Origin of the sequence: Pseudoalteromonas sp. FUC4 (assembly GCF_008370255.1) — a bacterium.
Lineage (GTDB): Bacteria > Pseudomonadota > Gammaproteobacteria > Enterobacterales > Alteromonadaceae > Pseudoalteromonas.
In genome coordinates this window covers 1-57,671 of sequence record NZ_SEUI01000006.1, presented here as the reverse complement: position 1 = coordinate 57,671, position 57,671 = coordinate 1, and the positions used below count along the sequence as shown (strand labels likewise).

The 57,671-nt window shown below is 38.1% G+C and carries 55 protein-coding genes, 2 tRNA genes, 1 rRNA gene, 1 pseudogene and 1 riboswitch (1 of these 60 running past the window's edge); of the genes and pseudogenes, 32 read left to right on the top strand and 27 right to left on the bottom strand.

Annotated elements, in window-relative coordinates; all coding sequences use genetic code 11:
* On the bottom strand, nt 1-839 hold the 5' portion of the coding sequence (locus EU510_RS16470) for a GntP family permease (protein ID WP_149594386.1). The gene continues 463 nt to the left of window position 1, outside the view; the window shows 839 of its 1,302 coding nt (coding positions 1-839); the start codon lies at nt 837-839; its stop codon lies beyond the left edge, outside the window.
* A gap of 288 nt (nt 840-1,127) precedes the next feature.
* Between EU510_RS16470 and EU510_RS16465 the strand changes: the two genes are divergently transcribed.
* Both EU510_RS16465 and EU510_RS16460 read left to right on the top strand, forming a co-directional pair.
* On the top strand, nt 1,128-3,416 hold the full coding sequence (locus EU510_RS16465) for a TonB-dependent receptor (RefSeq protein WP_149594385.1): 2,289 nt from the start codon (nt 1,128-1,130) through the stop codon (nt 3,414-3,416).
* 100 nt (nt 3,417-3,516) lie between these two features.
* Nucleotides 3,517-4,170 (top strand): response regulator transcription factor, encoded by a 654-nt coding sequence (locus EU510_RS16460; RefSeq protein WP_138489893.1) that lies wholly within the window; start codon nt 3,517-3,519, stop codon nt 4,168-4,170.
* A 22-nt stretch (nt 4,171-4,192) separates the two neighbouring features.
* Here the strand turns inward: EU510_RS16460 and EU510_RS16455 are convergent, their stop codons facing one another.
* Nucleotides 4,193-7,642, bottom strand: coding sequence for a PAS-domain containing protein (locus tag EU510_RS16455; protein ID WP_149594384.1), 3,450 nt, complete (start codon nt 7,640-7,642; stop codon nt 4,193-4,195).
* Between the two features lie 446 nt (nt 7,643-8,088).
* Nucleotides 8,089-9,042 carry a ribosome biogenesis GTPase YlqF gene (gene ylqF / locus EU510_RS16450; protein ID WP_149594383.1) on the bottom strand — a complete coding sequence of 318 codons (954 nt, stop codon included), beginning with the start codon at nt 9,040-9,042 and terminating at the stop codon, nt 8,089-8,091.
* A gap of 255 nt (nt 9,043-9,297) precedes the next feature.
* On the opposite strand from ylqF, the gene EU510_RS16445 reads away from it, so the two are divergent.
* The 3 genes from EU510_RS16445 (at nt 9,298) to EU510_RS16435 (ending at nt 11,224) form a co-directional block, all read left to right on the top strand.
* Complete coding sequence (locus tag EU510_RS16445) at nt 9,298-10,371, top strand: helix-turn-helix domain-containing protein (protein WP_149594382.1); 1,074 nt, start codon at nt 9,298-9,300, stop codon at nt 10,369-10,371.
* Nucleotides 10,352-10,834: a PIN domain-containing protein gene (locus EU510_RS16440; RefSeq protein WP_149594381.1), complete on the top strand. Its 483-nt coding sequence runs from the start codon at nt 10,352-10,354 to the stop codon at nt 10,832-10,834. The genes EU510_RS16445 and EU510_RS16440 overlap by 20 nt, the downstream gene beginning before the upstream one ends.
* A 66-nt stretch (nt 10,835-10,900) precedes the next feature.
* Nucleotides 10,901-11,224: a hypothetical protein gene (locus EU510_RS16435; RefSeq protein ID WP_149594380.1), complete on the top strand. Its 324-nt coding sequence runs from the start codon at nt 10,901-10,903 to the stop codon at nt 11,222-11,224.
* Nucleotides 11,225-11,284: 60 nt separating this feature from the next.
* On the opposite strand, the gene EU510_RS16430 is transcribed toward EU510_RS16435, so the two are convergent.
* Nucleotides 11,285-12,565, bottom strand: coding sequence for a hypothetical protein (locus EU510_RS16430; protein WP_149594379.1), 1,281 nt, complete (start codon nt 12,563-12,565; stop codon nt 11,285-11,287).
* On the bottom strand, nt 12,558-14,363 hold the full coding sequence (locus EU510_RS16425) for an AAA family ATPase (protein ID WP_149594378.1): 1,806 nt from the start codon (nt 14,361-14,363) through the stop codon (nt 12,558-12,560). The genes EU510_RS16430 and EU510_RS16425 overlap by 8 nt, the downstream gene beginning before the upstream one ends.
* 189 nt (nt 14,364-14,552) lie before the next feature.
* Between EU510_RS16425 and EU510_RS16420 the strand changes: the two are divergent.
* The 5 genes and pseudogenes from EU510_RS16420 to EU510_RS16400 form a co-directional block, all read left to right on the top strand.
* A pseudogene (locus EU510_RS16420) lies at nt 14,553-14,780 on the top strand (DEAD/DEAH box helicase); the annotation flags it as partial.
* Nucleotides 14,781-14,802: 22 nt separating this feature from the next.
* Nucleotides 14,803-16,638 carry a DEAD/DEAH box helicase gene (locus EU510_RS16415; protein WP_149594377.1) on the top strand — a complete coding sequence of 612 codons (1,836 nt, stop codon included), beginning with the start codon at nt 14,803-14,805 and terminating at the stop codon, nt 16,636-16,638.
* 315 nt (nt 16,639-16,953) lie between these two features.
* Nucleotides 16,954-17,151: a CopG family transcriptional regulator gene (locus tag EU510_RS16410; protein ID WP_149594376.1), complete on the top strand. Its 198-nt coding sequence runs from the start codon at nt 16,954-16,956 to the stop codon at nt 17,149-17,151.
* Nucleotides 17,144-17,881, top strand: a complete 738-nt coding sequence (locus EU510_RS16405) for a DNA-methyltransferase (protein WP_262501244.1) — start codon at nt 17,144-17,146, stop codon at nt 17,879-17,881. Before EU510_RS16410 ends, EU510_RS16405 begins: the two co-directional genes overlap by 8 nt.
* The gene (locus EU510_RS16400; protein ID WP_149594375.1) at nt 17,878-18,930 is read left to right on the top strand and encodes a DNA cytosine methyltransferase; all 1,053 of its coding nucleotides are present in this window, start codon (nt 17,878-17,880) and stop codon (nt 18,928-18,930) included. The genes EU510_RS16405 and EU510_RS16400 overlap by 4 nt, the downstream gene beginning before the upstream one ends.
* A gap of 71 nt (nt 18,931-19,001) precedes the next feature.
* On the opposite strand, the gene EU510_RS20180 is transcribed toward EU510_RS16400, so the two are convergent.
* A complete protein-coding gene (locus tag EU510_RS20180; protein ID WP_410477422.1) occupies nt 19,002-19,103 on the bottom strand; it encodes a helix-turn-helix transcriptional regulator in 102 nt (33 codons plus the stop codon).
* Nucleotides 19,104-19,530: 427 nt separating this feature from the next.
* Here EU510_RS20180 and EU510_RS16385 point away from each other — a divergent pair, with 427 nt between their 5' ends.
* Nucleotides 19,531-20,067 (top strand): YaeQ family protein, encoded by a 537-nt coding sequence (locus EU510_RS16385; RefSeq protein WP_149594373.1) that lies wholly within the window; start codon nt 19,531-19,533, stop codon nt 20,065-20,067.
* A gap of 185 nt (nt 20,068-20,252) precedes the next feature.
* Nucleotides 20,253-20,858, top strand: a complete 606-nt coding sequence (locus tag EU510_RS16380) for an alpha/beta fold hydrolase (protein ID WP_149594372.1) — start codon at nt 20,253-20,255, stop codon at nt 20,856-20,858.
* Here EU510_RS16380 and EU510_RS16375 read toward each other — a convergent pair.
* On the bottom strand, nt 20,855-21,064 hold the full coding sequence (locus EU510_RS16375; protein ID WP_149594371.1) for a hypothetical protein: 210 nt from the start codon (nt 21,062-21,064) through the stop codon (nt 20,855-20,857). The two genes, EU510_RS16380 and EU510_RS16375, sit on opposite strands and share 4 nt — an antisense overlap.
* 333 nt (nt 21,065-21,397) lie before the next feature.
* Between EU510_RS16375 and EU510_RS16370 the strand changes: the two genes are divergently transcribed.
* Nucleotides 21,398-21,871 carry a Dps family protein gene (locus EU510_RS16370; protein WP_149594370.1) on the top strand — a complete coding sequence of 158 codons (474 nt, stop codon included), beginning with the start codon at nt 21,398-21,400 and terminating at the stop codon, nt 21,869-21,871.
* A 192-nt stretch (nt 21,872-22,063) separates the two neighbouring features.
* Here EU510_RS16370 and EU510_RS16365 read toward each other — a convergent pair whose 3' ends face one another.
* Nucleotides 22,064-25,003, bottom strand: coding sequence for a TonB-dependent receptor domain-containing protein (locus tag EU510_RS16365; RefSeq protein ID WP_149594369.1), 2,940 nt, complete (start codon nt 25,001-25,003; stop codon nt 22,064-22,066).
* Between the two features lie 238 nt (nt 25,004-25,241).
* Here EU510_RS16365 and EU510_RS16360 point away from each other — a divergent pair, with 238 nt between their 5' ends.
* Nucleotides 25,242-25,994, top strand: coding sequence for a LytR/AlgR family response regulator transcription factor (locus EU510_RS16360; protein ID WP_149594368.1), 753 nt, complete (start codon nt 25,242-25,244; stop codon nt 25,992-25,994).
* Nucleotides 25,995-26,016: 22 nt separating this feature from the next.
* Here EU510_RS16360 and EU510_RS16355 read toward each other — a convergent pair whose 3' ends face one another.
* The 4 genes from EU510_RS16355 to EU510_RS16340 all read right to left on the bottom strand — a co-directional run bounded on the left by EU510_RS16355 (nt 26,017) and on the right by EU510_RS16340 (nt 30,176).
* On the bottom strand, nt 26,017-26,415 hold the full coding sequence (locus EU510_RS16355) for a hypothetical protein (protein WP_149594367.1): 399 nt from the start codon (nt 26,413-26,415) through the stop codon (nt 26,017-26,019).
* 60 nt (nt 26,416-26,475) lie between these two features.
* On the bottom strand, nt 26,476-28,551 hold the full coding sequence (locus tag EU510_RS16350) for a S9 family peptidase (protein ID WP_149594366.1): 2,076 nt from the start codon (nt 28,549-28,551) through the stop codon (nt 26,476-26,478).
* A gap of 141 nt (nt 28,552-28,692) precedes the next feature.
* Nucleotides 28,693-29,256 carry a chitin-binding protein gene (locus EU510_RS16345; protein WP_149594365.1) on the bottom strand — a complete coding sequence of 188 codons (564 nt, stop codon included), beginning with the start codon at nt 29,254-29,256 and terminating at the stop codon, nt 28,693-28,695.
* A 96-nt stretch (nt 29,257-29,352) separates the two neighbouring features.
* A riboswitch (cyclic di-GMP riboswitch) is annotated at nt 29,353-29,425 on the bottom strand.
* A gap of 88 nt (nt 29,426-29,513) precedes the next feature.
* On the bottom strand, nt 29,514-30,176 hold the full coding sequence (locus EU510_RS16340) for a cytochrome b/b6 domain-containing protein (protein ID WP_149594364.1): 663 nt from the start codon (nt 30,174-30,176) through the stop codon (nt 29,514-29,516).
* A 107-nt stretch (nt 30,177-30,283) separates the two neighbouring features.
* Between EU510_RS16340 and EU510_RS16335 the strand changes: the two genes are divergently transcribed.
* From EU510_RS16335 to EU510_RS16325, 3 genes are all read left to right on the top strand, one after another.
* Nucleotides 30,284-30,988, top strand: coding sequence for an AzlC family ABC transporter permease (locus tag EU510_RS16335; protein ID WP_149594363.1), 705 nt, complete (start codon nt 30,284-30,286; stop codon nt 30,986-30,988).
* Entirely contained in the window at nt 30,985-31,284 is a 300-nt protein-coding gene (locus tag EU510_RS16330) for an AzlD domain-containing protein (RefSeq protein WP_149594362.1), read from the top strand. Before EU510_RS16335 ends, EU510_RS16330 begins: the two co-directional genes overlap by 4 nt.
* 73 nt (nt 31,285-31,357) lie before the next feature.
* A complete protein-coding gene (locus tag EU510_RS16325) occupies nt 31,358-31,855 on the top strand; it encodes a glutathione peroxidase (protein WP_149594361.1) in 498 nt (165 codons plus the stop codon).
* A 118-nt stretch (nt 31,856-31,973) separates the two neighbouring features.
* Here EU510_RS16325 and EU510_RS16320 read toward each other — a convergent pair whose 3' ends face one another.
* Entirely contained in the window at nt 31,974-32,159 is a 186-nt protein-coding gene (locus tag EU510_RS16320; protein ID WP_007579801.1) for a PA3496 family putative envelope integrity protein, read from the bottom strand.
* A 387-nt stretch (nt 32,160-32,546) separates the two neighbouring features.
* Here EU510_RS16320 and EU510_RS16315 point away from each other — a divergent pair, with 387 nt between their 5' ends.
* Nucleotides 32,547-33,341: a YggN family protein gene (locus EU510_RS16315; protein ID WP_149594360.1), complete on the top strand. Its 795-nt coding sequence runs from the start codon at nt 32,547-32,549 to the stop codon at nt 33,339-33,341.
* 552 nt (nt 33,342-33,893) lie between these two features.
* On the opposite strand, the gene EU510_RS16310 is transcribed toward EU510_RS16315, so the two are convergent.
* Nucleotides 33,894-35,336: a PLP-dependent aminotransferase family protein gene (locus EU510_RS16310; RefSeq protein WP_149594359.1), complete on the bottom strand. Its 1,443-nt coding sequence runs from the start codon at nt 35,334-35,336 to the stop codon at nt 33,894-33,896.
* Nucleotides 35,337-35,438: 102 nt separating this feature from the next.
* On the opposite strand from EU510_RS16310, the gene EU510_RS16305 reads away from it, so the two are divergent.
* Entirely contained in the window at nt 35,439-36,368 is a 930-nt protein-coding gene (locus EU510_RS16305; RefSeq protein ID WP_149594358.1) for a DMT family transporter, read from the top strand.
* A 37-nt stretch (nt 36,369-36,405) separates the two neighbouring features.
* Here EU510_RS16305 and EU510_RS16300 read toward each other — a convergent pair whose 3' ends face one another.
* The gene (locus EU510_RS16300; protein ID WP_149594357.1) at nt 36,406-37,275 is read right to left on the bottom strand and encodes a diacylglycerol/lipid kinase family protein; all 870 of its coding nucleotides are present in this window, start codon (nt 37,273-37,275) and stop codon (nt 36,406-36,408) included.
* A 325-nt stretch (nt 37,276-37,600) separates the two neighbouring features.
* Here EU510_RS16300 and EU510_RS19940 point away from each other — a divergent pair, with 325 nt between their 5' ends.
* From EU510_RS19940 to EU510_RS16285, 4 genes are all read left to right on the top strand, one after another.
* Nucleotides 37,601-37,741: a hypothetical protein gene (locus tag EU510_RS19940; protein WP_004335040.1), complete on the top strand. Its 141-nt coding sequence runs from the start codon at nt 37,601-37,603 to the stop codon at nt 37,739-37,741.
* 219 nt (nt 37,742-37,960) lie between these two features.
* Nucleotides 37,961-38,051 (top strand) — tRNA-Ser (locus EU510_RS16295).
* A 51-nt stretch (nt 38,052-38,102) separates the two neighbouring features.
* A tRNA-Ser gene (locus tag EU510_RS16290) sits at nt 38,103-38,195 on the top strand.
* A 308-nt stretch (nt 38,196-38,503) separates the two neighbouring features.
* Complete coding sequence (locus tag EU510_RS16285) at nt 38,504-38,992, top strand: RNA-binding protein (RefSeq protein ID WP_024597153.1); 489 nt, start codon at nt 38,504-38,506, stop codon at nt 38,990-38,992.
* Here EU510_RS16285 and EU510_RS16280 read toward each other — a convergent pair.
* Entirely contained in the window at nt 38,976-40,100 is a 1,125-nt protein-coding gene (locus EU510_RS16280; protein ID WP_149594356.1) for an aminotransferase class V-fold PLP-dependent enzyme, read from the bottom strand. The genes EU510_RS16285 and EU510_RS16280 overlap by 17 nt on opposite strands.
* A 1-nt stretch (nt 40,101) precedes the next feature.
* On the bottom strand, nt 40,102-41,271 hold the full coding sequence (locus tag EU510_RS16275; protein ID WP_149594355.1) for a PrnB family protein: 1,170 nt from the start codon (nt 41,269-41,271) through the stop codon (nt 40,102-40,104).
* Nucleotides 41,272-41,407: 136 nt separating this feature from the next.
* Here EU510_RS16275 and EU510_RS16270 point away from each other — a divergent pair, with 136 nt between their 5' ends.
* From EU510_RS16270 to EU510_RS16255, 4 genes are all read left to right on the top strand, one after another.
* The gene (locus tag EU510_RS16270) at nt 41,408-41,863 is read left to right on the top strand and encodes an Lrp/AsnC family transcriptional regulator (protein WP_007579788.1); all 456 of its coding nucleotides are present in this window, start codon (nt 41,408-41,410) and stop codon (nt 41,861-41,863) included.
* A 72-nt stretch (nt 41,864-41,935) separates the two neighbouring features.
* Nucleotides 41,936-44,656, top strand: coding sequence for an ATP-binding protein (locus tag EU510_RS16265; RefSeq protein ID WP_149594354.1), 2,721 nt, complete (start codon nt 41,936-41,938; stop codon nt 44,654-44,656).
* Nucleotides 44,646-46,034, top strand: coding sequence for an alpha/beta hydrolase (locus tag EU510_RS16260; protein WP_149594353.1), 1,389 nt, complete (start codon nt 44,646-44,648; stop codon nt 46,032-46,034). The genes EU510_RS16265 and EU510_RS16260 overlap by 11 nt, the downstream gene beginning before the upstream one ends.
* 6 nt (nt 46,035-46,040) lie before the next feature.
* Complete coding sequence (locus EU510_RS16255; protein ID WP_149594352.1) at nt 46,041-47,180, top strand: GNAT family N-acetyltransferase; 1,140 nt, start codon at nt 46,041-46,043, stop codon at nt 47,178-47,180.
* Here EU510_RS16255 and EU510_RS16250 read toward each other — a convergent pair.
* Nucleotides 47,157-47,747, bottom strand: a complete 591-nt coding sequence (locus EU510_RS16250) for a DUF938 domain-containing protein (protein WP_149594351.1) — start codon at nt 47,745-47,747, stop codon at nt 47,157-47,159. The two genes, EU510_RS16255 and EU510_RS16250, sit on opposite strands and share 24 nt — an antisense overlap.
* A 199-nt stretch (nt 47,748-47,946) precedes the next feature.
* On the opposite strand from EU510_RS16250, the gene EU510_RS16245 reads away from it, so the two are divergent.
* From EU510_RS16245 to EU510_RS16225, 5 genes are all read left to right on the top strand, one after another.
* Nucleotides 47,947-48,132 (top strand): hypothetical protein, encoded by a 186-nt coding sequence (locus tag EU510_RS16245; RefSeq protein WP_010554833.1) that lies wholly within the window; start codon nt 47,947-47,949, stop codon nt 48,130-48,132.
* A gap of 101 nt (nt 48,133-48,233) precedes the next feature.
* The gene (locus EU510_RS16240; RefSeq protein WP_262501243.1) at nt 48,234-48,599 is read left to right on the top strand and encodes a hypothetical protein; all 366 of its coding nucleotides are present in this window, start codon (nt 48,234-48,236) and stop codon (nt 48,597-48,599) included.
* A gap of 11 nt (nt 48,600-48,610) precedes the next feature.
* On the top strand, nt 48,611-49,987 hold the full coding sequence (locus EU510_RS16235) for a class II fumarate hydratase (RefSeq protein ID WP_149594350.1): 1,377 nt from the start codon (nt 48,611-48,613) through the stop codon (nt 49,985-49,987).
* A 109-nt stretch (nt 49,988-50,096) separates the two neighbouring features.
* Nucleotides 50,097-50,630, top strand: a complete 534-nt coding sequence (locus tag EU510_RS16230; RefSeq protein ID WP_149594349.1) for a hypothetical protein — start codon at nt 50,097-50,099, stop codon at nt 50,628-50,630.
* 10 nt (nt 50,631-50,640) lie between these two features.
* Nucleotides 50,641-51,045, top strand: coding sequence for a hypothetical protein (locus EU510_RS16225; protein ID WP_149594348.1), 405 nt, complete (start codon nt 50,641-50,643; stop codon nt 51,043-51,045).
* A gap of 19 nt (nt 51,046-51,064) precedes the next feature.
* Here the strand turns inward: EU510_RS16225 and EU510_RS16220 are convergent, their stop codons facing one another.
* The 9 genes from EU510_RS16220 to rrf form a co-directional block, all read right to left on the bottom strand.
* A complete protein-coding gene (locus tag EU510_RS16220) occupies nt 51,065-51,250 on the bottom strand; it encodes a hypothetical protein (protein WP_007579770.1) in 186 nt (61 codons plus the stop codon).
* A gap of 15 nt (nt 51,251-51,265) precedes the next feature.
* Nucleotides 51,266-51,592 (bottom strand): hypothetical protein, encoded by a 327-nt coding sequence (locus EU510_RS16215; protein ID WP_010554828.1) that lies wholly within the window; start codon nt 51,590-51,592, stop codon nt 51,266-51,268.
* Nucleotides 51,589-52,227, bottom strand: a complete 639-nt coding sequence (locus EU510_RS16210) for a DUF4178 domain-containing protein (RefSeq protein WP_149594347.1) — start codon at nt 52,225-52,227, stop codon at nt 51,589-51,591. The genes EU510_RS16215 and EU510_RS16210 overlap by 4 nt, the downstream gene beginning before the upstream one ends.
* A gap of 74 nt (nt 52,228-52,301) precedes the next feature.
* On the bottom strand, nt 52,302-52,994 hold the full coding sequence (locus tag EU510_RS16205) for a PspA/IM30 family protein (protein ID WP_149594346.1): 693 nt from the start codon (nt 52,992-52,994) through the stop codon (nt 52,302-52,304).
* Nucleotides 52,995-53,018: 24 nt separating this feature from the next.
* Nucleotides 53,019-53,432: a YjfI family protein gene (locus EU510_RS16200; RefSeq protein ID WP_004335098.1), complete on the bottom strand. Its 414-nt coding sequence runs from the start codon at nt 53,430-53,432 to the stop codon at nt 53,019-53,021.
* Nucleotides 53,433-53,511: 79 nt separating this feature from the next.
* Nucleotides 53,512-55,233, bottom strand: coding sequence for a polyamine aminopropyltransferase (locus EU510_RS16195; protein WP_149594345.1), 1,722 nt, complete (start codon nt 55,231-55,233; stop codon nt 53,512-53,514).
* A 3-nt stretch (nt 55,234-55,236) separates the two neighbouring features.
* Nucleotides 55,237-56,136, bottom strand: coding sequence for a DUF350 domain-containing protein (locus EU510_RS16190; protein ID WP_149594344.1), 900 nt, complete (start codon nt 56,134-56,136; stop codon nt 55,237-55,239).
* A 26-nt stretch (nt 56,137-56,162) separates the two neighbouring features.
* Nucleotides 56,163-57,095: a CHAD domain-containing protein gene (locus EU510_RS16185; RefSeq protein ID WP_149594343.1), complete on the bottom strand. Its 933-nt coding sequence runs from the start codon at nt 57,093-57,095 to the stop codon at nt 56,163-56,165.
* A 340-nt stretch (nt 57,096-57,435) separates the two neighbouring features.
* Nucleotides 57,436-57,550: ribosomal RNA gene (gene rrf / locus EU510_RS16180) — 5S ribosomal RNA — on the bottom strand.
* Between the last annotated feature and the right edge of the window lie 121 nt (nt 57,551-57,671).

Below are 57,671 nucleotides of genomic sequence, written 5' to 3'. Positions count from 1 at the left end.
TTATGAAAGTATTTATAATTAATAATGACAATACTTAAAACACCACCTAATAACGCAACTATTAATGCTGTTTGCTGTAACACATCGTGTAAAAAAAATGACAGGAGTAAAACAACAAATAAAGGTATAACGCCTGTGATTGGGTGTGGGTGCTTTCGCTCAAGCAATACAGGGTCATCTTCGCGTGCTTCAAAACACTCGCCTTTTGCAATCGCTTTTTTTATCATTTTATTTAGCCAGTAATAGCCTACTGTCGCCATAAATACAGCTACAACTAAACTTACTTCCCACGCAGCATAAGGTGAGGTTCCAAGGTATTTGACCGGTATCCAGTTTTGTATTTCAGGTGAACCTGCAGAGGTCATCGTAAAAGTAACCGAACCAAATGCCAGGGTCGCTGGTATAAAACGCCTAGGCAAGTTAGCGTCTTTAAATAAGCTCAGCGCCATGGGATATACCGAAAACGCGACTATAAATACACTAACTCCTCCGTAGGTTAAAACAGCACACGCAATAACTACCGCTAAAACCGCATGCTTCATCCCTAACTTACCGACAATGTAACTAGCTACACTATCTGCAGCGCCGGTATCTTCCATAAATTTGCCAAATAAAGAGCCTAACAAAAACATAAAAAACCAGGCACTCAGAAAGCCAGCAAATCCATCCATATAAGACGAAATAAAATTAACAGAGTCCGTTACCGGAAAAATCGCCATATTACTTGTAAGCGCCACAAGCAGTGCACATACCGGTGCGGCAATAAACAAATTAACGCCGCGTAGCGTTAAAATAATCAGCAGTACTAATCCGCCTAATAGTCCTATCATGCTCAGCATAGAGGTTCCTAATTTATTGTTATTACACGATGAGGTGACACGAGAGTAATATTTATAACCTTCATACTTGGTTACCTTGAGTGTTACTGCAATGGCCACATAAATACATAACACTAAGGTACTATTCATTATTAAAAATAATATAAAGATTTGAATTTAAACGACTTTAAAATAATAATTTAACGTATAGCACTATGGTACTAATTCAATTTAAGGTGCAATCTTCTACAGTGAACTTAGGTGACGCGAGTTAAGCATTTTTGTGATAACAATAAATAGGAACACACTATGAATCAGCTCAAACACAAACCAACCTTACTCACTATTGCAGTATCACTGGCTATAACAAGCAGCTTTAATAGTGTTGCAGCAGAGAAAGCTACAGCAAAAAAAGGTGAGCTAGAACGTATAGAAGTAACCGCTCGAAAAACAGTTGAAAACTTACAGGAAGTCCCTGTAGCAGTAACCTCAATAGGTGCACAAGAACTTGCCGAAAATGGAATTAGCGTGATGACAGAAGTCCAGCAATTCTCACCTAATACAACTTTGCAAGCTAGCCGCGGTACAAACTCTACAATCACTGCTTTTATTCGTGGTGTAGGCCAACAAGACCCTCTTTGGGGATACGAACCAGGTGTAGGCATTTATATTGATGATGTTTACTTAGCTCGCCCGCAAGGTGCTGTGCTTGATTTGCTCGACGTGCAACAAGTTGAGGTTTTACGTGGTCCACAAGGCACGCTTTATGGTAAAAACACCATAGGTGGCGCTATAAAGTACGTGACCAAAGAAATGAGCGGTGATGCAACACTTAATCTCCAAGGTACGGTTGGTAGTTACAACCAAAAAGATTTAAAAGTGACAGGTCAACTGCCAATTATTGATGAAAAACTTTATGTCGGCTTTGGCTTTGCTACTCTAAACCGAGATGGGTTTGGTGAGTTTTTAACATCTGCACTCGATAATCAAGACCGTGAAAACTACAATAAAGATGTTACGGCGGCACGAGTGACACTTGAATACACGCCTACCGACGATCTATTTTTTAAACTCACATGGGATAAAACTAAAGACGATTCAAACTCAAAAGGGGGTTACCGACTATTACCAAGCTTATTAACTGATGCACCAGTGCCTGATAGCAAGTACGATTCATACACCAGCCTTCCAACAAAAAATAACGTAGAACTTGAAGGCTACAGCTTCACTGCTCGCTGGGATGTAAGTAATAGCACCAGTGTCAAGTATGTTGGATCTAATCGCGACAGTTATTCCCCTACTAATATTGATTTTGATAACACCTCTATTCGTATATTTGATGTGCCTGCTATTTATGATGATAAACAAACCACACATGAACTCCAGGTAAACCACCAAGGTGATAATTACAAACTAGTATCAGGTTTATATTATTACGATGGTGAGTCTTGCGGCCAATTTGAAGCTATATTAGAAGAGCTAGGTAAAAGCTTAGGTGCGGCTGGGCTTACCCGAGAAGTTAGCGGTTGTAGTAACTCAACAAGCAAAGCTGCTTACATACAAGGCACCTATGACTTTGACGAGCAATGGTCAATGACCCTAGGTGCTCGCTATACCCGTGATAGTAAAGAAGCAACTGTTAACAATGGCTTGGTGTTTGCAACGGTTTATCCAGAGTCTGGTTGGATACCAGGGTATGTTCGACCTGAAGGGCAACTTGTCCCTACTGTACTTGATGATAATGAAGAGTGGTCGCGCTTCACTCCTCGTGCAGGTGTTGAATACCAGTACAACACCGACATTCTATTTTTTGCAAGCTATGCCCAAGGCTTTAAGTCAGGCACGTTTAACCCGCGTGCTACCGTAGCAGAACCCGCAGCAAAGCCCGAAATTGTAGACTCGTTTGAAATAGGAATGAAAAGCGAATGGAACGACAATCTTCGTGCAAACGTTACGCTATTTACTTTAGATCATAAAGACCGCCAATATATTTCCGTACTACCGGGCGATGATGCATCTGATTTAAATCAACGACTAGGTAATATTGGCGAGTCAACATCAGACGGTATTGAAGTAGAGCTTACCTATATTGCTACTGAATCACTCACTTTTGACATCTCTTTAGGTTATATAGACAGCACCTTCGATAATGTTATTGATACCAACCCCGAGACCGGTGAAACATTTGATAAATCAGACCGCTTTACTGTATCGAACACTCCCGACTTAACCTTCAATTTTGGTGCAACATATCGATTATATACTGATATGGGTGACTTTGTATTTAATAGTAATTACTACCATAGAGGTGAGTATGCGTTATTTGAAGAAGACAGCCTACTAGCTCAAGACAGTTACGGCTTACTCAATGCCGGCATTACCTGGTACAGCACTGACGGACACTGGAATGCAGGCCTATATGCTAAAAACTTAACGGACGAAGAGTATATGATAGGTGGTTATCAATTTGTCGCGCCCGATCCCTCAGACCCACAAAATGTGAGTAAGTACACCCCTGGACTTGGTGGCGATAATACCTTAATTGGCTATTATGGCGATCCACGTACCGTGTCATTTACCGTTGGCTATCGATTTTAAATCATAGTAATTAGGTTTACACGACACCTTCCTCTTGTCGTGTAAGCCTTGTTTCACTTTTAAAAATCACTTATAAGTAAAGTACTTGGAGTAACTTTGGATGAGCGCAGTGAATACTATAATTGCCGACGACCACCCCCTATTTCGCAGCGCCCTACGCCAAGCGGCAGCAACCTCAGTCCCTGAAGAATATATTAAAGAAACTAGTGACATAGAGGGCTTGTTTACATTACTAAGCGCGCACCCCGAGATAGAGCTCGTATTTTTAGATTTAACTATTCCTGGCGCCAATGGGCTGCAAGCACTTTCGCAGCTGCGTAATCAATATCCTGACATATTGGTTATTATGGTATCAGCCAACGAAACACCCAGTATTATAAAACAAGCCATGACACTTGGTGCGTCAGGTTATATTCCTAAATCATCATCGCTCGATATAATAAGCCAAGCTATTGCCCATGTACTAAATGGAGATAACTGGCTCCCCCCCGATATTGATTTAAACGACGTGCAAGTAAATGACGAGCAAAGCGAGTTTTCTAGTAATCTTGAAAAGCTAACTCCACAGCAATATCGTGTTTTGGCCATGATCGCCGAAGGGCTTTTGAACAAACAAATAGCCTTTGAAATGTCGATTCAAGAAACCACTATAAAACAGCACGTATCAGCTATCTTACGTAAACTTAACGTATATAACCGTACACAAGCAGGCATTTTATTTGACCAATTATCACAAGTTGGTAAAACCGAATAAGTTGCATGCTAATGTAATCAACTTAAGTAAGGCGCTTAATCATTCGCTTAAGTGCGGGTGCTTTAAGAGGCTTGTAGAGCAATGGATAGCCCGCATCGAGTACCTTTTCTCGAATAACCTCATCATGATTAGCTGTGTTAACAATAATAGGTAAGTGGCAAAGCTTCGCTTCACTAATAACATCAAGGCCTGTTATTCCATCATCTAATTGATAGTCAATAATAAGTAATTGCGGCACTGGTAATTTAGCTTGTAATGCTTGTAGCTGCGCTAAACCTGTTGCGGTGGCTATATCGCATCCCCAGTTTTGTAATAATTGCTTGAGCGCATTGAGTACATTCTCGTCGTTGTCGATTAACCAAATACGTAATTTACCAAGCTCTGTTTCAGGGTTTTTCACTGTATTATTCATTTGGGTTGGCACTAAATCAGTGACGCAAGGTAGGTTAAGTGTAAACTGCGTACCCTTACCAAGCTCTGAGCCCATTACTAAACTAATATTTAATAAGTCACAAATACGCTTTGTAATTGCAAGTCCCAAACCTAACCCTTCGGCATTAGGCTTATCGCCAAGTTGCTTAAACTCTTGATAAATTGAATGTTGATCTTTACTAGCAATACCTACCCCGGTGTCTTCTATTAAAATAGCCAATTGATCGCTTTCAACAAGCATTTTGAAGCGAATTTCACCATGTTGTGTATAACGAATTGCATTACTTAATAAGTTACGTAACACACGTCTTAATAAAGCTTTATCCGTTTTTACCATTACATTTTTTGATTCAACAATAAAACCCAAGCCTTTTTCATTTGCTAAAGCTTCATACTCATTTTGCAAAGGTTCAACCAAGGATTTAATAGCAAACTCACCTAACTCTACTTTAAACGCACCTGCATCAAGCTTAGTTAACTCTAAAATACTCGAAAGCAGTTCTTCTGCACTGCTCAGTGAATTTTTAATATTCAGTGCAAGCTCTGCTAGTTCTGTATCTTGTGTTTTTTCGTTCATGAGTGAACAAAATAAACTCGCCGCATTGAAGGGTTGTAGCAAATCGTGGCTGGCCGCTGCAAAAAAACGTGTTTTACTTACCGTTGCCTGCTCAGCAACTTGTTTAGCTTGGGATAGTTGCTCGTTAGCTTGTGTTAACGCAGCTGTTCGCGCACTAACCTTTTCTTCTAAGCTAATATTGGCTTGTTTAAGCGCCTTTTGCTGCCTTACAAACTCACTTATATCGGTATACGTTGTTACAAAGCCACCATCAGGTAGTGGATTGCCTTGCATTTCAAAGACTCGACCATCGCTATGTAAACGCTGAAATTTATAGGCGCTACCAGTTTTTAAATATGCTAAACGCTTACTTACCTCCGCTTTTAAATTATGGGAACTAAACAATCCTCTCACTGCGTTATACCTAATGATTTCAGCTATTGGTCGACCAATGTAAAGTGCATCATCAGGATAATTAAACATCTGTTTGTAGCCTTGGTTCCACGCAACAAGCTTTAATTCACTATCTACAACACTAATACCTTGCTGAATATTCTCGATGGTTGACTGTAATAAGTCGCGATTAAATTTAAGTACCTGGCTAGCTTCATCAACAAACTCTGCAACTTGTTCAAGAGGTTGACGCTGCTCATTTTTAGCCACATCTAAAATTAATTTAGCCGATGCTCCCCCTATTACTGCCGACATTTCTCGTTCAACAATTTGCTCTAAATCAGTATTAGCTGGTTGCTTCCATTTACTTTGATCAGCGGGAAAGTACTGTGCAACAAGTAACTGGCTTGCTTCTTTTTCAGCGAATCGCTGTAGCAAAGCTCCCAGATCCTCATAATTGAGTGGTTGTAATGTGGTATTTAAACGCGGTTCAGGTGATTGAGAAATAAACTTATTACTTTGTAAACGCTCAGCTAAAGACGCTTGACTAAATAAAGGGACTAAAAAATATACCAAACAATTTGACCCAAGCGATAACAGTAATGCTTGAGTTACACTATCTAAATTTAAACCAAGCAAGTTGGTAGGAGCCAGCCATGCTATTTGCCAAGGCCCTTGACTAAGCCAAACCCCATCTATACCTAAGCCACTCGCTAAACTCGGTATTAATAGAGTATACCCCCAAATAATAAAGCCGCTTAAAATACCAAGTTGAGCACCTTTACAGGTCGCTTGTCGCCACCAAAGGCCAATAATCATAGCGGGAGCAAATTGTGCAACCAAAGTAAATGACATCAATCCAACATTTGCAAGTGTATTACTCTCACCCAATACACGATGCGTAAAATAGCTAAGCAGTAATATGCACACAATCACTATCTTACGGGCATGTAGTAGATTGTTTTTATCAAGTCCTCGGCTACTTGAATTGAGCTGCGAGCGTCTTAAGATAAACTGATTTATAAAATCATTGGTGATCATTACAGAAAGCACAATGGAAGATACAATTACCATGCTTGTAGCCGCTGAAAAACCACCTAAAAATGCAAGTAATGTAATGCCGGCGTTGTTGCTCGCCATAGGAAGAGCCAATACAAAAGTGTCGTGCCCTACATCAGTACTATTAAAGTAAACAAGGCCTGCGTAAGCGATAGGTAAAATAAATAAGTTTATTAGCAATAAGTAAATGGGAAATAACCATCGAGCTTTGGCAAGTTCAGTATCGTTATTATTTTCTATAAAACCCATATGAAATTGCCGAGGCAAACACAACGTAGCTAAAATGCCTAGTATCGTATGCGCAATATAAACATACACCGGGCTTTTAGTAGCTTGAACTTGTTGCGGTACATTTAATTGCTGCGCTTTTAAAAATAGCTCACTAGGACTGTCAAAAATTACAAAGCACACATACAGACCCACCCCAACAAATGCGAGCAGTTTAACCACCGACTCAAACGCAATGCTGGCAATTAAGCCCGGGTTATGCTCGCTCGGCTTTAACCTACGAGCACCAAATAAAATAGCAAATAAAGCAAGCAGCAACGTAATATAAAAGGTGCTATCAGCCCACACCATATTGTTTTGTGTGGGCGCGCGATTGGTTAATAAATTAATACTTTGTGCAGTAGCGCTCAATTGCAATGAAATATACGGCACAATAGCAATCACAGAAATGAGCGATATCAAACCAGATAAACTAGAAGATTGACCATAACGGGTTGATATAAAGTCGGCCATTGAGGTTAATTTTTGTTGCCTACAAATATGGGCTATTCTGCCATAGAGCTGCCACCCAAAAATAAATAATAAAATGGTACCTGCATATGTAGGCGCTAACCACCAACCATTACTCGCAGCTTGTGCTGTCGTGCCATAAAAGGCCCATGAGGTACAATACACCCCCAAAGACAAACCATAAGTTAATCCTTTAAAAGGTAAAACTTTACGCTTATCTGCCCAGCCGGCAACCGCAAATAATATACCGAGATACACCAGCGCAATTAAGCTAATAAACCAAATAGAAAACATATTTTTATTCTTATCGTATTTATTGATTACTTAATCAGCATAAGTGTTTTTACTAAAAATAGCAGTACCCACTTTAGTGCTAAGTTATCGTTTTAAAAGAGAATAAAAAACACCCAAACACAAAATAAGAATTATTTGCATTTAGATGTTGACAGTTTATTAGATCTAACTGATAATCAATATCAACAAGACGGAATGCATACCCCTTGTTAAGGAATGAATTGATTTGTTTCTCGACCCTGAAACAACGTGTGGCGCACGTAAACAGCTATGGTTACTTGTTATGAACCGCAACGCCCCTTGATGTTGATGATGAGTAACCGCCCTACTATTTTACTTGCTACATTGCTCATATCGGTGACGGTAGATATGAAACTAAAAAAGCCCTTACGGGCTTTTTTTATGTCTGTAATTTAGTGAGTCGCATACTCACATAAATTCAACCATTAACGACGGTTTTTACGTGCGCGTGCTCGGCGTTGTTTTTTCTCTTCTTCTTTAGCTGCTTTTTTAGCTTCTGCTGCAGCGCGTAAACCAGCAACCATTACTTCTTCTTCCTCACGCATTTGCGGAGTTTCCATAGTAATACGGCCAATAATACCGTCGCGTAATTCGTTGATTAGTATTTCAGACATTTTGTATGTGTCTATTTGGTTACCTCCACGAATACAGCCACGCTTTTTACCCGCCATTTCAACAAATTCCCAATCACTTTGCGGTAATTCATCTATTTTATAACGCGCTTTTAAAAGCTCAGGGTATGCACGCAATAAGTACTCAGCGGTATAACTTGCTACTTCTTCATACTCAAGCGCCGTATCACGAATGGCACCGGTAGCGCCTAAGCGATAACCTGAGTTTTCGTTTTCTACTTTTGGCCAAAGCATACCTGGCGTATCGTAAAGCATAATACCGTCTTCAAGCTTAATGCGTTGTTGTGATTTGGTTACCGCAGGCTCATTACCTGTTTTTGCAACTATACGTCCAGCCAATACATTAATTAACGTAGATTTACCCACGTTAGGAATACCCATTATCATGGCTTTAATTTGCTTATCGGCACCCACTTTATGCGGCACTAACTTTTTACAAAGCTCATTTATACGACTTACTTCAGCTGCTTTATCATGACCAAAAGAAATCGCTTTAACACCGTTTTCTTGCTCAAAATAATCTTTCCAAATTTGAGTCATTTTAGGATCAGCTAAATCAGCTTTGTTCAAAATTTTGATGACCGGCTTACCTTCACGCAAACCTGCCACCATCGGGTTTTCACTACTGTAGGGAATGCGCGCATCAAGCACTTCAATGATCACATCCATTTGTGGCATTATTTCTTTAATTTCATTGCGGGCTTTATTCATATGCCCAGGGAACCACTGTATTCCTGCTCTACTCATTTGATATGTAAACCTTTTATTTCAACCCATAACACCATGGGGTACTGTGTGGGGTACTGGGTGAGTAATTTCGATTTATCACCTCAACTAATAGTGCGTAGTTTACTACATAATCCCTTTAAACTTCTCGTATAAATAAAACCAGTAATATATCTCAGCTACATAAGCACTATTCATGTTTATGGACAAAAATACACCAATGGTTTATATTTGCGACAAATAGATAAATTTTATAAACTACGAGGTATATATTACATGTTTGCTGAACGATTTACTCGTGCCCGAAAAGCCTCCGGCCTATCAATGCAAGCACTAGCTACCGCAATTGGTGTATCCGCCAATGCTATAAAAAAATATGAGCATGGTACTGCTATGCCGTCTTCTTCTAATTTATTAAAGCTTGCAAGCACACTTGAAGTGCGCACTGAATACTTTTTCCGTCCTATAAGAGTAAAGTTAGAAGGTGTGGAATATCGTAAGCGTGCAAGCACACCACAGAAGATTTTAGATCGTATCAATGGTGATGTTTTAGATCAGGCTGAGCGCTGGCAAGAGCTTTTAAACTTTTATCCAGATTCTATTAAACCTATCACGCCATTTTCACTACCAAGTACATTGCCTGATGTGATTGATTCATATGAGCAGCTAGAAGGTGTAGCCACCACTATGCGCAATGAATGGGGTTTAGGCTTAAATCCTATTCATGACATGATTGATACGCTAGAATCGAAAGGTGTAATGATAATTTGCACTGATGTAGAAACCAGTAAAAAGTTTGATGGTCTCGCGGGTAACATTAATGGGCTACCTGTTGTTGTTATCTCTACAGCACAAAGTGGCGATCGCCAACGGTTTACACTTGCTCATGAATTAGGTCACTTAGTATTACATAATCGACTTTCTGAAAACTTAGACGAAGAAAAGGCATGTAATCACTTCGCAGGGGCTTTTTTATTACCAAGCACTAGCTTAATACAACACTTAGGTAAAAGCCGAACTCAATTAGAAGCACAAGAGATATACATGCTTAAACATGAGTACGGCATAAGCATGCTTGCCTCTTTATTTCGTGCTTCACAGTCTGGTGTAATTTCATATCAAACCCAAAAGAATATGTTCATTTGGTTTGGCAAGCAAGGATGGCGCACTCAGGAACCTGGCGAACCTTATCCACATGAAGTTACTTACCTCTATAAGCAGCTAGTATATCGTGCGCTAAGTGAAGACTACATTGGTATATCTAAAGCAGCAGGACTATTAGGGGTATCACTTTCAAGCTTTCACAAAGAACGAAAGTTAGAGGTGCTTAATGCAGCAGCTACTAATTAGTGATGCCAATATATTAATAGATATGGAAGAAGGTGAACTACTAACCCAACTTTTTCAGCTACCTTACCAATTCGCCATACCTGATATCTTATTCGTTGAAGAACTTGAGGAAGAACATGCACATTTACCTGCTATGGGCTTAACTTTAGAAGAGCTATCATCTGATTCGATGATGCATGCAATGGAGTTAATTCCGCTGTATTTAAATGCCAGCCGTAACGATATATTTGCTTTGTGTTTAGCTAAGCAAAAAAACTGCCTTCTTGTAACTGGCGATATGGCTTTAAGAAAAGCCGCTGAAAAAGAAGGCATTGTTGTCCAAAGCACAATTTCATTAATAACGCAGCTTGTTAGGCAACAAATAGTAACGAAAGAAACTGCACTAAAAGCCTACGAGAAAATGAAGCTATCAGGCCGAAGACTTCCTTGGAAGGTGGCTATAGAGCATTTAAACGCCTTATAACGCAAGTACGGCATAGAGCCAGCGCTACACGCACTGGCTAAATTAGTTTTTTAAGAAGGAAACAATATGTCACTTTATAAACAAGAATTTGGTCAAAACTTTGACCTAGGCTTTGACTTAAAAAATCCCCCTTATCTAATAGATAAAAGCTGGCACAATGATCAATGCCCTAGCTTCTACTTTAAAGTAGGCGAACAGTATTATGTACTATGGGTAGATTATACTGACATAGAGCAAAGAGAAGAAGAGACGCGTAGATATGTAATAGTTGAAGCAACCAATGAGGGGGCTAATGAAGAGCCAGAGATCTATGGTGCCACTGGTGAAATAGTTTTTGAGTGTGAAAATTACAAAAGATTACATAACTTCCTACAACACACCTTTAGATAACAACCTATTATTTCGACGGACTAATAAAGCACTTGCACAGATCTCTAAACTAAACACTACCTAGCTTTTCATAATATCTGTTTGTACTATATTTATTAAACTTTCTGGTTCATTGTTAAAATACACTGGGGATTTATTTAATATTTCGCTATTAACTTTTGGATATACTAGCATAATTTTATCAGCATAAAATAACTGAGAGTCTCTTTTAAGCTTTAACACATCATAATTAAAGTTGCTGTCTAATTTATTTAATACTTTCCACTTAGCATCCACTATGATCATAGAGTCATTTAGATCTAAAATAAAATCAGGCTCTGATTTTATTTTTCCTATTTCAACATTATCCTTAGAGTAAAGTAGTTGGTAACTTCTAGGTTTTATTTTTACTTCTTTACTTGAATAGCTGCACAATAAAAAATCATATACTAAGTACTCAAATATAATATTAGCCTCGAAGAAGAGAGAACAACTATGTGTATAGCGATCTAATTTTCCTTCACCTTTGGAAGAATTAAAAAAATCTTCTTGCGAAAGTAACACAAGTAAATTGTTGAGAAGTCGTTTTTTTTGGTCTGTATTGAAAGACTTCTCGTAACTATAATGCATGAACTGAGATATAGTTATTTTAACTCTCTTGACTCTATATTTTTGCTTAACTTTAGCGTAAATTTTACGTGCGAAAGAAACTAGTGATGGGCTTAAGTAATTCTTATTTTTGCGAATAAAGAACTCTATAACCATAAGTGTAATTTCAGCTAGTCTTGTTTCTGGAGTGTTCAGCTTTTTAAATTGATGAACATTGCTTTTTATTGGATCACATATTGAAGCTTGGATATTTACTTCATTCTCGATTGTGGCCGAGACATATGACTTTTTAAAAATATCTGCTTTATTATATTTCTTAAAAAAAGTGTCAACCTCAATTAAAGACATCTTAAACTTGGACTCAAGCATAGAATCAAAATTAAGATCATTCTTATCATTCTTATCATCTTTTCCATTTGCTATAGCTAAATTAAGGAGCGTTTTATCAATTTCAAAATATTTACTACAACCTTTGTAGCGCTCAATTAAGGTAAAAGCTTGCCGTAAATAAGATAAAAAAAGCTTTTCGTCATATTCAAAGATTTTAGGGCAAATTATAATTTTGATTATACCTATGTTACTTTCTAATCTAGCGTAGCCTATTTTATTATTATGTATTTTAGCGCTAATTACTTTTAGTTGTTTTTTTAACGGAGTGACATCAATACCACTTTCTATTAATTTTATATATAAATTATCTGTCTCACTAAAAACAAAAGTTTTATTAATAGCATGTCCTTTTATATCAGTCATTTAAAAAAGAATACCCGCAGTTGTTCTGTATGTATTTTGTTAAGCTTTGATAATCTTGATACTCAATAATATCTAAGTCAAAAGGGATTTTGACTTGTCCAAATATCTCTTGCAGTATTTCAAAATCAATTTCTCTTATATCTTTAAACTCTATGAGTAACTTTAAAAAAGCCTGAGAGAAAGACTCTTTATCTTCAACATACATCCAGTTTGCATGACCAATTATAAAACGATCACTATGAATATCATGAATTTTGTTAGCTATTAACTCATTAAATCGTTTTAAAAATTCTGATACATCTACATGTTTAATAGCTTCATAATTTGGATATATCTCAAGTACATCAAATCGTCTCAATAAGTTGTCTTCAATAACTTTTTTATCGTCTCTATAGTTAGATGTACAAAAAAAGTATAAGTTTGAAGGTAGAAATAAACGTTTTTCAACTAAATTCCCATTGATTAAATTAGGGATTGTTACATAGTGAATATTACTATTTTGATTCGTTAACCTTAAGATCTCTTCAAAAATGTTACAGTCTGGATTAACGTCATAACTCTTAGCGCGCTTGCTTGGCTCTATTAGATAAATAAGATCCCCAATGAGCTCATTTAGATTATTCTCTTGTATCTCCTCTAAAACAAGAGCGAAGGGTATTGATGGATACTTTATAGCAGTTAACACAAAATCTAAGATTAGCCCTATTTTCTCATCATAAACAACACCATTCTCTTTTGCAGAAACACTCACCCCCTGCATCAAAGAACTATTTGTACTTCCCGAATGAAGATTAATTCTTTTTAATCTAGATAGGATTTGACCTTCATTATTAGTTACAGGTACCTCCAAGCTAAAGTATTTATTTAGTATTTGATCTATCGACCATGATTTTCCTGTACCTGGTACGCCTTTCAACAAAAGGTTTAGTGGAATATTTTCTGGAATGTCTGTTATTTTTTCTTCACTAACGTAGTATTGTGAATTAGACACAAACCCTTCAGTATTTTGAGCGTAATTAACTAACTCTTCTTCAACCAAGTAATTAGGTGAAAATATTGTGGAATAGGATGTTGCTCGAGCTACATAATCACCATAACTTTTACTATCTGATACTTGGTACGTATTTTGTTCAAATTTTATGTGCTCATGCAACCCATCTTTAAGAAAGCTCTTAATAATTCTTGCAGGTCCATCTTTATGGAACGAATTGCATTCTGTTATATCTGTCACTAGGTCATGGGTAACTTTATTCCCATCATTAAAGCGACTTTGCTCAATTAAAAAGGTTAAAAGTACCTTTAGCTGTCTACTTACTAATGTTTTATTAAATTTTTCATTTATAAAAAAACCCTTAGCTAAAGTTTTAAAATTCTCTTCACAAGCATCGACAAAACCATCGATCAAATCCATTACGCTTGTAAATATAATTGATTTCAGAAACCTTTCACCCCCATCTCTTTCCGCACTTATGCTTTTAGATATATCTTGGAATTTAAAATTACATGCCTTATAAATATTTAAACAGCCAACTTGTAAATGTTCGACTTGCGCTTTTAATAAAACGTTATGTTTAGTATTTTCCTTCGAAAGATTCTGGGACTGAAAATAGCTATTAAGCTTAGCAAGTTCATCCTCAGTAAAACTTAACTCCCCGCTTTCAGTACTTGTAGCTTCGCCATAATTAAGCTCTGAAGGCTTTCCTTGTATTTTCCACAAAATGTAAGAACTGAATAAAGCTTCTAAATGTTTTGGTAGCGATGACTTTATGTTTAGTCGAGGAGAAATTTTTGAGAGCACTACATTCCCTTAACGAGTTACTATTCTTTTGTGATGTAAAATAACTTTCTTTTAATCACTATGCAAAGGTTTTACCCCATACAAATAACACTTAGTATCAATCACATATAAAATATAAGTAATAATGTAAGCTATTTCTGCGTATTTCTTATATAATACGCGCCACTTTGAATTCGTTGAGGCGTATTAATGTCAGAACCAGTCACGTTTGAATCTCTAAATCTTTCTCCTGCAATTTTGAAGGCAGTTGAAGAGTTGGGTTACAAGACACCATCTGAAATCCAAGCTCAATGTATACCGTTATTGCTAGAAAGAAAGGACGTACTGGGACTAGCTCAAACGGGTACAGGTAAAACCGCAGCATTTGCACTGCCATTACTAAATAATATTGACCCGTCTGTGAAACAGCCACAGATCCTNAATTCGTTGAGGCGTATTAATGTCAGAACCAGTCACGTTTGAATCTCTAAATCTTTCTCCTGCAATTTTGAAGGCAGTTGAAGAGTTGGGTTACAAGACACCATCTGAAATCCAAGCTCAATGTATACCGTTATTGCTAGAAAGAAAGGACGTACTGGGACTAGCTCAAACGGGTACAGGTAAAACCGCAGCATTTGCACTGCCATTACTAAATAATATTGACCCGTCTGTGAAACAGCCACAGATCCTTGTACTCACACCAACACGTGAGCTTGCGATCCAAGTTGCTGARGCATTCGAACAATATGCTAAACATGTTCGTGGTATTGAAGTATTGGCACTATATGGTGGCCAAAGCTACAGTATCCAATTAAGCGCACTTCGTCGTGGCGCTCAGGTTATTGTTGCAACTCCAGGTCGTTTAATCGATCACATTAACCGTGGCACTATCAAGTTTGATGCTCTACAAGCACTTGTACTTGATGAAGCCGATGAAATGTTACGTATGGGCTTTATCGATGATGTAGAAAACATCATGGAAAAAACTCCGCGCGAAAAGCAAACATGTCTTTTCTCTGCGACTATGCCTAAGCAAATTCAAAACATCAGCAGCAAATATATGAAMAATCCTGAACAGGTTCATATTTCTGCGCGTAACTCTACAGTATCATCTGTTGAGCAAGTGTTTTGGAATGCAAGCGTACATAAAAATAAAGCAATTGTTCGCTTCTTAGAAGCTGAACAGTATGAAGGTGCTATTGTTTTCGTACGTACGCGTAACGATACAGTACAACTTGCTGAGTTATTAGAGCGCGAAGGTTTCTCTGCTGCTCCACTTAACGGTGACATGAACCAGCAAGCACGTGAACGCACTGTAGATCGCTTAAAAAGCGGCATGCTAAATGTTGTTATTGCAACAGACGTTGCTGCTCGTGGTCTAGATGTTGACCGCTTAAGCTTGGTTATCAACTACGATATCCCACAAGATTCTGAAGCCTACGTTCACCGTATCGGCCGTACAGGTCGTGCTGGTCGTACTGGTAAAGCAATYTTATTCGTAAAACATAACGAACGTTATTTACTTAAAAATATCATTCGTCATACRAAGTCTGAAATTGCTCAAGTTGAATTACCTACAGCAAAAATTGTTGAAGAAAAACGTATCGAAGCGTTACAAGCAAAATTAACTATTGCGCTTGAAAACAAAGACATCACGTTCTTCAATGAAGTAGCTACTAACATGGCTGAAAAACTTGACCTTCCTCTTGAAAGCTTAGCGGGTGCGTTACTGTGTTTAGCACAGCAACAGTCGCCAATTAAAGTTGAAGAAGTTAAGATTCAACCTCGTGAACGTAACGAACGCAACGACCGCAACTCACGCAACGACCGTGGTGACCGTGGACGTCGTAACGAACGTGGTGGCGAACGCGCTGAGCGTAAACCTCGCGAACGTAACAGTCGTGGTGCAGGCCCTATGGATACGTATCGTATCGAAGTAGGTCGTGAGCACGGTGTTCAGGTTAAAAACATTGTTGGCGCTATCGCTAACGAAGCTGACATCTCAAGCAAGTTTATTGGTGATATTCGTCTACACGACAATCACAGCACGGTTCAATTACCGCAAAACATGCCTAAAGATGTACTTGATCACTTCCAAAAAGTGTTTATTTGTAAACGCCCTATGGGCTTAACAATTACCACTGATCAAGGCCCTGCTGAACCACGTGGCGAACGCTCTGAGCGTCCAGCTGGTGATAAGAAACGCAGCTTTAATAAAGATGACAGCGCACGCGGTGATAAGCGCAGCGGTCCTCGTAAAGAGCGTCGCCCTGTAAGCTTTTCTACGCCGAAATAGCATTTGGTAAGGCACTCAGCTAATATTAGCTGAGTGCCTACTTTTTGAATCTATATAAGGCTTTATTTCTTACACACTCTAACTAAACCCTCCCTTATAAAATTTAAAACAGTTTATTTATCATACATATCAAGCAAATTGTTTTTTAAACTCGTTGACTCTATCTGTTCAATATTAATACAAGCATTGTTGTTGTATATTTATCTTGATTATGCCACCTTCCCAATATACCATTAAAAAGATTCCCTATAGATTCCATATGGATTCCAAATAAATTCCTTTTGAGGATTATAATCCCAAGGTTGACATAAACTAATGAGTAAAAAAATTCAAGTCTCATTCTCAGATGAGCAAATTAAATTAATTCATCAACTAAAAGGTGAATTAGGCAATTCAGAATCCGAAATTATTAGAGTAATAGTTACATGCTGGCTAGCTGAGCAAGGATTTATTAGATCGGCAGTGAAAGAGAAGATAATACATGGTAATCAAGTAGGTAATAATAATGAATGAAATTAATGAAAATAGCTTGATTCAAATTGACTGTTTAAAAGGTCTTCAGCTTATGAGTGAAGACTCTGTAGACTTAGTATTAACTGATCCCCCATATAACATTGGTGGGCATATGAAGTCTCGCGGTTCGGGCATTCATAGACTTAGAGAAAATCATTTCTCTATTTGTGATTGGGATAATATCGATGATGATTTATGGAAAGAGCAAATGGGGTTATTGGCAAAAAATCTTTTTACCAAAGTTAAAAAAGGTGGAGCCGTTATAGTATTTATGGCCGTAATAAAAGTCGAAAGTATTAAAAATATTTTTGAAGAAGCTGGCTTCTATTACAAGACAACTGGTACGTGGCATAAAAAAAATCCAATGCCAAGGAACATGAATCTTAGCTTTATTAACTCAACAGAATCATGGTTATATTTCACAAAAGGGAAACCTAGTGGCACCTATAATAATGGAGGAAAAGCTATCCATGACTTTATTGAAACAGGTTTAACGCCGTTATCTGAAAAAAGGTTTGGAAAACACCCGACTCAAAAACCTATTAAGTTGATGGCTCACTTTGTGGAGCTACTCTCCAATAAAGGCGATCTTATTTTAGACCCATTTTCAGGTAGTGGTACCTCTTTGCTGGCTGCAAAAATGTCTGGGCGGAAATATATTGGTTTTGATATGGATCCTGACTATATAGAAATTTCCATGAATCGACTACGAGGCTATGTGGCAGAATGAAGATTGTAGATTTATTTAGTGGAGTGGGCGGTCTAAGTTTGGGTTTCCATTTAGCTGGTTTTGAAAGCGATATTGCTGTTGAGTATAGTTCTAATATTGCTGCAGGCTTTGCGGAGAACTTTCCATATACAAAATTAATAAATGAAGATATTAATGATATAAATTTATCAGAGCTATTAGCGCCTTTAAACGGCAATAACTATATATTAATCGGTGGACCACCGTGCCAAGGGTTTTCTCAAAAAGGGAAAAGACTAGGCCTGAATGATGACCGAAACTTTATGTTTTTAAAATATATTGAAGCAGTTGAGTTCCTTAAACCAAAAGCTATACTAATTGAAAATGTCCCTGGAATCATAACTGCTGAAAATGGGTATTTCTTAAAAGATATAGAAAGTAAACTGAGCTCACTGGGCTATAGGGTATCTCATAAAGTTTTAGATGCAGCTGAATATGGAGTCCCCCAGACAAGAAAGCGAGCTTTTATTGTAGGTATTGCAAATTCAAATATTGATTTCGATTGGCCTAAAAGGAATGAACATAAAGTTACAGTTGAAAATGCTATATCTGATCTACCGCCATTAAATTCGGGCGAAGGAAAACAAGAAATGCCTTATACATCTCTACCTCAATCTGAATACCAAAATGCAATGCGGAAAAATTCAGAGGTAATATATAATCATATTTCAACAAAGCACTCTCCATTAGTCCTAAAGAGACTAAGCCTAATACCTGAAAATGGCGGTCGAAATGATTTACCTATTGAACACTTAACTAAATCTACTTTTAGTGGCACTTGGTGTCGGCTGTCTAAAACTGGTCAGGCTCGGACAATTACTACTAGATTTGATACGCCATCGTCCGGAATGTTTACTCTACCTACCCAGAATAGATGCCTAACTGTTAGAGAAGCGGCACGCCTACAATCATTTCCTGATAATTTTAAGTTCGTAGGTAATAAATCTACACAAATGCTTCAAGTAGGTAATGCGGTACCACCACTCTTAAGTTTAGCAATTGCAAAACAACTAAAAAAACAATTGAGTTAAATCCAATTTTGGCCAATGTTTATATTGGCCAATTATATTTTTCTAACATTATTTTATAAATGTAGCTATCACTAAATATTCCTTTCTTCAATCCAATCATCAACTTCAGATTCAAGCCAGGCTACCGATTTAGCGCCTAACGATACTTGTTTTGGGAATGTGCCTTTAGTCATAAACTCATAAGTTGTTGAGCGGCCAAATGATGTTTTTTTGAATAACTTCTTCTAATTTGATTAAACGCATGGAATTGCTCAGGCTGGGTATTAACTCATAACCTTTGGGGTAATTTTAATGGCAGATCTATATCCAAGCCACCTAAAGATACGAGTTCCAGTTAAAATTAAAAGAGAGTTAGGCCAGGCATTGATTGCCAGTGATAGTGGTTCTATTGCTAAAATTAATAACGTAGCATAAATCGCTTTTAAACCATCCCCCTGGCGTTTCATGAGTATTTACTCACAAAATTATTACTACTCAAAAGAAAGGCTATTGTTGTTAGGTAATGCTTTTTAAACCCATATAAAACGATGGGCTCTGTATCTTAAGGTGGTTTGGGTATTATTGCGCTATACTGACGCAAATTTTTTCAGATTAGTTGTTATGGCTCTTAAATCCACCATTATGAAAGTGCAGTTATCGCTTAGCGATATGGACCGCCACGTTTATCAAGATTTTAGTTTAACCTTGGCTCAACACCCATCAGAAACCGATCAGCGGTTGATGATTCGCTTACTCGCTTTTGCACTAAATAGTTGCGATGGTTTAGAATTTACTAAGGGGTTAAGTGCTGATGATGAGCCTGAGCTTTGGCATGTAAGTTATAGCGAAGAAATAGAGTTATGGGTTGAGCTTGGCTTACCAGATGAAAAACGCCTTAAAAAAGCCTGCAATAAATCTAAAAAAGTCGTGTTATATACATATGGTGAAAATAATCAGGCAATTTGGTGGCAAAAGCATCAGCCTAAATTGTATGAATTTAAAAACTTAAGTATTTTTAGCCTTGATTACGCAGCCACACAATTATTAGCCGCTTTGGTAGATCGTAATATTAAGCTCACTATTACCATTCAAGATGGTGAAGTATGGGTAAATACCGATACAACAAATATCGAAATAAAACCACAGCAATTGATGTAACTAAGATAGGTTATACCAATTTGCATTAAATTAGTTATCTATTATAGCGACAAGGAAATAAGTCGATAACAAGGCGAAAATTACGACATATAGTTGTTCTATATAAATAATTTTCAATGCAGGTAGCGGGTTATTTAATACGCTAAAATGATCATGTTTTTAATAAAATTGGTATTAAGGGGCGTATGAAAGTTAAACACGTTATTGTTTTACATGGCTTGTATATGTCTGGCTTTGTTATGCGCCCACTTTGTTCGCGCCTTGAAGAGTCGGGGATGACAGTATTAAACATTACCTATAATACACTTGACCCTAATCGAGATACTATTTTTGCTCAAATTGATGAGTGTATTTCTAACGAACCTGCCGCATTAGTATGCCACTCTATGGGCGGACTTATCGCTCGCGCTTATTTAGAAGCGAACTCCCCTGCTAGCCAATATGTAACTAAAGTTATTACCTTAGGTACTCCACATAAAGGCAGCCATATTGCGCAAAAAATGAAGCAAAAAGGATTCGAATCATTTTTAAAAAATAGCGTGGAATTTTTATTAACTAAAAATGGTAACTGGCCTTTTAAAGCTAAACTTTACAGTATTGCGGGCGATTTACCTATTGGGCTTATGCCTTTAATAGTTAAGGGTAGTCAGTCAGATGGCACTGTACTACTCGATGAAACCAAACTTAAAGGTATGGCAGAACATAAAGTGTTTCACTTAAGCCATACCAGTATGATTTACTCGCGCCAAGTGCTCGACTACATTTTAAAATGCCTAAGTGAGGGCGATTAGTCCTCTGCATTTGCTGCTATTTTATAGCTAATTAAAAATACTACTCCCAATATAAGCGGAATGGGCGCTGCAATGTAGCCAAAAAAATCCGAATTCGCAAAGCTCGCACCTGCTAAGTGGGCTACTAACCCAAGTACAAATGCGATAACTGCAATACCGACCACTTTTAACTCTGCTTTATTTTGTTTTGCTGTTTTTGCATGCATGTTATCTCTCCTAATTATTTCAACAACATTATTATGCGCCGTTAGGATGGATGATTTTTGACCTGAATCAATAAAAAAATAGCTAAATTATCACCTTGAATAAAGTTTGTTTTAGATCATAATTTATACTTATTTAGGGTTTATTTACTTTTAAGGGGTGGTATTTTTATTAATCAGACCCATCTCTATTAACAGTTAAGGTGTGTATTGGTATCAAAAACAGTTAATAGGCTAAAACTATTAATTAGATATATTTAAACGATTTCACTAAACAATAAAAATCCGCGATACTTATCACAAGTTCACAAACAAACGGTTATTCAGGAGCAAGTTATGTCACATGTAAACGCAATTGGTCTAAACAGTGCAAAAAGCGAAGACATCATAAAGTCACTCAATACATTATTAAGTAGCTACCAGATTCAATACATGAATGCGCGTGGCTTTCACTGGAACATTAAAGGCCGTAACTTTTTTGAACTACATGTTAAGTTTGAAGAAATTTATAACCTACTGCTTGAAAAAGTAGATGAAATTGCAGAGCGTATTTTAACGTTGGATGGCGCACCACTACATGCATTTTCTGATTACCTTGAAGTAAGTAAAATTAAAGAAGCTAAAAATATTAGTGATGGTACTGCAGCAGTAGAAAATCTATTAGCGGGTTACAGTACACTGATTAAAATGCAACGCGAAGTATTAAGCCAAGCAGGTGATGCAGACGATGAAGGTACTGCATCTTTAATGGGTGATTACATTTCAGAGCAAGAAAAACTTGTTTGGATGTTAAAAGCTTACTTAGACTAAGATTAAGAAAAAAAGCCCTCAATGAAGAGGGCCACAAATAGGGATAAATCGTTAAATAACTTAACGATTCGGTTACTATATTAGCCTCCTCCCAATACTAAACAACGCCCCTGTTACCAGTGGCGTTGTTTTTGGTTTAAGTGGGAAAAAAGCCTGTAACTATCGATGACTTTATTCTAAAAATAGTTTGAATTAGAAATTCACACTTAAATTAGCAAAAAAGCGTCGACCGACAGCATCGTAAATAGCTTCATCACCACCACTAGCAGAAATATATGCAGGCGGTAATTTGTCTGTGACATTACGAAGACCGAAATCTACACGTGTATTATCAAGTACGTTATAACTTGCTGAAATGTCATGCGTTATAATAGAGCCGACGTAACCAGGCTGTAAATCCTCTTCAATATCGCCGTCTGGTGATAAATCAAATCGCGCAGAACGATCTGTATATCGGGTAGTCCAGTTAAGTGTTAAGTCGTTGTACTTGTATACAGCAGAAAAACGAGCCTGCCATTCAGGATCTCCAACTTCTCCATCTTCAACATTTACTGTATCAGGAAGATTTTGGAATTCAAAAACATCAAGCTCAAGAAGATGATTTACGAATAAGTTAAACTTCAGCTCACCCTCTAATGAGTAATCAGTTAAGTTCATATCGTAATCAAAATCAGCCTCAATACCTCTTGTTGTTATTGATGCTGCATTTAAATATCCAGAGCGAACTAATGCGATATCATTACTAGCTGAATCACGATCAACTTGCGAACAGAAAGCTGCATCAGGCCCACCTGCAGCATCGACACAGTTATCAATCACGCTTTGCGCTGCGATAAAGGAAATCGCATCTTCAATTTCAATATCATAGTAGTCAACTGTTAATGAAAAGTTTTCAAAAAAGCTTGGCGTCCAAACAACTCCTGCTGTTAATGACGTTGACGTTTCAGACTCTAAATTAGGATTACCGCCACTAATAAGATCTACACTTACGTTATCATTAGCTTGGAAACCTGAACCTATATTTAGTGCTGCACAGTTAGCTACACGATTTGGATTATTATCAATACGATCAGCATCACAAGGGTCTGTTATATTAGCAAAGCCTGGAGATTGTGGATCAAATGCCTCTGTAATATTTGGTGCACGAACAGCTTGGCCATAAGTACCACGTATACGAACATCATCAATAGGGCGATATAATAAACCAACTTTCCACGCATCAGCGTTACCTGCATGAGAATAATCAGCTGTTCTGTAAGCTGCATCAATAGTTAACTCTTTTGCAAATGCTACATCTGTTAATAGAGGTAAATTTATTTCAATAAATGCTTCTGTTACATCAAACTCACCGTATGCATCAGGTGTAGCCGCGTTTGATAAAAATCCAGCTTTTGTAAATTCATCCGTAATACTCTCTGAAGTTTCTTCTCTGTATTCAAAACCGGTAGCCAAACCAATTGCGCCGCCCTGAAGCTCAAAAAACTCGCCCGTATCGAATGTTATACTGCCGCCAATAAGTTCTTGGGTAATTGTATCTGTACGAGTAACATCTGCTGATACATAATCTTTAGCAGCTGCTGAGGCTTGATCAAAGCCAAATGCATTGTATGGAGTACAAGCGTCACCATTTACACTAGCGGGATCAGTATAACCTTCACCTTGTAAGCTAGGTACCTGACTTCGACATGCAGCTTCACCTGTAGCAGGATCAATCACAGCATCAAGTGCAGCAACCAAATTATCTGGAATTAAATCATTAAGCGTTTTTCGGCGATTATCTGTTTGGCCGTAAACATAATAAAAATCATAATCAACGTCCGTCTCACTTAAAGTGAAGATCCCTTTAAGCCCAGTCACAACACGAAATAGTTCACGCTTATTATCTGCGCTTCGGTTTCCTAGCTCACCAAAAAATTTAGACATTTCAACGCTAGTAGTACCTTCACTAAGTAGCTGCTGGCGAAGGTTGCTATCTAAATATGGATTATCTTCAACATCAATGAAAATACCACCAAATTCAAAAGATGGTTGAAATTGTTGCTCAACCTCAGTACGCACAAATTTAAAGTCACTATAAAATGTATGATTATCTGTAAGGTTATAATTTAATGTAGAACCAAGTGTTAACTTTTCAAGTTCTGGTAATACATTTTCATAATCTTGTGTATTAGCACAAAATTCACAACCATCTGGGAAGTTACCAAAAGCAAAGCTACCGCTTGCTTCTCGTGCTGGCATTAACTCAGCTCTACCACCATTATTAAAAGTATAGATACTTCCACTATCGCCAAATGGATTAATTACACCATTTTCACTTATTCTTTCAGAAAGCACATTAGGCACTGTTAAACGATCTGGAATATCATCATTTTCACCAGTATTTAATGGGTTATCTACTGTGCCATAAGCATTTGTCTGGCGTAAATCGTTGGCTAAAACCTGGCGTACTCTGTCTTGACCTGCGAAGAATGTTATATTACCTTTACCGCCTGCAATATCTGTCCCAGCCACAACACTAAAGCTATGGTTTTCAGTACCTACACCCTCAGTTGAATTACCAACTGATGCATTAAATTGTAAACCATCAAAATTATCTTTTAAAATGACATTAATAACACCCGATACAGCATCAGAGCCATAAATAGCGGATGCGCCACCTGTGATAATTTCAATTCTTTCTATCAGTGCGGAAGGTATCGTATTTAGATCGACTTGTGATGAACCAGGTGCACCCGCTACATGGCGCTTACCATTTACCAGAACAAGTGTTCTTGCGGCCCCTAAACGTCTTAAATCGGCAGAGCTTACGCCTGCTGCTGCATTACTGTCATTATTGCCGACTAATGTATCTGTTGCGCCTATCGACGGTAATTCAGCTAAAATACTACCAAGATCAGGGGTGCCACCTTTTGCAATATCCTCAGCTGTAATTGTTACAATAGGTGCTGGTTGAGAAAGCTTCGCTTTGCTGATACGAGAACCTGTAACTTGTACACGTTCTATTTTAGTAATTTCGTCATCTTCTGCAGCAACACCTTGAAATGAAAAGCTTGCAAGTATCGCGCTGCTTAACGCAACTGTTAACGACGATTTTTTAAATAATCGCGAGCTACCTTTGTTAGTTAATGTCATGTAATCCCCCTGAATTGTTATTTTTGTAACTAAATAGTTACTTCGCGGATTACAGTAAGGGGAATTTTTTAAACACTCTACGGGCATTATTTATGAGGCGTAGTCTTTGGTACGAATAGCTGGTTTTATGAGATGAATTAGTACGTCACAATTATTTTATAAATATATTGTACTTTTCATAACAGTTTTTCCGCTAAGCACGGTCTTTATTATTATATACAGCAAGAGATATAAAATAATGATCGCTTCTTTTCATGCATTAACTTTTGTTAGTAACACTAAGTTTGCAACATTTTTAACAAAGCGCGTGCAAGATCACCGGCACTTTGAATCTCAATCTTTTCTTCAAACAAATAGATTAGATCAAATAGACACTGATCAATACAATGTACTGTTTTACGAACTAACCAACCTAGCTGACCCTATGCAAATAGTGCATTTAACAGAGCTTGCTAAAAAGCTGAAGTTAGTCATTATTGCCCAATCGGGACATTTTGCGAGTTTTGCCTTTGAAGTTGGCGCTGTTGATTTTTTAATATTAGATTCAACTGCATCACGTATTGATAAGTGCTTTGATAAGCTGATTCACCTTTGCCCGATTGCAAGTGCGGCCGAACGCCAATACCCGCAAAGCACACAAGCTGAAAAGCCATCATCACATATTGTGGTTAAAGATGTAGGTAAGGTAAGGCTAATTGATATAAATGATATTATTTGGATTAATGGTGCGGGCAACTATGTAGAGCTGCATTTTACCCAAGGTAATACGCCGGTACTACATCGCGAAACCATGAAAAATATTGAACAACAGCTAGAACCAGAAGGGTTTGTTCGTATTCATCGTTCAACGCTGGTAAGAAAACAAGCTATTTGCGAACTGATGCCTACTGACAGTGGCGATTATAAAGTAAGGCTGAAAAACGATATGTGTTTAAACCTTTCACGCCGCTATAAAGGGTGTTTAGAGAGTATTATAAGCCCTCTTCAATAGCGGTTTATAATACTCATGTTAGTTACCAGTTCTGTTTGATATAACTGTCATTTGGGTGCACTAATAAATAGCTGTCGGTATCTTTATAAAAATTAACTTCTACATCGCTATTTTTCCATACTTTTTCAAACATATTTTTAGCTATGATATTAATGTTTATATAGTCAACTCGTTGATAGCCACGTTCTTTTACACCGGCAAAATAGGTCTCTAATGAATCGAGGCCATCCAAAGTTAACAGCTCAAACTCTCTTAAATTAACAACCACAAACTTAATCGTATTTTCAGGGTGAGTGCTCAGCTCCTGAACAACGCCATTAGTTAACAGCGTAATGCCTTCATTGTTAAAGCTCCCCTTTAATTCTAAATACATCAGAGGTGGCTTTGAACAAATCTGAAATTCACCATGTGCTCCAAACATAAATCGCCTTACATATATCAACTTCTATATATAGGATAATACAATTTTCTGATTTTGCAGTTAATTTAATAAAGCAATAAAAAAGGCCATTTCGAGTGCTTTTTCCTCTAAACTTTTAAAGCGACCTGATGCACCACCGTGCCCTGCATCCATATCGGTTTTAAATACTAAAATATTACTATCTGTTTTAAGCTCACGCATTTTTGCAACCCACTTCATAGGCTCCCAATACTGCACTTGTGAGTCGTGAAGGCCGGTAGTAACGAGTATGTTCGGATAGTTTTGTGCGCGAATATTGTCATACGGCGAGTAAGCTTCGATTACATCATAAAACTGAGGCTCATTTGGATTACCCCATTCATCGTATTCATTTGTTGTGAGCGGAATACTCTCATCAAGCATCGTGGTTAATACATCTAAAAATGGTACATGGCAGCCAACACCGCAATATAACTCTGGTGCTTGGTTTACAACTGCCCCCATCAATAAACCACCTGCACTGCCGCCTGAGGCAAACACCTTGCTGCTATCACAATAGTTTTGCGCAACAAGCGCTTTTGTCACGTCAATAAAGTCACTAAAGCTATTTTGTTTATGCTCTTTTTTACCTTGTTCGTACCACTGACGACCTAGCATTTCAGAGCCGCGAACATGTGCTATTACATAAACAAAACCACGATCGAGCAAGCTCAGTGACGAACTAGAAAAACTAGGATCGATCGTATAGCCATAGGCGCCATAGCCGTATTGAAATAACGGATTTGTGCCATCTTTTTTAAAGCTGTCTTTTCGATAAACAACCGATACGGGCACTTTAACTCCGTCGCGAGCCATTACCATTAATCGCTCCGACTGATAGTCATCGGCATTAAAACTACCGAGTACTTTTTGCTGTTTAAGTAGTGTTTTTTCGCCGGTTGCTAAATCAACGTCATATAACGAACCTGGTGTTGTTAAACTTGAGTAATAAATACGCGCAGTGCGAGTGTCTGGCTCTGGGTTCATTGCTATTGCAGCATAATAACAAGGATCGGCAAACTCAAGTGCCATACGATCCCCTTGCCTATTAACAACTACAAATCGAGCTTGCCCTTGTTCGCGTTCACTCAATACTAAAAAGTCATTAAATAACTCGACACCTTCAAGCAGGACATTTTCTCTGTGAGCTGTATGCTCAAACCATTGAGTTTTATCAGCAATCGTTTCGTTTGTTGCTGTCATTAATCTAAAGTTTTTAGCTTGCCAGTTAGTCACAATATAAAATGTGTCACCTAGCTTATCTACGTCAAACTCGTGGCCATTTTCACGCGGCATTAATGCTTTAAATTCGCCAGTGGGCTTATTAGCATCAAGCACCCATGTATCGTTGGTCTCTGTCGATGCTAAATCAATAATAATTAAGTTTTCATCGCGGCTTTTACCAAGTCCCATAAAAAAGCTGCTGTCTTGCTCTTCGTAGACCATTACGTCTTGGCTTTGCTCGCTGCCAAGCTCATGCCTAAATACTTGGTATCCTAATAGCGTTTTTAAATCTTTTTTTACATAAAAAACGGTTTTATTGTCGTTAGCCCAAACAACTTGCCCTTCTGTATTTTCAAGTACATCAGGTAGCATTTCACCGGTCACTAAGCTTTTAAAGCGAACATTATAAATACGACGACCTTCAGTATCTTCAGAGTAAGCCATAAACTGCTCACATGGGCTGAGGGCGACCTCTCCTAGCTCAAAAAACTCAAATCCTTCAGCTAATACATTCACATCAAGTAAAAGCTCTTTATTATCAGCCTTTATGCTTGTACTTCTATAATGACGCGAGTATTCATCATCACCACGAACTTCTGAGTGATACCAGTATTTCCCGTCTTTAACGGGTACCGAATTATCATCTTTTACAATGCGTGCTTTTAACTCTTCAAAAAGTGTATTTTGTAGTGGCTTCATAGCAGCTAACTGTTCATCGCAGTACGCATTTTCAGCATATAAATGCGCAAGTACTTGCTCATCTTGGCGATCGTCATCGCGCATCCAATAGTAATTATCGGTACGTATTTTATTGTGGGTACTTAATGTATGGGCTTGCTGTTTAGCAATCGGGAAATTAGGTAATAAACTTAAAGAGTAGTCAGGACGAGACACAAAAAAACCAATTAAAAAAATAATGTGATTTGCAGTTTATCATAAAAATAAAAAAGCCCATCCAATAGTTGGATGGGCTAAAACGGTAAACGCTTCATTACTAAAACCGCTATACCTTTGGGAAGATAATTCACTTGAGCTTCATATTTGCTGCCAAGCCATAGCCCAACTTTGTCCTACACCGGGTTCGAACATAGACTTATTATCGTCATTCGTGCGGCAAAATTCATTAAATGGCCAAGGCCTGCATTGATACACATGCCCAGTTTTTGGCTGCAATACCTTTGTACCCGCATTATAGTTTTCACAATTTTCAGGGTACACATAGTCATATGCATCGGCGTTATTAATAACACGCTCATCGCATTTTGCAATACAATGAAAATCGACGTGTGCTTTACATATACCACTGCTTTGCAAAGCAAAAATTTCATTATTTCTATAGGCTACAATTAAGCCCTGTTCGGTCATTTTACCTGCGCTAACAAGAGGTACATGCACATTAATATGCTCGGCAACTAAACGTGGCCATGCATGAGGCTCACCTTGCTCAAGCGAGGTGATCTTGTAATCAAATGATAAACTAACCAGCTCTCCTTGCATGTCGTAAAAGGTTACACTCACCACATCACCAATAAATAATTGGGTATGATGATTTAAGCAACCTATTGTTGACCATTTTCCACAGGCCAACGACGTATGCATAAACACGGCAACACCTTAAGAGTTACAAAATCTTATCCATAGACTATGGATACACAAAAAATACACTGAGGGCAAGTGATACATAACAACACGTTATGCAGTAGTCCCGCTACCATAGCTTTTGGAAACTTTGCACCCTAACCTTTCGGCTAGTTTGCCAGCAATGCGACGATTATAATTCGGCCCCGCATAACAATCAAACAAAAGAATGTAACCAAAAACAAAAACCAACCCTTTAAGGTTGGTTTAATATGTTTTTAACTAAATAAATAAGTTAAAGGCTCTTTCGCCCACGTAAATACCAGCAACACCAATAAAGATATAAATATTAACCACGCAGGCCAAGACGGCTTTGTTACTTTAGCTTTAGCCTCAGAGTCATCCGCTTTTAACTCTTTTGAGCCTGTGATCATCGCCTTAACCAGCGGTTTGCCTTTTATTCTATAAACAATAATAGCTAATACATGCAAGCCAATAGCATAAAGTAAAATGTCAAAATTCAGCTCATGTAGCCAATTGGCAAAATCAATCGTATCGCTAGACACATATTGAGCAAGCGGGCCATCAGTTAAAATGCCATCGCTACTCATTAGGCCGCTAACAAGTTGCGTTATAATTAATATAAAAAACACTATCACCATACAACTACCGGGCGCTGAATGGCCTAACGATTCGCTTGGTGATTTTAATGCCTTAAAAATAGATTTAGGAGAGTGCAGTAACCCACTTAATCTCGCGGTTTTACTACCTATAACACCCCAAATTAAACGTGTTACTATAAGTGCTAAAGTAAAAAAGCCAGCAACAAAATGAAGCTCAATCATGCCCTCTTCAATACTAAAATAAAGCACTGCAATACTTACAACCAAAAACCAATGAAAGCATCTAATAAACCCATCCCACACTTTTAACGTCGTCATTGTGCCTATCCTTAAAAAAACAGTATTATTTAATTTGTTAACTACTTTAACATCATAATATTAAGGTATCCTTATGAGCCATTCTACAAGCCGTGAGTGTAAATATCATGCAACCAGTTAAAAAAGCTATTTTAAAAGGCTTTTTAGATATGCTACCGCTGTGTTTAGCCGTTGTTCCTTGGGGTATTTTATGCGGCTCTTTAGCGATTCAAAATGGTTTTAGCGCCTTTGAAACCCAAGCAATGTCATTATTAGTATTTGCAGGCTCTGCACAGCTTGTTGCGATTGAACTTATGGCGGGCAACACACCATTGCTCACAATTTTATTTACAACATTTATTATTAGCTCTCGGCACTTTTTATACGGTTTAGCTGTGCGTCATAAGGTCATTGATCAACCTATGCGTTGGCGCTTACCGGTGAGCTTTGTTTTAACCGACGAGCTGTTTGCGTTTTCTCATCATCGAAAAGCATATAGAACAAAAACACGTTTAATATACGCATTGAGCGCTGGTTTTAGCTTTTATATTGCATGGAATATTTGGACATTAATTGGCATTATAGCGGGCACAATGCTGCCCGACTTAACTAATTTAGGGCTCGATTTTGCGATTGCTGCCACGTTTATCGCGTTGGTTATTCCGGGGATTAAAAATTTGGCCTCACTCGTTACGGTAATTGTAGCTGGTGTTAGCGCAACGCTTTTAAAAAGTACAGGATTTGAGTTATGGCTTGTTTGCTCAGCGCTGCTGGCAATGGCCGCAGGTTACAGCACAGCAAGGCTAACCGCTAAAAAGGAAGCAACACTATGATGACAACTATTTTACTCATGGCGTGCATTACATTTTTTACGCGTTATTTATTTTTACACCGCGCTTTACCGTTTAAAGTAGGTCCTAAAATGCAGCAATTTTTAAGCTTTAGCGCACCTGCGGTGCTTACAGCAATTTGGGTGCCTATCGTGTTTTTGAATGAAGATGGCATTAACTTAAACTGGCAAAACCCTTATTTAAGCGCAGCGATAGTCGCCATTGTTGTTGCCTATAAAACACATAATATTTATTACACAACACTTGCCGGTATGGGGCTATTTTTAATATTAAATTAGAGCACTCTTTGTACTTTATGAAATACTGTACTCAGGTTAAAATACCAATAACAATAATAAAAAAGACGCCAATATGCACAAATTTCATCAATTAAGCGCAACAAGCTTGCAGGGTCAACCTATTAACTTTAGTGATTTTGAAGGTAAGGTTGTGCTGATTGTTAACACCGCAAGTAAATGTGGATTTACCTACCAATACGAGTCGCTTCAAGCTTTGCATAATAAATATGCCAGCCAAGGTTTAGTTATTTTAGGGTTTCCGTGTAATCAATTTGGTCAGCAAGAACCCGGCGACGCTACACAAATAGAGCAAGGGTGTTTAATTAATTTTGGTGTGAGTTTTTTAATGGCGGCCAAAGTAGATGTAAACGGTAAGCATGCTCACCCAGTCTTTCGTTTTTTAAAATCGGCTTTACCTGGTTTTTTAACACGTAAAATAAAGTGGAATTTTACTAAATTTTTAATTGCCGCAGATGGTACGCCAATTAAACGTTATGCACCTTTTACTAAACCAGAAAAGCTAGAACTTACAATTCAAAAAGCTTTGGCACAAACTAAAAGTGCGCTTTAAAAAGTAATAAAGAGGCGCAAGGCCTCTTTATTGCCAATACTACTGAAACTTAAACATACGCATAACTGCACATTTAAACTCTCAATATTAATTGGTATTTTATTTATACTAGTGAAATTTAATCGGTGTAATCGCTTAAATCATCTTCGCCTAGATTTTTACGCAAGCGTTTTTGCTCAAGGTAGTCTTCCAACTTCTTTTTAACCTTTTGCTTGTTCTTATCGTGTTGATTACGGCCGAGCATTTCGTACTCGTCTTCAACAAAATCGTCATCTAGCGCATCGTAACTAAATGTCTTACCCACAACCCACTCCATAAAGTGTTTGAGACCAACCAAGGATTTTATTATCGCAATAGTCGGTAAAATTAAAATGTTTAACGTCAAAATGCTGTGCAAATTAACATCAAAATAAAGCCACGTGACTACTGTAAATAGTCTTCATGTCAGTAATGTGAATAAATAGCGCTAAATTTGAATTGAGGAAAGTGAGAGTTTTTTATCGTATCGATAAATAAAATTTATTAATTTTTATTAGTTAGCCAATTTGACTAAATAATAGTTATTTATTAATTGATTTCATTTACTAAAAAACAAACAAAAACAGTTAACCATATGTTTTATATTAAAAAATAAAACTGGCATCAAACTTGTTATTAATTAATCGTCATCAACAAAAAGTAGAGAACAAACATGAAAAAATTACTATTAGTTAGCGCATTAATTTGTACGCCAGCCGCTATGGCTCATAACAATAACGATTCTGCAATTTCATTTAGTAATGATGAATGTAACGTCGAATTTAAAAATGATGTGCGCATTAAGCCAAACGAATTGGAAATTTTTACCGTCAACAATAAAACCATGCAGTTTAATACCCATGGTGACTTAACTGTAAATGGCGAATTTGTAGCACTAAATAATTCGCAGCGCGACGCGCTAACCAAGTACTCTGATAGTTTACGCACACAACTACCTGAAGTAGCTAATATAGCGCTAGAAGGCGTTAAAATTGCCGGAGTAGCATTAGAAGAAGTGGGCAATGCATTTAATATTGACGGCCTTGATAATATGTCTGAGCTTATGGACGACATTAAAATTGAGGTAGAAAACACATTTTACCAACAAGGTACATTTGTGATGGGCCAACAAAGTTTTAATCAATTTGGCGAAAACTTTGAACAACAATTTGAGCAGCAGATAGAAACAGCGGTTGAATCAGCAGTGATGCAATCAATGGGCAGTATTTTAGTAGCTTTAGGTTCTGAGTTACTTGGTTCAGGCGGTGATATGGATGCCTTTGAACAACGTATGGAAAATATGGGTGCACAAATAGAAGAAAAAGTAGAGCTACATGCAAGCGCACTTGAAGAACGTGCTAACTCTTTATGTGGAAACTTTGCTGATATTGCAAAACAAGAAGAGCAATTAGTAATGCAAGTGCCTGAGCTTGAAGGTTATCAGTTATTTAGCTTTAAACAAAATTAGTACAGCAAACATTATTTAACATCCCTTTGGCAGCACTTAAGTTTACTTAAATGCTGCTTTTTTGTATTTCGTTGACTTATACCAACCTGCATAAATCTTTGATCAATTTAACGAATTAAATTGCACTATAACGTCGTTAAAAATTTTTTATTTACGACTGCATGGATGCAGGAGGTAGAGCAATGCAGGGAGCAATTGCCGAGAACAACTAGGGCCTGTTGATCTTTGCGGATTAAAATTTTTTCAAACTAGGGGCTATTTAATCGCGGCGCGAGATTTGTAACCTAGTGGGCTAAGTAAAAACCGAGCAACAAAGAGTAAATAGTCCCTAGGAAGAACCCTCTGGGCAGCGCCTGTTTGGCATTAATGCTACGTTATCGCCCATTTATGGGGAATAACCACACTACATAGGCTCTGCCTTGCCTAAATACCAAACAGACTGCTGCAAATTCAACCTTGAAAGATCAACAGACCCTAGATACAAAAACTTTTGCCTAGTTCTAGCGTAATTTTCTTAACGTTAAATAGACCCCATATATAAGCAGATTGGTATTACTTTTTAGCTAATAAAGTAAGCTTACCCAATGTAACTATTGCTTGCTCAATTTGCGCGTTCCATTGCACACCATAACTTAACCTTACACAGCTTTTATATTTATTAGAGGCCGAAAAAATAAGCCCAGGGGTTATGCTAATACCCACTTCAAGTGCAAGTAAAAATAACTTTTGGCTATCGTATTCGCCTCCTAAATCAAGCCACATTACGCAACCTCCTTTTGGATCGCTTATACGTGTATTTTTTGGCATAGCTTGTTGTAAGCACCATCGCATACGCTCTTTGTTATCGCGCAGGCGTTGCCTAAGTACTTTTAAATTTCGGTCGTACTCGCCGCTGGCAATAAACTCAGATAACGTCCATTGGTTTATTAACGAAGCAGAGCAACTTAGTGCTCTTTTATATCGCCTTGCCTGCGTTGCAAATTTACCCGCAACTAACCAACCTACACGATAGCTCGGCGCTGCCGTTTTAGAAAAAGATGAGCAACTAATCACTAATCCTTTTTTAGAGTACGCTAAAGCAGGTGTGCCTCGTTTTGCCGTAAAATATAAATCACCGTATACGTCATCTTCAATAAGCACTACGTCATGACTTTCAAGTAGCTCCACCAGCTGCTGCCTGTTTTTATCTGGCATAAAGCTGCCTACAGGGTTGCTAATTGCTGTCGAGAATAAACACGCTTTTATATCATGCTCGTTTAAAGCACGTTCTAAATCGCTTAACCAAATGCCATTATCTGGGCACAGTGGTATTTCGAGCGCTTTGAGGCCTAAGCTCTCTATTAGCTCTATAATCCCGTGATAACAAGGCGTCTCAATGGCAACTACATCGCCTGGCTTTGTCACACACTTAAGTGCAATAGCCATGGCTTCTTGTGCACCATTGGTGATCACAAGCTCGTCCATATCAATACCAATGCCAAAATCTAGATAGCGATGCACTAGTTGCTTTTTCAGCGGCACAAATCCATCTGTTGGCCCATAGTTAATGGCTTTACTGCCGGCAATTGTCATTACGCGGCGCATATTTCTGCCAAGCGCTTTATCGGTAGGTGCAGCGGCTATAGGGTTAGCGATACCAAAAGGGACTACGTTAGCTTGATGAATGGCGCTGTATACCTGCTCTATTAAGGCTTGTTTATTTACCACAACAGGCTCGCGACTTAATTTAACTCGCTTAGGTAAGTTATGCGCGGCGTTAACAGCTTTTAAAAAGTAACCTGATTTTTCGCGTGCCTCTACTAGCCCTTGATCCTCAAGTGCTTGATACGCTTGTTTTACAGTGGGAATACTTATATTTAAGTTATCTGCCATTTTACGTAGTGATGGTAGTTTTTCGCCGGGGAGTAAAACTTGTTGAGCACTCATATCCCTAATTAACTGAATAACTTGTTGATATAAAAAATCGTGCCCTTGGCTATTTTTTTGTCTTATCATCACACACCAAATCTGTATAGGTTACATTTTTACTTTTCTGTATATGGTAAGTATACAGATAGGTCTTAAAATAGCCATTCAATCGGGCTTTGAGGACTAACCATGAAAAGTGCAGCGCTATACATTACAACCGTTTTAATTTGGGGTTCTACTTGGTTAGCCATAGAATTTCAACTAGGCGATATTGCAGTCGAGTTATCGTTATTTTATCGCTTTGCTATTGCAGCGCTTTTAATGTGGTTGTATGTAGCGTACAAAAAACCCGACATGCGTTTCTCATTAGTCGATCATGGCTTTTTTGCTTTATTAGCTCTGTTTAACTTTGGTTTAAATTACTTAATGCTTTACTGGGCACAAAATTACCTAACCTCAGCCATGAGCTCCATTGCCTTTTCGATGCTGCTGGTTATGAACATAGTTAACACTCGATTATTTTTTGGTAAACCAATCTCAAAGCGAATTTATACAGGGGCTGTTCTTGCTGTATTAGGTATTACGTGTCTGTTTTGGCCGCAGTTACAGCAGTTCGACTTAAGTAATGGTGCATTGGTCGGGTTACTACTTGCCCTTGGCGGTACCTTTGTGGCTTCATTAGGTAATATGGTAAGCGTCCGAAATTCTCGTAAGCAAATTGGTGTATTACAAGGTAATGCATGGGGCATGTTATATAGCGCCGTAGGCTTAGCGCTATATGTATTAATGAATGACGTGCAATTTAGTGTAAACGCACCACCGAGTTACTGGTTATCATTACTTTACTTATCAATATTTGGCACCGTAATCGCTTTTGGTTGTTACTTTGCACTACTAAAAAATATAGGCCCTGAAAAAGCCAGCTACGTTATTGTTTTATTCCCATTAGTGGCAGTAACGCTAAGTAGTTTTTTTGAAGGCTTTGAATGGCACGCAAATACCTTTGCAGGGTTTAGCTTAGTGCTATTAGGTAACGCCATTGTGCTTACCCCAACAAAACGAATTAACGCCTTTTTAGCTAATAGAGCAATAGCTAAAAGTGGCTCCGTCCCCAGTTAGACGCGTTATTAACGCAACTAACGCAAAAGCGCCTACTTTACTGTAGGCGCTTTTTTATTGGCATATGAAAAAGTAAGGCCTGTCCATGCACACTAACAACTGCAGGAGTTTTACCTATCAGCTCACCATCTGCTTCAATCAATAGCCCTTCAGTATTTATAGAAGCTGTATTTAAGCGACTATAGGTAAGGTTTTTTATATACTCATGACGCTTAAAAAATAACTTAATAAAGCTTATTGCATTATAAAAAAGCCCACCCGATCGCATTTGATAACACTCAAGCTGACCATCAATTAAATCTGCTTTTGGCGCTATTTTTAGCCCGCCACCAAAGTACTTATGATTAGCAAATACAGTAATTAAATTTTGATACTGCCGAGCATCGTTATTAAACGTACCTTGTAACTGCTGAGCTTGATAATAAAATAGCTCTTTAATACTCGTCCAACTGTAATCAAAAGATGAAAAATTAGCTTTCTCGTTAATTGTTTTAATCACATGAGCATCAAATCCTACCCCTGCAATATTAATAAAATAGCGGCTATTAATTTTTCCTATATCAATGGCTGTCGGTGTATTAAATAATGCCTTTCGCCAATCATCTTCTTTGCAATTAAACCCTCTGGAGAAATCGTTACCTGTACCGCAAGGTAATAATGCTAACGAACAGCTGCTCCCTATTAGCGCATTAACCGCCAAGTTCAATGTACCATCGCCACCTAGTGCAACTACTTTGGGAAATTTACTCAGTAACAACCTTATTTGAGCGCAGTCATCGTCAAAGCTTCCCGTAGTAGTGAATATACAATAAGAAAAGCTGCGTTTTTTACAGATGCTTTTAAGCCATGCCAATGATTTTTGGCTCTGTTTTTTGATACTTGGTTTAATAATTATTAGTAGTGACAAGCTTTTGTTTCCAGCAATGTATTTTAGAGTGAGATAACAAACGTTTAATTAAATTTTTTTAATCTGAATAAATAATCAAAAAACACTATATAAAATGCATAAAAATAAATTAAAAAAGCAAAAACCCCAATATTAAAGGGATTTAAACCAACTACCATCTAAATACCTATGCAAAAACAGTAATACAACTTACTGAATTGCACATTAATAAAATAAATTCAGATTAGTTTAACTAATCCCTCAGGCTCAATTTTTATCGTTGTATTTTTAATCAAACAACGTGCAAAATGCACGCGATTTCAACAGATACAACCGGAGCAAAATAATGAAACCAATTAATACATTAAATCAAACAGCAGCAGCGCAAGTAGCCGTTAAACCAACTAACCGTAAAGCAAGAATGTTAGCTAAACTTAACACGATTGGTAAAAGACTAGCACTTAGCGGTGCAGCTCAATATAAATAATCACCCAACCATGATTATTTTTTCGGTGCAGCGAACACTCAACCACTAAATGAAGTCACTTATTTAGCTCCCATTGTTTGCTGCAACCTATTTATTTTATTAAAAATTGCCTTAATTTCCCCTTATTTACAAAAAAAACCTCATTTACGTATATTTTTTAGGCAAACAGTCATTTTGCTATTTACACAGCGGTATCACCTAAGTATTATTCTGCGTCACGGAGAGATGGCAGAGTGGTCGAATGCACCGGTCTTGAAAACCGGCATGGGTTTATAGCCCATCTAGGGTTCAAATCCCTATCTCTCCACCATATTTTAATTGGTGGCTTTTTTTACTCCATCAATACAACCGGTTATGCGTTGGAGAGGTGTCCGAGTGGCCGAAGGAGCTCCCCTGCTAAGGGAGTATAGAGTTTGTAGCTCTATCGAGGGTTCGAATCCCTCCCTCTCCACCATACTTAATTTAAACCACTTAATTGTGGTTTTTTTGTGCCTAAAATTTAACACCGATACTAAATTGGGAGGGTGAGAACCCTCGACAGGATTCGACAAAATGTCTGGAACATTTTGGGCCGCTGCAAGCGTCGCGCAGCGATTGATTACATGGATGTAAGCAAGTCTATCCCTCCCTCTGGACCATACTTAATTTAAACCACTTAATTGTGGTTTTTTTGTGCCTAAAATTTATAAAAATTAAACAAATTGTGCCTAGTAATAACTTAGGGCATTATTAACACAACTTTAGCCACTTTTAGGATTAGCTATGATCCGGTTCATATTGCTATCATTTTGCGCGGCAGCACCATTTTTTACCTTGGCACAAAGTACAACAGTGTATAAGTGTGTAATTAAGGGCGTTCCTACTTTTAGCCAAACGCCTTGCGCTAAAGATGCACAAGTTATTACTCTAAAAGATATCAATGTAATTGAAGCTTATAAAAGCTCTACGCCCGGTAAAGGTATCACCGATACCTCTGTTGATGACTATTTAGAGGTTCAACAAATAGAGCGTGAAATAAAGCGCCTTGAGTTATCTATTGAACAAAGCCAAAAAGAATACGCAGCTAAAAAACAACAGATAGATTACATGACTCAAGATAAGGCCAATCGTTTAGGCGCTTCGTCTATTGCTGATGCTATCGCAACTAAAACAAATTCATTAAAACAAGCCTACGACGCATCAATTAGTCAAACGCAGCAAAAAATAGAGTCATTAAAGCAAAGAAAGCAGCAGCTTAGCCAAAATCCTTAAGCGCTCGTTTTACTATAGAAATAAATCGCGCAACGTCTTCTTGAGTATTATAAATATGTGGCGATACTCGTATTCCAAATTTGCGAGCATCTACACTGACTTTCGCTTTATTAAGCTCTGTTAATACATGGTTTTGCTGCTTGTTAAAAAACAAAATAACAGTCCCGCTGCATTTATCACCACTCATAGGTGATACAACATATTCGCTTAGTTGCTCATGAATAAGCGTAAGCATAGCTAAATTATGCTCCCTTACCTTGTGAGCTGTTAGCTCTGCAAAGTAGGCAATACTATTTGCGGCAATAATATAAGGCGCTACAGAGGGAGTGCCACCCCAAAACTTAAGCGCACTGGCGTTATATTCGAAGTGGTTAATATCGAACTCAAATGGGTTTTGATGCGAAAACCAACCCACATCTTTAGGTTCACAATATGCTATTTGGTGTTTGTTAACCCATAAGTATGCTGCACCTGGTCCGCCACATAGCCACTTAACGCTCGAGCCAATCATAAAATCCGCATCGAGTACGCTTAAATCAAGCGGTATAACACCCGCAGACTGAGCAACGTCAACTATTGATAAACTATTGGTTAATTTACTTATAGCTACAATATCGTACACAGGCGCCTGCACTCCTGTATTTGAATACACATGGCTTATAAAAACTAAATCAATATTGGCGGTTATATAGCGCTGCCAAACACTAATGTCACTTAAATCTTCGTGCTCAGGTATAAACATGATTTGCGCGCACTCTGGTAATGCTTTTTGCATTGCAAAACCCATGCTCGGAAAATCACTTTGCGCCATAAGCACTTTACAATTTTTTTGCTGTAATCGAGGGTGCGACATAAGCAACTTCGTTAAGCCGCTTGATAAATTAACCTGAGGACAAAACTGCGAACTAGGCGCATTAAATAACTTACCAAGCGCGGTAGTAAATTGCTCAACTGCGGGCAGCCATTGTTGCCAAGGTTCTTTATTTGAGCTCTCCCATGGTAAAAAGTAGTGCTGAGCTAAATATTGCTGTGTATTTTTAAGAGGACGCCCTACCGAGTGGTTTAATAAATAACAGCCATCGGCCATACAAAAATCATTTTTAAGCATGCTATTTAACCCATTTTTTAAGTGTATTTAGATCGTCAAAACGTGTTTTTATGTCATCCCGTTTGGCGCTGGCTCGCCTATCTCTTAATTTTTCGAGCGAATCAAGTAACACATGAAGCGGCGGACCACTTGCTGTTACCTTGCTCATATGTTGCTGTTGCATATTTTTTGAGGGCTGAGCAATAAACTTTTCAACCAGTTGATTATGATGACCGACTGCAGTGTCGCCATGTAATTTACACACTTGAATAAATAACTTTGCATGGCTTTTAAACCAATCTGTATTTTTATATTGCTTGGCTTGTAAAAAGTCATTCATAAAGCTTTGCATACGCATAGCTTCTCGTAGGATTTGTTGATCCTCTGGCATCATATATAAAAACTTATCCACCAGCATTTGCGAGTAACTAGGCTCATTTGCGCTACAAAGCCCTAGTAACATATCAATAACGTTAATACCTGCAAAGTCACCAGCATTTGCACCTCTGTAAACCTCTTTACCTACACGGTACGGTTTATAATAAGGGCGAACACAGTTAAAAAAGCGATCTGTATCGAGCTCAGAATAAAGTGCATTATTTGACTCAATTACATCTATAAGCGCTTGTTTAGCTACTTTTAATAATTCACCACACAAGGGGTGTGAAATACCTAACGGTAATATTTTTAGTAAAGCATCACTTGCGCGTTTATAGGTCAAAATGCCTTGGGTGTTGTAATCAATAAATAGCTTTTCATCAGGTAAATTAGTAAATCGTTTATAAATACCGTTAAGTGCTTTGTTATGAGTAGTTAAGTGGGCGGTAGCAAAACGAGGAGTCACGCCAATGGATGCGCCTATATGCATAGCAAGCGCTGAGGCTTCTATTAGTGGGGAAGTAGTTTCTCTGCTTGGCTCAGTAATTTCATGGCGCCTACACGCCGCCATAAACAATCCTACGTTACCGAGTAAGTCAAAAGCGCTATCAAAGCCTTGATCTGTGTTTCCCTCGGCTAATAAATTGCTAATTAATGCGTTGCCTTCTTTTTCTAATTGTTGCTTTAAGGCCTTACCTATTCCTTCTACATTTGCTTTATCGGTTTGCTGCCAATAAAGCTGCTCTAATTCACTATTTAAAGTGACAAACTCTGTTCGTATCCAGTGATCAAAAATAGCGGTATGTGTGTTCATTATTGTGCTCTATTATTTTTATAGTTAAATGCTAACAGAGTTCAATGAGGGTAAAACGCCAAAAAAATTAGTAAAAACTGTAATACTTAGCAATAATCACTACAAATATAAAAATAATTAATAAAAGCCGACAACTATGTTAGATAAAAAAGATCAGCAATTACTCATTGCACTGCAAAGCCAAGCTCGTATGTCGGTTTCAGATTTGGCCAGCAGTATTAACCTATCGGATACGCCTTGTTTAAGGCGTATAAAAAAGTTAGAACAAGAAAACATTATTACCGGCTACCACGCCGCCATAAATCCTAAAGCACTTAACCTTAATGTGTTGGTATATGCGTTTGTACGATTAAGCCAAAACTCGGTAAGTGCTGCAGAGCAATTTGAGCAACATGTAGAAAAGTTACCACATGTATTAGAGTGTTGTGTAATATCAGGAAGCTATGATTATTTATTAAAAATCATTGCACATGATCTTGAGAGCTACGAAACATTTGTAAAACATCAACTAGGTAGTTTAAGTTGTATCGCAAATATAGAATCAACAGTCGTGTTAAAGCAGTCATTTAGCAAAAAACAGTTACCTTTATAAAAATAACCAAAATAACTTACTGTTAGCTATACTGATATTTCAAAACGATAATAATAATTGCTTGGACCTTATGTGAAAAATTTTAACTCTAAAAATCATTCTCTTATTTTTTACATCATGTTTGCTTTAGCATATTTTTTAGTCGGCATAGCACTCACTAAACTTGCTTTTAACTCGCAAATAATTCCAATTTGGTTGCCTGCCGGCATCGCTCTTGTCGGTTGTTATATTTGGTGGTGGCGCTTTATCCCGCCTTTATTTGTAGCCGCAATTGCATTTAACCTAAATATTTTTGATAGTTCAGCTCATGAGCTAGTCCTAGTCGGTAACTCATTTAACGAGGCAGTGTATATCGCCTTTGGTGTTGTAATACAGGCAATGGTTGGCGCAGCTCTTTTAAAGTATTGGCTTGGGCACCCGCTACGCTTTAAAAAGCGCAAGAATATAATTTATTTTATTCTCGTTATAGCCATATTGGTCAGCTTAATTTCTGCTAACTTTGGTGTATTTGCACTGAGTCAATTTAACTCTGTATACAGTATTAATAATCATTGGAATAATGTTATTTACTGGTGGCTTGGTGATACATTAGGAGTATTAATTGCTACTCCATTTTTACTTTCTTTATTACCACAAAAGTCTAATCAACATAATATATCGGCGTTTCCAACAATTACAGTATGCTCTATTTTATTTGTGTCTGTTGCGGTTACAACACAGTTATACGATCAAGAAAACCGTATAAGTACAATTAAAATTGCCGAACGTGAAGTTCACGTTATAGAAAATAGCCTTTATAGATATACAAATCGCAGTATTATTGCAGTGCAAAGTCTAGCAAGCCAGGTTCAATCATCATCAACATTAAGCCAGCAAGATTTTTATTCTTATGCTAGCCAATTACTAACCCAGCACGCATTTATTAATGCTTTATCGTGGAATGCAAAAATATCTCAAGATCAACGCGAAACCTTTGCTCAAGAAATATCAAATATTTACCATTTAGATGTTGATGTAGTAGGTGAGCCTCTTGAAAAAAATGATCCCCTCGTTATCGTAAAATACATAGCCCCTTTCAATGGTAATCAAAAAGCAATTGGCTTTAATGTATTTTCAAATTCTGATAGAAAAAATTCCCTGCTTAACCCTGCTATAAAATATATGCCCGTAGGGACTAAGATAATTCAGCTAGTACAAACCAAACAACCTAAACCCGCTTATTTGTTATTTGCCCCTGTGTATTCTAAAAGTGACGATAAAGAAGTAATTAAAGGCTACGCCACAGGTGTATTTTTAGTACGAAGTATTATTGAACAAGCTATTACTAAACAACAGTCTGATATGTTTTCCATTGGTATATACGAAGATACAAACACACCGCCGTTTTACAGTAATTACTCTCAAGATATTCAGCAGGCCAAGGGCAGTCGACTAATGTCGTTTGATGTGAGCTTTGCAGGGCAAAAATGGATTGTAAAACTAGCCCTTAAAGAAAGTTTTTTAACGCAACATAATAGCCAACTAACATTGTTATTACTCATACTTCAGGTTGCCGTATGCTCTTTAATTTTAATGGTTTTACTACTATTTAACCAACAGCAAATAGAGCTTACACGCCAAGTGGCTGAGCGCACACATTCGCTTGCACAAGCAAAACAGCAGTCTGATTTAGCCAACCGAGCTAAAAGCCAATTTTTAGCTAATATGAGCCATGAAATACGTACACCATTAAATGCTGTTATTGGATTTTCTTCACTTGCTCGAGAGGCCGATAGCGCAAGTACACTAATTGGTTACTTAGATAAAATAAATTCATCTTCTAAAAGCTTATTAAACCTAATTAATGACATTCTTGATATATCAAAAATAGAATCCCAAAAGTTAGTTATTGAATCTATAGCATTCGACTTAGATGCTTTAATTACTCGCATTAATAATATGTTTGAACACAGCGCAACTAGCAAAGGTATTAAGTGGCAAGTTAACTCAAAACTACCTTTAGATACCTGGTTTATTGGCGATCCAATGCGAATTGAGCAGATATTACTTAACTTGTGTAGTAATGCCATTAAATTTACAAACCAAGGCAGTGTAACTCTAAACATAGAAACAGAGTTTACCACTGCCAATAAAGTACAGCTTGTTATAACCGTTAGCGATACCGGTATAGGTATAAAACCGAGCCAACATAAAAAGTTATTTAACGCATTTACCCAAGCTGATAACTCCACCTCTAGGCAGTTTGGTGGTACTGGCTTGGGTTTAACCATAGCAAAAGAGCTAAGCCAGCTAATGGGGGGAGAAATAACACTTAAAAGTGAAATAGATAAAGGCTCTACTTTTACATTTTCCATGCGATTAGAAACAACAGAGCCTAAAAAAGAGCATATTATTACATTTGATAATACTAATATTACTTCGCTCAGCATTTTAGTGGCAGAGGATAACCCAGTAAATCAAATGGTTATTAAAGCGATGCTTGGCTCGTTAGGAATTGTGCCGTATATAGTAGAAAATGGCGAGCTAGCCGTTGATATAGTCAAAAAACAACATTTTGATTTAGTGCTTATGGATTGCCAAATGCCAATAATGGATGGCTATAGAGCCACAGCACTGATCCGCCAGTTTAAAAGCAAACAAGAGCTCCCGATTATTGCTTTAACTGCCGACGTAATGCCAGAGGATAAAGCACATGCGCAAGCCGTTGGATTTAACCAACATCTTGCAAAACCGCTTGAACTCATTAAGCTAACCGAGTGTCTTGTCCAATATGCAGAAGTTAATGAACAATAGTGGTTTAATTTTAAGAGTCGTTTTAAGAGTAGCTTTTGGTTTTGTTTTAAGTGTTTTTTCTCATATTGCTGTCGCTCAAAACTGTATATCGCAGGCGAGCGACTTTAAATTTATAACAAAAAGTAAGCAACAAGGCTTATTACGCTTTGAAAATGAGCACAACCACCAGCGCTTTAATTACCACGCCCTTTTACCATTTAACGATTACTTAGATTACGCGTATAAGCATATAAATAAAGCCAATCCACGTGCAAATATGCCATGCCCTGTTATTACACAAACGTATCAGCAATTAGTAACACAAGGTACGCGAAAACCTGACCCTACTATTGCAGATATTATTGCCCCTTTTGAGCTTACGCATCCAAACAGCAATAAAGTTGCGCTATTAATCCACGGGCTAACTGACTCCCCCTTTACGTATCACGATTTAGCACAAGTGTATTATCAGCAAGGCTATACTGTGCGTACTATTTTATTACCAGGACACGGAAGCGCGGCAAGCGCTTTATTAAACGTAAAAATCAGCCAATGGCAACAGGCAATAAAATACGCTGTTGAACGCTCAGCACAAGACTTTGATGAGGTGATACTCGCAGGTTACTCTACCGGCGCCGCGTTACTTATTGATTACGCAACCAAGCAAACTGTTTCACCTAAAATTAAAGCGCTTATGCTTTATTCGCCAGGCTCTGAGCCACATAATAAGTACGGCTGGATAGCAAAGTGGATTGATGCCATACCCTTTGTTAATTGGATAGATAAAGACGCCGATGTAGACTTTGCTAAGTATGAGTCATTTCCTTTAAATGCAGCTGCCGCTTCGTACGATGCAATGTCACTTGCAAGCATAAGTAGCTTGAACAAACGCCCTGCACTTAAATTACCTATTTTTAGTGTACTTAGCGATATTGATACCACGATAGATACGCGCGCCACGCTAAAATTATTGAGTGCATTACACCTAGGTAATTCAGTAAAATATAAGCTGCTCGATACTTTAGTACTTTATGGAAGCACTGATATTTTACCGCCAGACTTTGCTAGTGACTACACAGTAAATAATCCGCAATGCACAACACCACAGTGTAAAAAAGTTCATGGTATGTCGCATATTGCTGTTGTTAACTCACCGCAAAACCCACATTATGGAATTGACGCAACCTATCGTAATTGTGGCAGCTTTATTGACGACGAGTCCCTGTACAAAACATGTAAAACAACAAAAAATCCACAACTAGGAGAGCGTACAAGCGCCAACTTAAAACACCATCCGGCTTTACAACGCTTAACTTATAATCCTCATTTTACCGAGCTTAAAAAGCAAATTAGTACGTTTATTAAAAACGTAGAACAGCTTAGAACAACTACAAGGTAAGTAGTCATGGGAACGTTTTCGCACCAATGGTTTAGCAGTATTAATGAGATTGATCAGGCGCAATGGCAACGTTTATTTGGTGATGAACCATTTACTCAACATGCTTTTTTATATGCCCTTGAACAAAGCCAATGCGTAACACAAAAAAGTGGTTGGCAGCCCCATCACCTCGCTATTTTTGAAAGTGATACGCTCATTGCACTTGCACCCGGGTATTTAAAAAGTCATTCATACGGCGAGTATGTATTTGACTGGGCATGGGCTGAGGCATACGAAAAACACGGTTTAGAATATTATCCCAAGTGGCTATCTGGCATTCCCTTTAGCCCTATTGAAGGCAAACGTATTGCTATCGAGCACGCTAACCCAAATGCGGTGTATCAGTATATTACAGAGCAACTTAGCATACACAGTGCTGAGCAAAAGTGGTCGGGGTGGCATGTTAATTTTTGCGACCAAGCTCAAGCCACATCATTAACTGAGCAACATGCCATGCTAAGAGTGGGTGTGCAATTTCAGTGGTTTAATAAAGGTTATGAATCCTTTGACGACTTTTTGCAAATGCTTAGCTCGCGTAAACGCAGGTCACTTAAAAAAGAACGAGCTAAAATAGCACAACAAAATATTGATATTGAATGGCTGCAAGGCACACAAATTACGTCCGAGATAATGCAATTGTTTTGTGAGTTTTATCAGCGTACCTACTTAAAGCGTTCTGGTCATTTGGGCTATTTAAATATGGAGTTTTTTACGCTTTTACATGCCTTAATGGCTAATAACCTCGTTATTATGCTGGCCAAAAAAGACGACAACTTGATTGCTGCAACACTTAGTTTAGTAGGTAAAAATACGCTTTATGGGCGTTACTGGGGAGCAAATGAAGAAGTAGATTCGCTGCACTTTGAATTGTGTTATTACCAAGGTATTGAGTTTGCAATAAAGCATAAACTCGACTGTTTTCATTCAGGTGCACAAGGTGAGCACAAAATAGCACGCGGATTTGAACCCGTACTTACCTACTCTGCTCACCATATTGTTGATGGCGACTTTAGTAATGCAATAAGCGACTACTTAAAGCGTGAACGCAGCCATATTGATATATATAAAGAGCAATGTAGCTCATTACTGCCGTTTAAAAACGAGTAACTGATTATTTGCAGGCATGGCTGTATCGCTAATAAGCGTAAGCCCTGCTTGCTTAGCTAGTTGTTCAACTGCTTCAAAATCTCTTATTCCACTTAACGGATCGCGCTCTGTTAAAAAGGCACTAAAGTCATCATTACTTGGGCTGGTAAATTCACCTTGGTATTTGAATGGTCCATAAACACACAACATACCGTCGCTATTTAAGTGACATTTAACACCGTCAAAAAAACGCTCAACTAATTGCCAACTTACAATATGAAATGTGTTTGCAGTATAAATAGCGTCAACCTTATCTACTGGCCACTCATCATTTAAATCAAGCTCAAGCGGCGCATGCAAATTAGTTAAGTTAGCTTCGCGGTGCCATAAGTTAATTCCTTCGTGGTTTATAGCACGATCACTTGTATGCCATTGTAAATGAGTTAAGTGTTCTGCAAAAAACACACTATGCTGGCCGGTTCCTGACCCGACTTCGAGTACTGTTTTAGTATTTTTTAATACGTCCTTTAATTGCTCTAAAATAGGGGTTTTATTGTTTTCACAGGCTTGTGAAAATGGCTTTGTCATTACTGTGCACCAAAATTGTAGATTAATGCACAACAGTAAAGCAAATTTAGCTTATTTTGTCGTGATGAAAAAAAGGTAATTTTTAAATACTATAACTATCATATGGTTGAGCTGGTTCATTATGGTTGGTACGTAATATGCTTTATATTGCTAACCCACTAAAGGGTTTAACTTATATTAAATTTCAAAGGATAAAATTATGCATATACCCCCTTATACCGCTGTAGACGCGGCCATTGCTATAACCGAAAAAACCACCGACGATCATAGTTACGCCGTTGATATGAGAGCTACAGTAATCGATTTACTTTCGCACCCTAAACATAATCAACAGGCGATGACCAAACATGAAACAGATCAGATATTTATTCTTGGCTACAATTAATACTCAAATTAGTATCGCAAATAATTTTTATAATAACTGTTTACACTGAAACCGATTAAATGTAATGATAACTATTATCGTTAACTTGAGTCGGTTTTTTTATGTCTTCAAATCATGCCCAGCATCGTTATCATCAAGAACTCTCTTGTCATTGCTTAAGACCTGGTCTGCATGCCCCCATGCTCGTTGCCGATTACATAGAAACCGCCCTTAACGTCGCCAAAAAATTTGAGCTGCTACGTAATCCCTTGCTTCAAGAGCTTTATCTTAGGCGCACGCACCATGAAATTATGAACAAAATGTGCGACCCTCTTATACATAATGCTATTCGTAAACAATGTTTAGAGCAGCTATACAAGCCATTATTAGCATTAAAACGATTTTATAAGGTGCATAACAATACTGCACAATTTTTAATACTTGAGCGTGAAGCTCGTATTCTTAGTCACGAATTCAACCCTTTTTAAGGAGCACACTTATGAGCAACTTTAGAACAGAATCAGACAGCATGGGCGAGCTACAAGTACCTATTGATGCGCTCTATCAGGCGCAAACACAGCGAGCGGTTAATAACTTTGCCATTAGTGGCTTACCTATGCCAAAGCAATTTATAACTGCACTGGCTTATATAAAACAAGCCGCAGCACAAAGTAACTTTGATCTTGGGCATTTAAGCAAAGCTAAAGCCAATGCTATTGAGCAAGCTTGCCAAAGTATTATTGATGGCGAACACATTGAGCATTTCCCCGTTGATATTTTTCAAACAGGCTCTGGCACAAGCTCAAATATGAATGCCAACGAAGTTATTGCAACGCTTGCTAGTCGATTAGGCAGTGAAAGCATTCATCCTAATGATGATGTAAACATGGGGCAAAGCTCTAACGATGTAGTCCCTACCGCTATCGCACTCAGTAGTGCAATAAATGTAGTGTATGAATTACTTCCTTCGCTTGAAAACTTATCGCAAAACCTAGAAAAGAAAAAGACTGAAGTAGGCCATATTGTTAAAACAGGCCGTACGCATTTAATGGATGCAATGCCTGTTACCTTTGATCAAACACTCAGTACATGGCAGTCACAAGTTAATCATGCCGCTGCGGGAATTAGACATAGCTTAGAGCGTGTATGCGAACTGGCACAAGGCGGTACAGCTGTTGGAACAGGAATAAATGCAGACCCTAAGTTTGCAGCCAAATTTACAGAAAACCTCAGTGCCAATGTAGGCATTAGATTTACGCCTAGTAGTAACTTTTTTTATAACATCGGCTCACAAGACGCCATAGTAGCGCTTTCGGGGCAATTAAAAGTACTCGCTGTAGCACAAATGAAAATAGCGAACGACCTACGTTGGATGAACTCAGGGCCACTTGCGGGCTTAGGCGAAATAGAGCTAGAAGCACTACAACCGGGCTCGTCTATTATGCCTGGCAAGGTAAACCCGGTAATACCAGAAGCCGCAGCCATGGTAAGCGCACAAGTAATCGGTAACGACGCGACCATTACAGTAGCAGGCCAAGCGGGTAACTTTGAGCTAAACGTTATGTTACCTGTTATTGCGCATAATATTTTGCAAAGCATACAATTACTTGCAAATAGTGCACAAGCATTGGGCGATAAAGCCATTGCCAGCTTTAAAGTAAACCAACCAAATATAGATAAAGCACTCGCTAAAAACCCAATTTTAGTTACAGCGCTTAATCCGGTGATCGGTTACGAAAAAGCAGCAAAAATAGCAAAGCAGGCTTATAAAGAAGCTCGCCCAATTATTGATGTAGCTGAGCAGGAAACTGATTTACCACGCAGTGAACTCGAAAAGCTACTTAACCCCACCAAACTAACACAGGGTGGACTTTAATAAACAATATTTTTCACGTCTTTAATTACTTGATAATATAGTTTTTATTGCCGTAAAAAATGCACCGTGTATGATAGTGATGAATATTTCATCACTATCAAGGTTTTTTATGCGTACCCCATTATTAGCCATACTTTTACCACTGTGTTTAACTGCATGTTTGGATAAAGAACCAGCTAAAACACAGCAAGTAACAATCGCCTCAGAGGCTGAAGCACCAAAGCAAGAGCTACAAAAGCTAAAAGAGAATAATCAATTACAAGAAAATACTAAAAAGAACGTAGTTGCTGAAAAAATACCAAAAGCTGATTTAAAAAACATTTCAATAGACGATATAAAAGCAGCTAAAGCCGAATTAAATACGCTAATTACAGACTCGCAATGTGATACAAGCACCCAATGTAGAGTAAATGCTGTAGGTAGTCGCGCATGTGGCGGGCCAAGCAGCTTTGTCGTGTATTCAACAAACACTGCGTCTGAAGATCAAGTAACAGCCCTTAGCGATAAAATCACAAAGCTTGAAAGTAGCTATAATTCACAAAAAGGGATAATGAGTATTTGTCAGCATTTAACAACGCCAAGCACGCAGTGTGTTGAAAATAAATGTGTTAAACTTGAAGGCTCAGCGGTAAGTGCATTTTAAGGATAACGTTATGAGTTGTTTACCATCAACAGTTAAGCTATCAATTATAAGCATGGCTAGCAGCATTTTGTTACTAAGTGGCTGTGCTAGCACTGTAACGTCAGGTAATGAACAAAGTAAAAACTTGTCTGACTTGAACTATGATCTGAATAACATGGTGAGTAATAATAGCTGCACCGCTAGCTTTCAGTGCAAAGTCCTTGAAGTTGGCGCCCGCGCGTGCGGTGGACCAAGTAAATACGCGGTTTATTCAACGCTAAACACCTCTCAAGAAGAAGCTGAACAGCTTGCTCAACAAATAACAAAACAAGAAAACATACAAAATAAAGCACAAGGCTTAACTGATTGTTCTCCAGTACTTGAAGTGCAATCGCTGTGTATTAATCAGCAGTGCCAGTCGTTTGATATAAAATAAATCAAATTTAACCTCAGCGTTAACTTAAATACGGAATTAACGCTGAGATCACAACGACCAATACCACGCAAATACCCGCTTTTATAATGTACTTCATAGGCATTGTTTTAAGCACCCAATACGCATAAATAAAGCGTACAAAATAACTCGCCGCAGTACCAAACAACGCAAAAATAATTAAGTAAGCAATTAAAATAATATTCATAAAAATCTAATCAAATTATTTCACTTTTTTATTTTTAGTGTGCGCTATTAATAAATCAGCTACTTGCTGCTTTACGGCTCGCTTATCATCGCTTTGTACATCAAAGCGACTGGCTAGTTGCGCAATCTCATCATCATTTAAATTAAACGATAAACGTTGACGCGTTTTTTTAGATTTTACATCTAAGCCAAGTATTTTGCGGATCATGTCTGATGGAGTTAGCTCTTGATCGATCGCTTGTTTTTTTATCAGCTTTTGAACTTCGCTGCTCAGATCAAATGCCATCTGCGTAGCACGTACAGCTTGTTCCTGACGTAACCACTTGTCTTTAGCATCACTCACTTAGCATCTCCGGGAAACAAGTCTACAATATCTGACATTGGGCGCGTCAGTGTTAGCGATACTTCTGTTTCGCCGCCATCCCAAATTTCAATATTTAAACCAAAGCCTTCATTATCAGACGCTAAGCAAATCATTTCACATGGCTCGCCACCTTCTTGCTCATAACGAGGCAAAGCTTGGTTGCGGTAGTCTTTATTATGGAAATAACACACATAAGGCGACTCGCTTTGTTGATAGCTTTTAGCTAAAAACTGCATAAAGCTCTCTGGTGTATTTTGCACTGCAATGTGGGTTAACGACTCTTCATCAAAAATACGCGCAAACTCATCAAGGCTAAAAATTTCTTCAACTTCGTTTCGTTGAATTTTAATAGAAAAGTTTGCCCACTCTTCACCGTCATCTTGCTCAATTTGTAAAAATACAACTTGCCCGCTGTTTGTCTCAAGTACAAATTCAGTATCGCTACTGTGCTGATATTGGTAAGTCTGAATATCAGTAACACGTAACGTTTCACCCTTTAACCATGTTGGATAAGCAAATGAGTCTATAACGCTAAACATGTCGCCTACTTTAAGATCGCTTGGATGATTAAGCTGACGTTCTGGCTCTTTTTTAGATTTGAAAAAATTAAACATAGGAAGGTTGCCTTCTAAGCAAAAAAGGTAACTGAGCAAAACTCAGTTACCTTTTTAAAGTATAAACGTAATGGTTAGCTATTTTGCTTCGCTTTAATGCGAGCTAAAATATCAGCGCTTTTTGGACTTGTGTCACCAATACCGGCTTCAGCCATTTTAGCTTTTAAGTCATCGCCATTAACTTCTGACTCAAGCTCTTTTGCAGCGCCTAGCTGGTCGCTACGATCTTGTTGACGCTGTTTAATGCGTTCAAGCGATTGACGAGCCGATGTCATAGACGAGCTGTTTGTATTAAGCGTGCTGTTAACAGCCATTGTTGCTTGCTGTACACTTTCAGTGGTTTTAACCATTGTAAGCTGACGCTGATTCTCTTTAATTGATTTTTCAGCATCTTTAACTTGCTGCTTAAGCGCAACAATGTGATTGCTAAAGCCAGATAATACTTGCTCGTTTTCAGCTTTTTCAGCTTCAAAGTCACCAATTTTTTCTGCAATTTCTAATGCCAGCGCCTCGTTGCCCTTTTCAAGAGCTTGGCCTGCATACGCTTCGTGTTCCGCGATTGATGCATCTACAGCGCTAATTTTACGCTTAGTTTGCATTTCTTTAGCCATTACTTCTGTAAGGCTTTTTTTAGCACGGTGAAGTGCATTTTGCGCATCTGCAATTTCTTGCTCAAAAATACGGATACCATTTTTGTCTACAATTGCTTCGCCTGCTTCACGAGCGCCGCCACGTACTGCTGTAAATAATTTTTTTAAAATACTCATAATCTTAACTCCACTAACTGGCTATTAATCATTTAAATACAAGGTCACGGCTTCTAGTGCATCGATAGCGTTATCGGCTAACGTCACTAGTTCGTGGGTAACGTCATCTAATGATGAATTTACCGACAGTGCACCAAAAATCGCGTATTTGTTATCGATTTTAGCAAATGCACTCAGTGGAATTGGCACGTTTAAACGTAGTAATGTTTCGTTTAACTCGTTGCGTAATTCACTCTTAACTTCATCTTCGTCAAACAAGTAGCTAATACATAACAACTGCTCTTGCGTTTGTGTAACAAAAATTGGAAGTTCATCATTTCCATCAACAATGACTTGTAAAACATCTTGCTCGCCTGGGTTGGCAATCAAGAAAGACTCAAAGTTAGCGCCTTCAGTTTCAAAAGAAGCTAATTTTATTGAAAGTTCATTTAATTCCATGTCTCTGCCTTTTGTCGTTTGACATATTATGTCTGAGTTAAGATTCTCATGATTGACATATTATGTCAATCATGTTTTGTTAGTTTTTATACAATTCGCTTTCTATTTGCCATGCAGTGCGGTAGTAATCATACAACTGACCAGATCCTAACCTATTGACCTCAATACTTTTAACTTGTTCAAAGTAGTGGTTAGGAAATACAAAACTTGCCAATAAATATTCTTTACTAATCCACCTTGATGGCACAGGCATAGCTGTCGCATCATTAATACGGCCACTGGCCGATTGACCCATTTTAGTAGCTATCGTCCAGCCCCACTGCCCAAACGAAGGTATGTTTTGCTGATACTGCTCAACATACTCAAACCCTGCGGCTTTAACTGTTTTAGCAATGCTTAAAAACGCTTTTTTAGCATGATAAGGTGAGGTTGATTGAACCGCCATTGCGCCATCGGGTGCTAATAACTGACGTACATGATTATAAAAGTAGTCACTGTACATTTTATTTAGATCAGGGTGATTTGGGTCCGGTAAATCAATTAAGATGGTGTCGAACTGCTTAGATTGATCAAGCAGTTTTTCAACTTCTAAAAATGCATCACCCACAATTATGTTGGCTCGCGAGTCTTGCATCGATTTATTGTTTAGCTGTAGTAATCGCTTATTGATGTGCTCTGGCGGCGTAAAGTCACCATCTTTATGACCAAATAAATTGAGAAGCTGCGCGTCTAAATCTATTAGTGTTACTTCACTCACAGACCATTTTAAAACATCTCTAAGTGCTAGCCCGTCACCACCACCAATTATTAATACACGGTCGTGTCTGTTAGAGGCAAGCATTGCAGGGTAAACCAGCATTGAATGATATATTTGCTCATCAATACTTGAGAACTGCAAACGACCATTTAAATATAAATCGGTGATTGGCTGAGGTTGGTTTTTGCTTAACCTTTCGGTTAAAACTACGTGCTGGTATTTGGTTGCTTGCGAATAAATTACTTTATCTTTGTATAAAACATTACTTAGATTGTTCATCCAGCTACTGCCAAATACTAAAATAAAGCCAAACAATGCCAACAGTACTATATGGCAAACTAAAAGTGCCTTAGCAAAGCGCACATGGGTATGGTAACGCCATAAAAATGCAAGCCCTGCGATGATGTTAAATAACGCCGTCCACGCTGCAGCTTGCATTATAGGCATTGAGAGCATGATGCTTACCCAAATAGCAGCGCCTATACCAGCACCAATATAATCGGCACCATAAATAGTCCCTGCGTTGTTTTCTAAAAAACGGCCATAAACATGCTGACGAATGCGCGCTATAAGCGGTATTTCCATACCAATAAATAAGCCCAGTATTAAACCAAAAACATAAGGTAGAAAACGTGACCACTCTTGTAGCTTTTGAAATACGTAACCATTAAGCACAACATCAGGGGGTAAATTAAAAATGCTCGAAAATAAATGAGGAAGAGAATAACTAACTGCTATTACACCCGCTATCGCTAAAATGCAGCCCATGCCAACTAATGCAATTATACTTTCTAGCCAAGCAAAAGCGGTAAATGCATCTTTAAACCAACGTGCTAAAAAAGCGCCTAAGCCCATTGCTACAATCATAGTACCAATCATGGCGTAAATAGCGCTTTCTACTGAGCCAAGTACACGGCCCGCATAATGAGATAGTAAGTATTCATAAATAAGGCCGCACCCAGCAAGCACGGCCATAACAGTAATTAGTAATATATCGTGCCCAAGTAAGCGAGACTTACTTGGGGGAGTGTTGGTTGATGACACTGATTATGCGCCTAGTAAGGTTGCCATAGTGATACCTACAGCAAATGATACTGCTGCAGAAATAGTAGCTACACCTACATTTTTTTTACGATTAACTTCATCGGAAATATCGCAACCAGATAAAATTATTTTAATTGTCACTAAGTGCAAAATAATAAATGCAACAAGGCTCACAACAGCGCTAATAGCCCAGTATAGTAAACTCGCATTAATGTTATCAGCAGCGTATGGCGCAACACCCGTTGCAGCGGTAATAGCTAATGCACTACCTACTAAAAACCCAGCGTAACGAATACCAACAGCTAAGTTACCATCAACAATTGCTTGTTGTAGGCAGTCGCCACTTTTGTTTGTACGCTTAAATAACTGCACTCGGTACTGGCTAACAAGTAGTAATACAACACTACCTATAATAAAGGCAGCAATTACAATTGGAAGACCATGCCAGCCATCAGTAGCCACCCATAAAAGAGCTGAGCGAATAACGATTGCAACGCTAACAACATGACCAAAATCAATTATTGAAGCTGTAACATTACCTTTCACGATTTCGTCGTGCAGGCTTACTTTACGAAGTGCTACTTTATCTTGAAAGAAGTGGCCTAACTTAATAAGTACAATTGCTAATGCGCCGTAAGCTAACATTTGCAGCGCTTCTTGTTGTAATGTTGCAGCAAAAGCACCACTACTTACACCCGTTAATACAATCGCCAGTGCCACTAAGCCAGCGGCAAAGCTAATACCAAAAGCAAAGTTATCACGCTCTGTAATTTCATCATTTGCGTGTAAGTTTGAAACCCAACCTTTTATATATTTAAGGCTTACAAATAATAAAACAATAATTGCAAAATCAACCGCCAATGCTTGTAGCGACCACATAGTTATTCCATTAAATTCATACATATTATTCTAACTCCAACTTTATTCTTTTACTTACCACGGCTCACGCCACGAGAGGTTCTGCTACCGCTATCACGCACCGATCCTGAGCTATTGCTATAACTGCTAGAACGAGAATAACTACTGCGGCTTTTTGGTGGCGTATAACTACTACGGCTTAAACCGGATGCACCTGTTTTCTTACTCGCATAAGGGCTTGTAAACTGCTTACCTTGGCGTTGGTATGTTTGGCGCGTGCGTGTTTCTAGCGCGCTTTGGGTTTTTATTTGTTTAGGGCTTGAATAACGCGAACGGCCATAGTCATTGTAATAACTATACTTTCGGCGCTTGCTCCAACTACCATATTCTACACGGTCAAATACATCGCCTAAAATACGGTACATGCCGTACCATTGCCAAAAGCTAATACCATTACTATTTGTTTGCCAGTTACCATAGTTAGGGTTACCTACCATTTGGTTACCAACACCCTCACCTTCAGCTTGCTTACTAATTGCGCCTACACGCGCTAAAGTGCCTTTGGACATATCAGCTAGCATATTAATAGGATCGGTTAACGCATCAGAAAATAGCGTAGGTTTTGACGCATCACGCAACAAATCAATGCTATGCAACGTATCTTCGTAAGGAGGAATCAAGTAAGTTCCTTTAATATCTTTAAGTCGCTGTGTTAAACCACTATAAAGTGCGCCTCGGCGCGTTGCATCAAGGGTAATTACATCAACAACTTTTGTAAACTCTGGTTGTTGTTTTTTAAGGAGCTCGCCATATTCTTTAAGTAATACAGCATTGCGCATATTCCCATTATCAAGCGCGGTACCAAGCTGTGACAGCTCTGTATCTGCTTTTTTAATAGACTCTTGAATTGTTTGTTGCAGCTGCTCTTCTTTAGATTGACAACCCATAAGCACTGCGAACAAACAAAACAGGCTTATAAGTTTCCAAGCTTTAATATTCGACATTCATGTCACCTGATTTACTAAATTAACTTAGGTAGTTTTACACAGGTCACTTATTAAACCAAGAATGAAATTGCAACAAAATGAGAAGAAATGAGGGACTCTGTAATTAGGGTCTGATTTATTGAAAGTTTACTGAAATATGAAGCTATATAGTGAGGTTCGAGTTAAAGCTCAAGCTTCATAAGGCGGTACTTGCAGTGATTTGAGCGTCGGGAGTCGCGTTGCTCGCTCGACCTACGTGATGAGTGTTGATGTGAGCGTGCATTAATTGCACGTATTTTACTTTCCTGCAGACGTAAAAAAGCCCGACTCTTTCGAATCGGGCTCTCTACAATTTGAAGCCTGGTAATGTCCTACTTTCACATAGCAAATGCTACACTATCATCGGCGCTGTTTCGTTTCACTACTGAGTTCGGCATGGGATCAGGTGGGTCCAAAACGCTATTGTCACCAAGCAAATTTGGTTGTCAGTTCGTATTTCTACGCACTAACTGAATTTGGAAAATATCTGATAATATTTTTTAAGTCTTTCAGTAAATATCTACTTTAGTCATATTAACTTCTGTCAAACTGTCG

Coding starts and splice junctions, on each gene's coding strand:
- EU510_RS16465 (WP_149594385.1), top strand. CDS start 1,128: ATGAATCAGCTCAAACACAAACCAACCTTACTCACTATTGCAGTATCA.
- EU510_RS16460 (WP_138489893.1), top strand. CDS start 3,517: ATGAGCGCAGTGAATACTATAATTGCCGACGACCACCCCCTATTTCGC.
- EU510_RS16455 (WP_149594384.1), bottom strand. CDS start 7,642: ATGTTTTCTATTTGGTTTATTAGCTTAATTGCGCTGGTGTATCTCGGT.
- ylqF (WP_149594383.1), bottom strand. CDS start 9,042: ATGAGTAGAGCAGGAATACAGTGGTTCCCTGGGCATATGAATAAAGCC.
- EU510_RS16445 (WP_149594382.1), top strand. CDS start 9,298: ATGTTTGCTGAACGATTTACTCGTGCCCGAAAAGCCTCCGGCCTATCA.
- EU510_RS16440 (WP_149594381.1), top strand. CDS start 10,352: ATGCAGCAGCTACTAATTAGTGATGCCAATATATTAATAGATATGGAA.
- EU510_RS16435 (WP_149594380.1), top strand. CDS start 10,901: ATGTCACTTTATAAACAAGAATTTGGTCAAAACTTTGACCTAGGCTTT.
- EU510_RS16430 (WP_149594379.1), bottom strand. CDS start 12,565: ATGACTGATATAAAAGGACATGCTATTAATAAAACTTTTGTTTTTAGT.
- EU510_RS16410 (WP_149594376.1), top strand. CDS start 16,954: ATGAGTAAAAAAATTCAAGTCTCATTCTCAGATGAGCAAATTAAATTA.
- EU510_RS16405 (WP_262501244.1), top strand. CDS start 17,144: ATGAATGAAATTAATGAAAATAGCTTGATTCAAATTGACTGTTTAAAA.
- EU510_RS16400 (WP_149594375.1), top strand. CDS start 17,878: ATGAAGATTGTAGATTTATTTAGTGGAGTGGGCGGTCTAAGTTTGGGT.
- EU510_RS20180 (WP_410477422.1), bottom strand. CDS start 19,103: ATGACTAAAGGCACATTCCCAAAACAAGTATCGTTAGGCGCTAAATCG.
- EU510_RS16385 (WP_149594373.1), top strand. CDS start 19,531: ATGGCTCTTAAATCCACCATTATGAAAGTGCAGTTATCGCTTAGCGAT.
- EU510_RS16380 (WP_149594372.1), top strand. CDS start 20,253: ATGAAAGTTAAACACGTTATTGTTTTACATGGCTTGTATATGTCTGGC.
- EU510_RS16375 (WP_149594371.1), bottom strand. CDS start 21,064: ATGCATGCAAAAACAGCAAAACAAAATAAAGCAGAGTTAAAAGTGGTC.
- EU510_RS16370 (WP_149594370.1), top strand. CDS start 21,398: ATGTCACATGTAAACGCAATTGGTCTAAACAGTGCAAAAAGCGAAGAC.
- EU510_RS16365 (WP_149594369.1), bottom strand. CDS start 25,003: ATGACATTAACTAACAAAGGTAGCTCGCGATTATTTAAAAAATCGTCG.
- EU510_RS16360 (WP_149594368.1), top strand. CDS start 25,242: ATGATCGCTTCTTTTCATGCATTAACTTTTGTTAGTAACACTAAGTTT.
- EU510_RS16355 (WP_149594367.1), bottom strand. CDS start 26,415: ATGTTTGGAGCACATGGTGAATTTCAGATTTGTTCAAAGCCACCTCTG.
- EU510_RS16345 (WP_149594365.1), bottom strand. CDS start 29,256: ATGCATACGTCGTTGGCCTGTGGAAAATGGTCAACAATAGGTTGCTTA.
- EU510_RS16340 (WP_149594364.1), bottom strand. CDS start 30,176: ATGACGACGTTAAAAGTGTGGGATGGGTTTATTAGATGCTTTCATTGG.
- EU510_RS16335 (WP_149594363.1), top strand. CDS start 30,284: ATGCAACCAGTTAAAAAAGCTATTTTAAAAGGCTTTTTAGATATGCTA.
- EU510_RS16330 (WP_149594362.1), top strand. CDS start 30,985: ATGATGACAACTATTTTACTCATGGCGTGCATTACATTTTTTACGCGT.
- EU510_RS16325 (WP_149594361.1), top strand. CDS start 31,358: ATGCACAAATTTCATCAATTAAGCGCAACAAGCTTGCAGGGTCAACCT.
- EU510_RS16315 (WP_149594360.1), top strand. CDS start 32,547: ATGAAAAAATTACTATTAGTTAGCGCATTAATTTGTACGCCAGCCGCT.
- EU510_RS16310 (WP_149594359.1), bottom strand. CDS start 35,336: ATGATAAGACAAAAAAATAGCCAAGGGCACGATTTTTTATATCAACAA.
- EU510_RS16305 (WP_149594358.1), top strand. CDS start 35,439: ATGAAAAGTGCAGCGCTATACATTACAACCGTTTTAATTTGGGGTTCT.
- EU510_RS19940 (WP_004335040.1), top strand. CDS start 37,601: ATGAAACCAATTAATACATTAAATCAAACAGCAGCAGCGCAAGTAGCC.
- EU510_RS16285 (WP_024597153.1), top strand. CDS start 38,504: ATGATCCGGTTCATATTGCTATCATTTTGCGCGGCAGCACCATTTTTT.
- EU510_RS16280 (WP_149594356.1), bottom strand. CDS start 40,100: ATGCTTAAAAATGATTTTTGTATGGCCGATGGCTGTTATTTATTAAAC.
- EU510_RS16275 (WP_149594355.1), bottom strand. CDS start 41,271: ATGAACACACATACCGCTATTTTTGATCACTGGATACGAACAGAGTTT.
- EU510_RS16270 (WP_007579788.1), top strand. CDS start 41,408: ATGTTAGATAAAAAAGATCAGCAATTACTCATTGCACTGCAAAGCCAA.
- EU510_RS16260 (WP_149594353.1), top strand. CDS start 44,646: ATGAACAATAGTGGTTTAATTTTAAGAGTCGTTTTAAGAGTAGCTTTT.
- EU510_RS16255 (WP_149594352.1), top strand. CDS start 46,041: ATGGGAACGTTTTCGCACCAATGGTTTAGCAGTATTAATGAGATTGAT.
- EU510_RS16250 (WP_149594351.1), bottom strand. CDS start 47,747: ATGACAAAGCCATTTTCACAAGCCTGTGAAAACAATAAAACCCCTATT.
- EU510_RS16245 (WP_010554833.1), top strand. CDS start 47,947: ATGCATATACCCCCTTATACCGCTGTAGACGCGGCCATTGCTATAACC.
- EU510_RS16240 (WP_262501243.1), top strand. CDS start 48,234: ATGTCTTCAAATCATGCCCAGCATCGTTATCATCAAGAACTCTCTTGT.
- EU510_RS16235 (WP_149594350.1), top strand. CDS start 48,611: ATGAGCAACTTTAGAACAGAATCAGACAGCATGGGCGAGCTACAAGTA.
- EU510_RS16230 (WP_149594349.1), top strand. CDS start 50,097: ATGCGTACCCCATTATTAGCCATACTTTTACCACTGTGTTTAACTGCA.
- EU510_RS16225 (WP_149594348.1), top strand. CDS start 50,641: ATGAGTTGTTTACCATCAACAGTTAAGCTATCAATTATAAGCATGGCT.
- EU510_RS16220 (WP_007579770.1), bottom strand. CDS start 51,250: ATGAATATTATTTTAATTGCTTACTTAATTATTTTTGCGTTGTTTGGT.
- EU510_RS16210 (WP_149594347.1), bottom strand. CDS start 52,227: ATGTTTAATTTTTTCAAATCTAAAAAAGAGCCAGAACGTCAGCTTAAT.
- EU510_RS16205 (WP_149594346.1), bottom strand. CDS start 52,994: ATGAGTATTTTAAAAAAATTATTTACAGCAGTACGTGGCGGCGCTCGT.
- EU510_RS16200 (WP_004335098.1), bottom strand. CDS start 53,432: ATGGAATTAAATGAACTTTCAATAAAATTAGCTTCTTTTGAAACTGAA.
- EU510_RS16190 (WP_149594344.1), bottom strand. CDS start 56,136: ATGTATGAATTTAATGGAATAACTATGTGGTCGCTACAAGCATTGGCG.
- EU510_RS16185 (WP_149594343.1), bottom strand. CDS start 57,095: ATGTCGAATATTAAAGCTTGGAAACTTATAAGCCTGTTTTGTTTGTTC.